Origin of the sequence: Streptomyces sp. NPDC005494 (genome assembly GCF_042872025.1) — a bacterium.
Classification (GTDB): Bacteria; Actinomycetota; Actinomycetes; order Streptomycetales; family Streptomycetaceae; genus Streptomyces.
Window position 1 is genome coordinate 736,019 of sequence record NZ_JBIAJR010000002.1, and the last position, 54,820, is coordinate 790,838.

At 71.2% G+C, this 54,820-nt stretch carries 53 protein-coding genes (1 of these 53 only partly in view); 33 read left to right on the forward strand and 20 right to left on the reverse strand.

Annotation, left to right across the window (positions count from 1 at the left end):
- The 8 genes from ACFYQ6_RS09060 to tpg form a co-directional block, all read left to right on the forward strand.
- Nucleotides 1–80 carry the 3' portion of a LysE family translocator gene (locus ACFYQ6_RS09060; protein WP_388761926.1) on the forward strand. The gene continues 559 nt to the left of window position 1, outside the view, so only the last 80 of its 639 coding nucleotides appear in the window; its start codon lies off the left edge, out of view; the stop codon is at nt 78–80.
- 331 nt (nt 81–411) lie between these two features.
- On the forward strand, nt 412–651 hold the full coding sequence (locus ACFYQ6_RS09065) for a hypothetical protein (protein ID WP_361576826.1): 240 nt from the start codon (nt 412–414) through the stop codon (nt 649–651).
- Nucleotides 651–923: a hypothetical protein gene (locus ACFYQ6_RS09070; protein ID WP_361576829.1), complete on the forward strand. Its 273-nt coding sequence runs from the start codon at nt 651–653 to the stop codon at nt 921–923. Before ACFYQ6_RS09065 ends, ACFYQ6_RS09070 begins: the two co-directional genes overlap by 1 nt.
- Nucleotides 924–1,219: 296 nt before the next feature.
- Nucleotides 1,220–2,470 (forward strand): M20 family metallopeptidase, encoded by a 1,251-nt coding sequence (locus tag ACFYQ6_RS09075; protein ID WP_361576832.1) that lies wholly within the window; start codon nt 1,220–1,222, stop codon nt 2,468–2,470.
- A 163-nt stretch (nt 2,471–2,633) separates the two neighbouring features.
- Entirely contained in the window at nt 2,634–3,749 is a 1,116-nt protein-coding gene (locus ACFYQ6_RS09080) for an AI-2E family transporter (protein WP_361576834.1), read from the forward strand.
- A gap of 192 nt (nt 3,750–3,941) precedes the next feature.
- Nucleotides 3,942–4,112 carry a hypothetical protein gene (locus ACFYQ6_RS09085; RefSeq protein WP_356741308.1) on the forward strand — a complete coding sequence of 57 codons (171 nt, stop codon included), beginning with the start codon at nt 3,942–3,944 and terminating at the stop codon, nt 4,110–4,112.
- 246 nt (nt 4,113–4,358) lie between these two features.
- Nucleotides 4,359–6,590: a telomere-associated protein Tap gene (gene tap, locus ACFYQ6_RS09090; protein WP_388761931.1), complete on the forward strand. Its 2,232-nt coding sequence runs from the start codon at nt 4,359–4,361 to the stop codon at nt 6,588–6,590.
- 6 nt (nt 6,591–6,596) lie between these two features.
- A complete protein-coding gene (gene tpg / locus ACFYQ6_RS09095) occupies nt 6,597–7,151 on the forward strand; it encodes a telomere-protecting terminal protein Tpg (protein ID WP_361576841.1) in 555 nt (184 codons plus the stop codon).
- Nucleotides 7,152–7,255: 104 nt separating this feature from the next.
- Here tpg and ACFYQ6_RS09100 read toward each other — a convergent pair whose 3' ends face one another.
- Together ACFYQ6_RS09100 and ACFYQ6_RS09105 are read right to left on the reverse strand one after the other, a co-directional pair.
- Nucleotides 7,256–7,708, reverse strand: coding sequence for a pyridoxamine 5'-phosphate oxidase family protein (locus tag ACFYQ6_RS09100; RefSeq protein ID WP_361576844.1), 453 nt, complete (start codon nt 7,706–7,708; stop codon nt 7,256–7,258).
- Nucleotides 7,709–7,846: 138 nt separating this feature from the next.
- Nucleotides 7,847–8,236, reverse strand: coding sequence for an AraC family transcriptional regulator (locus ACFYQ6_RS09105; protein WP_361576847.1), 390 nt, complete (start codon nt 8,234–8,236; stop codon nt 7,847–7,849).
- A 287-nt stretch (nt 8,237–8,523) separates the two neighbouring features.
- On the opposite strand from ACFYQ6_RS09105, the gene ACFYQ6_RS09110 reads away from it, so the two are divergent.
- The gene (locus ACFYQ6_RS09110) at nt 8,524–8,973 is read left to right on the forward strand and encodes a spore-associated protein (RefSeq protein WP_361576850.1); all 450 of its coding nucleotides are present in this window, start codon (nt 8,524–8,526) and stop codon (nt 8,971–8,973) included.
- A gap of 144 nt (nt 8,974–9,117) precedes the next feature.
- Here the strand turns inward: ACFYQ6_RS09110 and ACFYQ6_RS09115 are convergent, their stop codons facing one another.
- From ACFYQ6_RS09115 to ACFYQ6_RS09135, 5 genes are all read right to left on the reverse strand, one after another.
- Nucleotides 9,118–10,677, reverse strand: coding sequence for a DUF4139 domain-containing protein (locus ACFYQ6_RS09115; protein WP_388761936.1), 1,560 nt, complete (start codon nt 10,675–10,677; stop codon nt 9,118–9,120).
- Nucleotides 10,678–10,685: 8 nt separating this feature from the next.
- On the reverse strand, nt 10,686–12,725 hold the full coding sequence (locus ACFYQ6_RS09120) for a DUF4139 domain-containing protein (protein WP_388761939.1): 2,040 nt from the start codon (nt 12,723–12,725) through the stop codon (nt 10,686–10,688).
- A 151-nt stretch (nt 12,726–12,876) separates the two neighbouring features.
- Nucleotides 12,877–13,389: a hypothetical protein gene (locus ACFYQ6_RS09125; RefSeq protein WP_388761942.1), complete on the reverse strand. Its 513-nt coding sequence runs from the start codon at nt 13,387–13,389 to the stop codon at nt 12,877–12,879.
- A complete protein-coding gene (locus tag ACFYQ6_RS09130; RefSeq protein ID WP_388761945.1) occupies nt 13,386–14,321 on the reverse strand; it encodes a class I SAM-dependent methyltransferase in 936 nt (311 codons plus the stop codon). The genes ACFYQ6_RS09125 and ACFYQ6_RS09130 overlap by 4 nt, the downstream gene beginning before the upstream one ends.
- Nucleotides 14,322–14,465: 144 nt before the next feature.
- On the reverse strand, nt 14,466–14,822 hold the full coding sequence (locus tag ACFYQ6_RS09135; RefSeq protein WP_361576865.1) for a GYD domain-containing protein: 357 nt from the start codon (nt 14,820–14,822) through the stop codon (nt 14,466–14,468).
- A 223-nt stretch (nt 14,823–15,045) separates the two neighbouring features.
- On the opposite strand from ACFYQ6_RS09135, the gene ACFYQ6_RS09140 reads away from it, so the two are divergent.
- Nucleotides 15,046–15,969 carry a hypothetical protein gene (locus tag ACFYQ6_RS09140; RefSeq protein WP_388761948.1) on the forward strand — a complete coding sequence of 308 codons (924 nt, stop codon included), beginning with the start codon at nt 15,046–15,048 and terminating at the stop codon, nt 15,967–15,969.
- A 163-nt stretch (nt 15,970–16,132) separates the two neighbouring features.
- Nucleotides 16,133–17,431, forward strand: coding sequence for a hypothetical protein (locus tag ACFYQ6_RS09145; protein WP_388761951.1), 1,299 nt, complete (start codon nt 16,133–16,135; stop codon nt 17,429–17,431).
- On the opposite strand, the gene ACFYQ6_RS09150 is transcribed toward ACFYQ6_RS09145, so the two are convergent.
- Nucleotides 17,425–17,991, reverse strand: coding sequence for a TetR family transcriptional regulator (locus ACFYQ6_RS09150; RefSeq protein WP_361577259.1), 567 nt, complete (start codon nt 17,989–17,991; stop codon nt 17,425–17,427). The genes ACFYQ6_RS09145 and ACFYQ6_RS09150 overlap by 7 nt on opposite strands.
- A 347-nt stretch (nt 17,992–18,338) precedes the next feature.
- Between ACFYQ6_RS09150 and ACFYQ6_RS09155 the strand changes: the two genes are divergently transcribed.
- Together ACFYQ6_RS09155 and ACFYQ6_RS09160 are read left to right on the forward strand one after the other, a co-directional pair.
- On the forward strand, nt 18,339–19,937 hold the full coding sequence (locus ACFYQ6_RS09155; RefSeq protein WP_388761954.1) for a GMC oxidoreductase: 1,599 nt from the start codon (nt 18,339–18,341) through the stop codon (nt 19,935–19,937).
- A 21-nt stretch (nt 19,938–19,958) separates the two neighbouring features.
- Nucleotides 19,959–21,380, forward strand: a complete 1,422-nt coding sequence (locus tag ACFYQ6_RS09160; protein WP_388761957.1) for a lipase family protein — start codon at nt 19,959–19,961, stop codon at nt 21,378–21,380.
- Nucleotides 21,381–21,491: 111 nt separating this feature from the next.
- Here ACFYQ6_RS09160 and ACFYQ6_RS09165 read toward each other — a convergent pair whose 3' ends face one another.
- Together ACFYQ6_RS09165 and ACFYQ6_RS09170 are read right to left on the reverse strand one after the other, a co-directional pair.
- On the reverse strand, nt 21,492–22,364 hold the full coding sequence (locus tag ACFYQ6_RS09165) for an oxygenase MpaB family protein (protein ID WP_361576877.1): 873 nt from the start codon (nt 22,362–22,364) through the stop codon (nt 21,492–21,494).
- Between the two features lie 218 nt (nt 22,365–22,582).
- The gene (locus ACFYQ6_RS09170) at nt 22,583–22,849 is read right to left on the reverse strand and encodes a hypothetical protein (protein WP_356741332.1); all 267 of its coding nucleotides are present in this window, start codon (nt 22,847–22,849) and stop codon (nt 22,583–22,585) included.
- A 274-nt stretch (nt 22,850–23,123) separates the two neighbouring features.
- Between ACFYQ6_RS09170 and ACFYQ6_RS09175 the strand changes: the two genes are divergently transcribed.
- From ACFYQ6_RS09175 to ACFYQ6_RS09185, 3 genes are read left to right on the forward strand one after another with little or no spacing between them, the layout of a single operon-like run.
- On the forward strand, nt 23,124–24,110 hold the full coding sequence (locus tag ACFYQ6_RS09175; RefSeq protein WP_361576880.1) for a hypothetical protein: 987 nt from the start codon (nt 23,124–23,126) through the stop codon (nt 24,108–24,110).
- A 44-nt stretch (nt 24,111–24,154) separates the two neighbouring features.
- On the forward strand, nt 24,155–26,002 hold the full coding sequence (locus tag ACFYQ6_RS09180) for an HSP90 family protein (RefSeq protein ID WP_361576883.1): 1,848 nt from the start codon (nt 24,155–24,157) through the stop codon (nt 26,000–26,002).
- Between the two features lie 2 nt (nt 26,003–26,004).
- The gene (locus ACFYQ6_RS09185) at nt 26,005–28,935 is read left to right on the forward strand and encodes a hypothetical protein (protein ID WP_388761962.1); all 2,931 of its coding nucleotides are present in this window, start codon (nt 26,005–26,007) and stop codon (nt 28,933–28,935) included.
- A 143-nt stretch (nt 28,936–29,078) separates the two neighbouring features.
- On the opposite strand, the gene ACFYQ6_RS09190 is transcribed toward ACFYQ6_RS09185, so the two are convergent.
- Nucleotides 29,079–29,726, reverse strand: a complete 648-nt coding sequence (locus ACFYQ6_RS09190; protein ID WP_361576889.1) for a type III effector protein — start codon at nt 29,724–29,726, stop codon at nt 29,079–29,081.
- 125 nt (nt 29,727–29,851) lie between these two features.
- On the opposite strand from ACFYQ6_RS09190, the gene ACFYQ6_RS09195 reads away from it, so the two are divergent.
- Together ACFYQ6_RS09195 and ACFYQ6_RS09200 are read left to right on the forward strand one after the other, a co-directional pair.
- On the forward strand, nt 29,852–30,286 hold the full coding sequence (locus ACFYQ6_RS09195) for an Hsp20/alpha crystallin family protein (RefSeq protein WP_356741339.1): 435 nt from the start codon (nt 29,852–29,854) through the stop codon (nt 30,284–30,286).
- Between the two features lie 222 nt (nt 30,287–30,508).
- Complete coding sequence (locus ACFYQ6_RS09200) at nt 30,509–30,943, forward strand: DUF2267 domain-containing protein (protein WP_361576893.1); 435 nt, start codon at nt 30,509–30,511, stop codon at nt 30,941–30,943.
- Nucleotides 30,944–31,217: 274 nt separating this feature from the next.
- Here ACFYQ6_RS09200 and ACFYQ6_RS09205 read toward each other — a convergent pair whose 3' ends face one another.
- On the reverse strand, nt 31,218–31,883 hold the full coding sequence (locus ACFYQ6_RS09205) for a lysophospholipid acyltransferase family protein (protein WP_361576896.1): 666 nt from the start codon (nt 31,881–31,883) through the stop codon (nt 31,218–31,220).
- 327 nt (nt 31,884–32,210) lie between these two features.
- Between ACFYQ6_RS09205 and ACFYQ6_RS09210 the strand changes: the two genes are divergently transcribed.
- Nucleotides 32,211–32,780, forward strand: coding sequence for a PadR family transcriptional regulator (locus ACFYQ6_RS09210; protein WP_361576899.1), 570 nt, complete (start codon nt 32,211–32,213; stop codon nt 32,778–32,780).
- Entirely contained in the window at nt 32,767–33,600 is an 834-nt protein-coding gene (locus tag ACFYQ6_RS09215; protein WP_388761967.1) for an SGNH/GDSL hydrolase family protein, read from the forward strand. The genes ACFYQ6_RS09210 and ACFYQ6_RS09215 overlap by 14 nt, the downstream gene beginning before the upstream one ends.
- 17 nt (nt 33,601–33,617) lie before the next feature.
- Here ACFYQ6_RS09215 and ACFYQ6_RS09220 read toward each other — a convergent pair whose 3' ends face one another.
- Both ACFYQ6_RS09220 and ACFYQ6_RS09225 read right to left on the reverse strand, forming a co-directional pair.
- Nucleotides 33,618–36,722, reverse strand: coding sequence for an ATP-binding protein (locus ACFYQ6_RS09220; RefSeq protein WP_388761970.1), 3,105 nt, complete (start codon nt 36,720–36,722; stop codon nt 33,618–33,620).
- Nucleotides 36,719–37,018, reverse strand: coding sequence for a trypco2 family protein (locus ACFYQ6_RS09225; protein ID WP_356741349.1), 300 nt, complete (start codon nt 37,016–37,018; stop codon nt 36,719–36,721). Before ACFYQ6_RS09225 ends, ACFYQ6_RS09220 begins: the two co-directional genes overlap by 4 nt.
- Nucleotides 37,019–37,395: 377 nt before the next feature.
- On the opposite strand from ACFYQ6_RS09225, the gene ACFYQ6_RS09230 reads away from it, so the two are divergent.
- Complete coding sequence (locus ACFYQ6_RS09230; RefSeq protein WP_356741351.1) at nt 37,396–37,524, forward strand: LPFR motif small protein; 129 nt, start codon at nt 37,396–37,398, stop codon at nt 37,522–37,524.
- A 266-nt stretch (nt 37,525–37,790) separates the two neighbouring features.
- On the forward strand, nt 37,791–39,446 hold the full coding sequence (locus ACFYQ6_RS09235; RefSeq protein ID WP_361576910.1) for a catalase: 1,656 nt from the start codon (nt 37,791–37,793) through the stop codon (nt 39,444–39,446).
- Nucleotides 39,447–39,599: 153 nt separating this feature from the next.
- On the opposite strand, the gene ACFYQ6_RS09240 is transcribed toward ACFYQ6_RS09235, so the two are convergent.
- Nucleotides 39,600–40,895, reverse strand: coding sequence for a PP2C family protein-serine/threonine phosphatase (locus tag ACFYQ6_RS09240; protein ID WP_388762242.1), 1,296 nt, complete (start codon nt 40,893–40,895; stop codon nt 39,600–39,602).
- 374 nt (nt 40,896–41,269) lie between these two features.
- Nucleotides 41,270–41,704 (reverse strand): hypothetical protein, encoded by a 435-nt coding sequence (locus ACFYQ6_RS09245; protein ID WP_361576913.1) that lies wholly within the window; start codon nt 41,702–41,704, stop codon nt 41,270–41,272.
- A 146-nt stretch (nt 41,705–41,850) separates the two neighbouring features.
- Here ACFYQ6_RS09245 and ACFYQ6_RS09250 point away from each other — a divergent pair, with 146 nt between their 5' ends.
- Both ACFYQ6_RS09250 and ACFYQ6_RS09255 read left to right on the forward strand, forming a co-directional pair.
- Complete coding sequence (locus ACFYQ6_RS09250; protein ID WP_388762245.1) at nt 41,851–42,915, forward strand: MerR family transcriptional regulator; 1,065 nt, start codon at nt 41,851–41,853, stop codon at nt 42,913–42,915.
- 16 nt (nt 42,916–42,931) lie between these two features.
- The gene (locus tag ACFYQ6_RS09255) at nt 42,932–43,441 is read left to right on the forward strand and encodes a hypothetical protein (RefSeq protein ID WP_361576916.1); all 510 of its coding nucleotides are present in this window, start codon (nt 42,932–42,934) and stop codon (nt 43,439–43,441) included.
- A 144-nt stretch (nt 43,442–43,585) separates the two neighbouring features.
- On the opposite strand, the gene ACFYQ6_RS09260 is transcribed toward ACFYQ6_RS09255, so the two are convergent.
- Entirely contained in the window at nt 43,586–44,152 is a 567-nt protein-coding gene (locus ACFYQ6_RS09260; RefSeq protein ID WP_361576919.1) for a TetR/AcrR family transcriptional regulator, read from the reverse strand.
- Between the two features lie 48 nt (nt 44,153–44,200).
- Between ACFYQ6_RS09260 and ACFYQ6_RS09265 the strand changes: the two genes are divergently transcribed.
- Nucleotides 44,201–45,361 carry an alpha/beta hydrolase gene (locus tag ACFYQ6_RS09265; protein WP_388761976.1) on the forward strand — a complete coding sequence of 387 codons (1,161 nt, stop codon included), beginning with the start codon at nt 44,201–44,203 and terminating at the stop codon, nt 45,359–45,361.
- Nucleotides 45,362–45,549: 188 nt separating this feature from the next.
- On the opposite strand, the gene ACFYQ6_RS09270 is transcribed toward ACFYQ6_RS09265, so the two are convergent.
- The gene (locus tag ACFYQ6_RS09270; protein WP_388761979.1) at nt 45,550–46,377 is read right to left on the reverse strand and encodes a class I SAM-dependent methyltransferase; all 828 of its coding nucleotides are present in this window, start codon (nt 46,375–46,377) and stop codon (nt 45,550–45,552) included.
- Between the two features lie 73 nt (nt 46,378–46,450).
- Between ACFYQ6_RS09270 and ACFYQ6_RS09275 the strand changes: the two genes are divergently transcribed.
- Entirely contained in the window at nt 46,451–47,065 is a 615-nt protein-coding gene (locus ACFYQ6_RS09275; protein ID WP_361576925.1) for a TetR/AcrR family transcriptional regulator, read from the forward strand.
- 167 nt (nt 47,066–47,232) lie between these two features.
- A complete protein-coding gene (locus ACFYQ6_RS09280; protein ID WP_388761983.1) occupies nt 47,233–47,952 on the forward strand; it encodes a dienelactone hydrolase family protein in 720 nt (239 codons plus the stop codon).
- 310 nt (nt 47,953–48,262) lie between these two features.
- On the opposite strand, the gene ACFYQ6_RS09285 is transcribed toward ACFYQ6_RS09280, so the two are convergent.
- Complete coding sequence (locus tag ACFYQ6_RS09285; protein WP_388761986.1) at nt 48,263–48,502, reverse strand: hypothetical protein; 240 nt, start codon at nt 48,500–48,502, stop codon at nt 48,263–48,265.
- Between the two features lie 377 nt (nt 48,503–48,879).
- On the opposite strand from ACFYQ6_RS09285, the gene ACFYQ6_RS09290 reads away from it, so the two are divergent.
- The 6 genes from ACFYQ6_RS09290 to ACFYQ6_RS09315 all read left to right on the forward strand — a co-directional run bounded on the left by ACFYQ6_RS09290 (nt 48,880) and on the right by ACFYQ6_RS09315 (nt 53,737).
- Nucleotides 48,880–49,473, forward strand: coding sequence for an HD domain-containing protein (locus ACFYQ6_RS09290; protein WP_361576934.1), 594 nt, complete (start codon nt 48,880–48,882; stop codon nt 49,471–49,473).
- Nucleotides 49,474–49,607: 134 nt separating this feature from the next.
- Nucleotides 49,608–50,216 (forward strand): dihydrofolate reductase family protein, encoded by a 609-nt coding sequence (locus tag ACFYQ6_RS09295; RefSeq protein WP_361576937.1) that lies wholly within the window; start codon nt 49,608–49,610, stop codon nt 50,214–50,216.
- 389 nt (nt 50,217–50,605) lie between these two features.
- Complete coding sequence (locus tag ACFYQ6_RS09300) at nt 50,606–50,950, forward strand: hypothetical protein (RefSeq protein WP_361576940.1); 345 nt, start codon at nt 50,606–50,608, stop codon at nt 50,948–50,950.
- A gap of 348 nt (nt 50,951–51,298) precedes the next feature.
- A complete protein-coding gene (locus ACFYQ6_RS09305; RefSeq protein WP_361576943.1) occupies nt 51,299–52,099 on the forward strand; it encodes an alpha/beta hydrolase in 801 nt (266 codons plus the stop codon).
- Entirely contained in the window at nt 52,099–53,382 is a 1,284-nt protein-coding gene (locus ACFYQ6_RS09310) for a PP2C family protein-serine/threonine phosphatase (protein WP_388761990.1), read from the forward strand. Before ACFYQ6_RS09305 ends, ACFYQ6_RS09310 begins: the two co-directional genes overlap by 1 nt.
- A 1-nt stretch (nt 53,383) precedes the next feature.
- Nucleotides 53,384–53,737 (forward strand): STAS domain-containing protein, encoded by a 354-nt coding sequence (locus tag ACFYQ6_RS09315; RefSeq protein ID WP_361576946.1) that lies wholly within the window; start codon nt 53,384–53,386, stop codon nt 53,735–53,737.
- 592 nt (nt 53,738–54,329) lie between these two features.
- Here ACFYQ6_RS09315 and ACFYQ6_RS09320 read toward each other — a convergent pair.
- The gene (locus ACFYQ6_RS09320) at nt 54,330–54,548 is read right to left on the reverse strand and encodes a DUF6243 family protein (protein WP_361576949.1); all 219 of its coding nucleotides are present in this window, start codon (nt 54,546–54,548) and stop codon (nt 54,330–54,332) included.
- Nucleotides 54,549–54,820: the final 272 nt, after the last annotated feature.

A 54,820-nucleotide genomic window follows, 5' to 3' on the forward strand; every position in this document is an offset into this window, starting at 1 on the left:
TCTCCCTGGTCGGGGGCGTCGGTGGCCTGACGATGATCGGCCTCGGTGTCACGGTGGCCGTGACAGGGCGCAAGGAATGATCCCTGGACCGTGGCCCGCTCGCGGCAATTTCGTGGGAACGGTGGTGGGGGGTGCCGGGGTGTCGAGCCGGCCGCGGCCCCTCTACTCCCTGCGTCGGATCGCCGGATCACCGGGCGTCCGCACCGACCGTGCCCCGAGCAGCCGAAGGGCTGTCCGAGCGGCGCAAGGTTTTGCCCGAGCAGCCGAAGGCCTGCCCGATTCGCCGGCGGGGCTTGCGCGAGCAGCCGAAGGCATGCCTGAGCGACCGGGGTTTGCGCGAGTGGGTGACCGGCTCGTGGGTCGAGGGATACCGTTGAAGGGCCACGCCAAGTCCGCCCCCTGGAGCCCTCGATGAGCGAGCAGCCGGCCGTTGCCGTCCCCTCAGCAGAACGGAAGCCGCTGGAGCCCGAGGCCGCCGAAGCGGTTCGTGCGTACGCCGCCAGAACCCGTGCGAACGCTGACCGTCTCGCTGCGGTGCTCGAGGACATCGCCGCCAACGGCCTGCCCTCGCTGGACGAGTGCACCCCCTGGGAGGACCTCCGCGACGCTCGCCTCGCCCAGCTCGCCGACGTGCGCCCCGCCGTCGCCTGATGGCTCCCAGACGAGCCCGTATCGCGTTCAGCGACTCCGCGGCCAAGCAGCTGGAAGAACTCTCCGAACGCGCCGTGCATGCCCTCGACCGCACTCTCGTCGCGGTCAGCGTCGACCCCGACATCGGTGAACCCATCGATGGCACCACGGCATCCGGCCCGGCGGGGCAGCCCGCCCTGCGCCAGTACGCCGACGAAGTCGAGGACGTGCGAGTCCTGTACTTCGTCACCGCACTGCGTACCGTCGTGGTGATCGCCTACATCGAGGCGTGAGCGCACCCACGCGCTGGCGGCAGTCCTCGAACCCGCACCACGCCCCTCCCGCAGGCGCGTCCCAGGGCGTGGGCACAGGGACGCCCCCGCAGGCGCGTCCCAGGGCGTGGGCACAGGGACGCCCCCGCAGGCGCGTCCCAGGGCGGGGGCACAGGGACGCGGACAAAGCCGAGCCATCCTTTTCGGGGCTCGACGGCGGGCGCCGCGCTCGGCGGTGCCCTGACCGCCTGCCTCGTCACTGCGGCCGGTAGCCTCGGCAGGAGCAGGTAGCACGCGAGCCACCGGACGGAGTCAGCATGACCGACAGCGCCCGTGTCGTGCTGGAAGGCCTCGACAGCATCCGGTCCGACACCGAGGATCTCTACAAGGACCTCCACCGCCACCCCGAACTGGGCCTGCGGGAGCACCGGACGGCGAAGAAGGCTGCCGACGCCCTGCGCGCGCTCGGCTACCAGGTCGTCGACGGTATCGGCGGCACCGGTGTGATCGGAATCCTGGTCAACGGTGAGGGCCCCACCGTCATGGCCCGGGCCGACATGGACGCGCTCCCGGTCCGGGAGCAGACGGGCCTGCCCTACGCCTCCACGGCTACCGTGACCGGGGAAGACGGCACCGAGCTGCCCGTGATGCACGCCTGTGGGCACGACATGCACGTCGCCGCCCTGGTCGGCTGCGCACGCCTGCTGGCCGAGAGCAAGGAGGCGTGGAAGGGCACCTTCGTGGCGCTTTTCCAGCCCTCGGAGGAGCGGGGCGACGGCGCGGACGCGATGCTCGCGGACGGCCTGACCTCCAAGGCGCCCCAGCCCGATGTCGTGCTCGCCCAGCACGTGTTGCCCTACCCGGCCGGCTACGTGGGCACCCGCGCCGGATCCTTCCTCTCGGCGGCGGACAGTCTGCGCATCACCGTTCATGGCAGGGGAGGGCACGGCTCGATGCCACAGGTGACGGTGGACCCGGTGGTCATGGCCGCCATGATCGTCGTACGCCTGCAGACCATCGTCTCCCGGGAGGTGGCGGCTCTGACCCCTGCTGTCGTCACCGTAGGGAGTATCCACGCGGGCACCGACCCCAACATCATCCCGGACCGAGCCGTCATCCAGGTGAACGTCCGGACGTACGACGACGATTCACGCGTCCGGGTGCTGGCGGCCATCGAGCGGGTCGTGACGGCCGAGTGCCAGGCGTCCGGTGCTCCGAAGCCGCCCGAGATCGAGAAGATCACCTCGTTCCCCCCGACCGTCAACGACGCCGCGGTGACCCGGAGGGTCGCGCAGGCGTTCGCCGGGCACTTCGGTGAGAACGCGGAGACCGTCGACGTGCAGACCGCCAGCGAGGACATGAGCAAGATTCCCGGAGCCTTCGGCGTGCCGTTCACCTACTGGGGCATCGGCGGTTCCGACCCGGCTCTCTTCGCGACGGCCGACGGCGCGGGCGCAGGGCGCGTCCCGGTCAACCACAGTCCGCACTTCGCCCCCGTACTCCAGCCCACACTCGACACCGGTGTGAGCGCTCTCGTCGTCGCGGCACTCTCCTGGCTCTCGGACTGAGGTCCACGCGGCAGGCGGCCCTGCCCGGTGCACGCGCGGCGCGCCCTGAGAGGAGCCTCGCGGGGACGAAACGCCGGCGGCGCCGGGCGGTCACCACTGCGCGCTGTGCATGCAGGGACAGGGGTGGCCTGAGGGCCGGGCCGTGGCTAATAGGGTGACCCGCATGTCTGTCACGTTGAGTTCCACCAAAACCCGTGCCGCTCTGCGTACTTCGGCACGCGTCTCGGGTGAGTTGATCCTGGTCCTGGTGATGGCCTCGGTGGCCGTGTGGGTCCTGGGCCGCATGTGGTCGATCGTCTGGCCGCTCATAGTCGGCCTTCTGCTCACCACGCTGACCTGGCCCTCCGCGCGCTTCCTCCGCAGACGAGGGTGCCCCCCGGCTCTCGCGGCTTCGGTCGTGACGGTGCTCTTCCTTCTCGTCGCCGCGGGGGTCGTGGCCCTGATCGCCGTACCCGTGGCATCCCAGTCCGGGGAGCTGGCCGACGGTGTGGTGGAAGGCATCCAGAGGCTGCGCGAGTGGGCCTCCGGCCCGCCGCTCAACATCGGCGACGACCAGATCACCGGCGCGTTCGACTCCGCGACCACGCGCATCCAGGACAGCGTCGGCAGCATGGTCACCACTGTCTTCACGGGTGTGAGCACCGTCGTCGACGGTGTGGTCACCGCAGTCCTGGCGGTGTTCCTGATGTTCTTCATGCTCAAGGACGGCACCCGGTTCCTGCCGTGGCTCGGACGTCAGCTGCCCGGACGTCTCGCCACCGATGTCCCGACCGTGGCCGCCCGCGGCTGGGCGACACTGTGCGAGTTCGTACGCTCCCAGGCCTACGTCGGTCTGCTCGACGCCGTCCTCATCGGCATCGGCCTGTGGATCGTGGGCGTTCCGCTGGTGCTTCCTCTGGCGGTCCTGACGTTCGTGTCGGCGTTCGTGCCGATCGTCGGTGCCCTCTTCGCGGGCTTCGTCGCCGTACTCATCGCGCTCGTGTCGAACGGCCTCACCGACGCGCTCATCGTCCTGGCGATCATCCTGGTGGTCCAGCAGCTGGAGGGCAACGTGTTCCAGCCCATGATCCAGAGCCGTGGACTCGGCCTGCATGCTGCTGTGGTGCTCCTGGCGGTGACGTTGGGCGGCAGTCTGGCCGGCATCGTGGGCAGCCTCCTCGCCGTGCCCGTCGCCGCGGTGATCGCGGTGATCTGGAACTACGTGCGCGAGCAGCTCAGCGACCCCGTCCAGGAGCCGGAGAGCCAGACATCACCGAGCGGGGCCGTCGCCGCCTCATGACGCCGGAGCGCTGCCCGGCCCGGGGGAACGGGCCGGGCAGCGCCGCGTCACGCCATTCCTGTCCGCGTGCCTCCGCCGGTGGCAATCAAGCCACCCGCGAAAAGGGCCGGAGCCCCGGACCGGCTGCGCATCCCACAGGTCTGAATCACGGACATGGGGGAACGCGTGTTTCAACAAACAAAGGAGCCGGTCATGTTGGGAATCGCCGCAGCTGTACTGTTCTTCATCGCCTTTCTGATCAACGCCGCCGACATCACGACGAACGATGTCTTCAGCTCGGTGAACGTCATGCTGATCGGACTGGGTCTGCTGGCCCTGCACGTTGCGGGAATCGGCCACGGACGGAGAACCGGTCGACGGTGACCACCCGCCGAGAGGCGGACAGGCGCCTGCCACGGTGAGGACCGGCGGCAGGCGCCTTGGCGTGATGCCCGTCCCAGCGCCAGCCCCGGGCGAGAGGCGCCACCGGACCGGCGACTCCCATGAGTGCCCGGCCGGTGATCCGGGATGCCGAGCACTCCCGCCGCCCCACCTCCCGTGCGTTCCGTGTGCGATCCGTGTGCGGCTCAGGGAGCGATCGACGGTACGGTGGTCGCAGGAGGTGACCCCGTGTCCGCTGAGAACGAGCTGTTCGGAGCAGTCGACGCCCTGTTGGATCAGGTCGCGCAGGACGAGCTGCCCGCCCCCGCCGAGCGTAAGCGGTTGCGTGAGGCGGCAGGGCTGAGCCAGGCACAGATCGCCGGCGCGCTCGACGCACGCCGAGAAGCGGTGGGCAGCTGGGAGAGCGGCAGGACCGAGCCCCGGCCACCGAAGCGCGCGGCATACGCACGACTCCTGGCGGGGCTCGCCGCTCGCTTCCCCGCCCCTGAGCCCGCCTTCACCGCGCCCGCGGACACACGCCGAGGACCGACGGCCCTCGCGCAAGCGTCCCCGTCGCAGGCCGCCCCTGCTGAGGTGTCCCCGCAGCCTGCGGACGTCCCGGTGTCGCCGCCGCCAGCTGCCGTGCCGTCGCCGGTGGCCGACGAGCATTCCCGCCGGGCGGCAAGCACCCCGAGGATTGCGTCCCCGCAGCCTCGCCCGGTCACGGGGCGGACCGCCACGAAGCGGACGGCGACGAAGAGGGTGGCCGCGAAGCCCGCGCAGGCCACCGCCCCCGACCCCCGGTTCGAGAACGGACCGCTCGCCGTTCTCGACGTGGAGGACGGACACGTTCTGGCCCACTGCGTCGGTGGGCTGGTCCTGGACGTGCCCGCCAGATCTCTGCCCGCGCTGGTCGAATGGACCCTGTCGGAGGCGAAGCTCGGGGCTCCCAGGCTGAGCGGCCCGGGCAAGGACCAGGACCCGCTGCTCGTCCTGACCGAGGCCGCCTGCGAGCGCTACGGCCTGCCCACCCGGCTCAGCCAGGAGGAGCGCCTGTCCGGGCGGGTCCCCGACGACCACAGAGCTGTCAGGCAACTGGCCCGCGCCGACTGGAAACTGACGAAGCGAGGCCTCGGGCCGTGGGCCAGGATCTACCGCCCCGCCCAGGGCGGCAAGCGCGCCTGCGTCCAGCTGTGCCTCCCGTCCTGGGGAGCGCTCGACACCCGGCACTGGGGCGACGCGGCCCGGTTGCCGGCTCCCGACATCGCCCGCCTGCTCGGCACGTACGCGTCGCGCGTGATGACCCCCCGCGGTTCCACAGCCGTGACCGGCCTGGAGCTCATGACCGCCCTCCACCCGCCGACCCGGGCGGGGGAGCCGGACGGGGCGGGCAAGCGGCACAGCGAGTACAACCCGGGATCGCTGGGCAGCGAGCCGGTCGACTGCGCGCCGTGCGAGGCCCCCGACGGGCACCCGCTGCTGAGGCACCTGCCCCGGTTCCATCAGCGGGGGCCCGCGGAGATGCTGATGGAAGAGGCGTACGACTGGGCGCGGCCGATGACCGATGACGAGTACGCCCTGCGCCACGTCGTCGGTATCGACGTCAACATGGCATTCGCCGCCGGAGCGAACGGCGCGATCGTCGGTCTGGGCGCGCCGACGCACATCGAGCGCCCCGTGTTCGACCCGAAACTGCCGGGTTCCTGGCTGGTCGACCTCTCGCACATCGAGCTGGACGAACGGCTTCCCTCGCCCTTCACGCCGAGGGGCGACCGGCCGCAGGGGCCGGCCTGGTACGCGACACCCACCGTGGCGTACGCCGTGGAACTCGGCCACACCGTGGCGCCCACCGAGGCCTACGTACGCATGGAGAACGGCCGCTACCTGGACGGCTGGTACAACCGGCTGCGCGACGCCTACGTCTCCACCATGGCCGACCTCGGCGTCGTGGCCGATCTTTCTCCGGAAGAGTTCCTGGCGGCCATGGACGGCTACCGCGAGCGGGATCCGCAGCTGGCCGTCGTGCTGTCGGCCGTGAAGGCCACCGTCAAGGGCGGCATCGGCAAGCTGCGTGAACGGCCGCGCGGTGAGAACTGGAAGCCCGGTGAAGCCTGGAGGGCTCTCTCCCGTCCGACGTGGCGCCCCGACATCCGCGCCACGGTCATCTCCAGGGCACGCGTCAACATGCACCGCAAGATGCTGAAGCACGCGGCCTTCACCGGCAGGTATCCGGTCGCGGTCCTCTCCGACTGTGCCGTGTACGCCGCAGAGGGGCCGAGCCCGCTGGACTTCCTGCCCTACCGGCAGGGCAAACCGCTGCCGGGGGGCTTCCGTCTCGGTGTATCGCCCGGGATGGTCAAGCACGAGGGTTCCCAGACCGTCCTGTGGGCCGAAGGCGTACGGGAGGAGCACGGCCAGGAGCTCAACCTCGCCCGCTACATCAAGGACGGGCATGTCACCGCTGCGGACATGGGGGAGTAGCACGCCATGAGCATGTTCGGAGAGGGCCTCGACCGGGCCGTGGAGCAGGCGTTCACCCGGCCCGTCCCCAAGTCCGCGGGCGCGCAGATGCGTTACCTCGTCAAGCAGTACAAAGGCACCCGTGCCGTCGCCCAGGTGCTGCGTGTGTCCCAGCGTACGGTCGAACGGTATGTGAAGGACCAGATCAAACGTCCCCGCAAGGACCTCGCCCTGCGCCTGGAGAGCGAGGTGAAGAAGCGCTGGCAGCCCCAGATCCGGGCCAGAGCCAAACAGGCCGCGGCCACCAGCACCGGTCTCGTCATCGATACGCGTGCGCGTTTCGGATACACCGCCGCGCCCGGGACCACCGACGACGCCCGGCTGCGGCACCTCACTGTCGCCCTGCCGCCGACGTACGCCGCTCGTCTCTTCGAGGCCAGGGACCGCGGTGAGTCCGACCAGCAGCTCCGGGACATCGCGGCCGAAGGCCTCCAGGAGGTCTACTTCAAGGACGGCGGACGGCGCGCGGCCGGACTGGCCGTCGAATACACGGACCTGGAACACATCGCATTCGACCTGTGAGCGTGCGAAGGCGTCGGGGCCGGCAGTGGGCCATGGAGCGCAATCACGCTCCATGGCCGACGTGAACCCGGTACGCCTTCCGCGATGCCGTCGGCGGCCGGGCGTCAGCCGAGCCAGCGGCCCTCGCGCATGAGATCTCGCCCGTGCAGTTCGTCGGCCTCCCGCCAGGCCTGGATGCGCTGAGGCCGAATCAGGAAGTACTGGTAGGGCTCGGCGAGACCACGCGGATCGAAACCGGTCCTGGCGGCGAACGCGTCGCCCGTTCCGGGATCGAGATCCGCGAGATCCACGGGTTCGGCGATCCCGTCGACGACGACGACGTCACGCGTCGGCCCGAAGCCGAGTCGCACCTGGCCTTGCCCGGAGAGGTTACGGCCGGTGACCGAAGCGCGCGGAGTCGCGACGAGGAACGCGGTCCCGTCCCACCGGTACGAGAGCGGAACGAGGTGAACGCCGCGAGGACCCGAGGTCGCCACCCAGAGATCGATCTCGCTCTCCAGCTTCGCCTGCGTGTCCCGCAGTCTTTCCTTGAACTCTCTGGGTGACACGTCGGTCATTCTTCCTCCTGGTCACATGAACCGCCCTGCGGGAGGGGGTTCGAGGGCTAGGCCGGACGCGGGCCCGCTCCGTCACGACGAAGGCGCTGCCCTGTCACGCCGACGGTGCGGTGCTGTCACGTCCACGGTGCTGTCCGGTCACGTCGACGGTGCGGTCTGTGCCTCGCGGAGCCGGTACTCGCCGGGCGGCACCCCGGTCAACTCGCGGAAACGGGCGTCGAACACGGTCTGCGAGGCGCAGCCGACCGTGCACCAGACCTCGCCGCCACCGACGTCTCCCCGCCGCAGCAGCGCCGTGGCGTGCTCGATACGACGCGCCATCAGATAGGCGTACGGCGAGCGGCCGTACGCGATCCTGAACAACCGGCTGAGGTGACCGGCCGCCATGTTCGCGTCGCGGCCGAGCGCCTCGACGTCCAGAGGCTGCGCGTACTCCCGGTCCATCCGGTCGCGGACGCGCCTCAGTCGCGCGAAGTCCTCCAGACGCTGTGCCTCGATGAGGGCGCGCCTCCACCCTGGATGACACATGAGGTAACTCCTTCGGAGAGGTCCATGTCCGTGACGTTATCCGCGGTCCTGCCGCCGGTGCTTCTCGATTCCTGATCCGTCCGCCCCCGTGTCGTACGTTCGCGCCCCTGGCGCTCCCTGTGCCGTACGAGCGCCTGCCGGAACGTGACCGCCTGGAGGAACGTGACTCAGCCCCTCCCCGGTGAGAGCCCCGTCACATCTGGGCCCGAAGGCGGCACAACCATCGGTACCACTCGCGGGTCACACCAAGTAGGAGCAAACAGCTCTCAGGGACACAAGGGGGATATATGAGAAACACCCGTTCCATCGCAACTGCCGGGGCGCTGGCCGCGCTGGCGCTGGGTGCCACGACCGCGTTCGCCACGACCGCGTCAGCCGCACCCAACGTCACTCCCCAGGGCGTGTGCGGCAGTGGCTACAAGACCGTGAACTCGGTGCCGGTCGGCTCCCTGGGCACCGTCTACCTGACGTACAACTCCTCCAACGGCAAGAACTGCGTCGCGACCATCCGCGCCAACCCGGGCACAGCCAAGTCCATGTCCACGTACATCTACGTCCCCGCCACCGACCAGTGGGCCGACGACTCGGGGAACTTCACGTCGTACGCGGGACCGGCCTACGTCTACGGCAAGGGCTACTGCGTGAGCTGGGGCGGAAGCATCTCCAACATCTACGTGTCGGTGGAGAACTCCAACTGCGCCGCGCTGAAGGAGGTCCGCAGGACCACCGTCCGCTGATCCAGCGGCACCGGTCCTGAGTTCCCGTGCCGCCCGCTGCGGTTCGGCCTCGCCGTCCACGCAGCGGGCGGCCACCGCGAGGCCGTGCGCGCGTGGCAGGCGGTGCGGGAACGCGCAGCCTGCCGGCCGATGAGGGCGTACGCCTCAGAGTCCGGTGACCTTGGCACTCGCCGACAGCTCGTAGACGAGGGTGACCGTACGACGGCTGCCGGGCGGCAGCGTCACGTCCCAGCGGGCGATGCCTTCGGAGTCGACCTCCGCGGGCGGCGGGGAGCAACTCTCCTTCCGCAGCCGGATCTCCACGGCCGAGACCTCGGAGACAGGAAGCCGTTCCCTCAGGGCTACGACGTGGTCACCCTGCTCCTGGGGTGCGGAGAACCGGGAGAGGCTCAGACGGACCGTGCGGGTGATGACGGTCCGCTGGGTGATCCCGGCCGTCTCCCGCGTCTCCTCGGCCCGCCGGACCACTCGATGATCGTCGCTGCTGCCGAAGGCGAGCTCGACGGGTGCGCCGGGAGCGGTGAAATCCATCGTGCCGCGTCCGCAGAAGCCGCTGTCACGGACCAGATCCACGGGACCCGCGAGCAGTGCGTGACCGGACGCGTTGTCGAACCGCACGACCCGGTGCACCAGAGGAGAGAGCTCCGGCGAGCAGGTGTACGTACTGCGTGCGGGTGCCGTGAAGGCGGACAGCGGCACGCGTTGGGCGCGACCGTCGCCGGGCACCGAGACCTGTGAACGGGCCTTCAGCACCCGTGTCTCGCCACCGTCGTCCACCCCCGGCACGCCGAGCGCAGGGGCCGGGCCGAGGGAACCGATCTCCTCCTCGCGCAGTTCCACGTCGACGGTGCGGCGTTCCGCGGCGGAGCGGTCCGTGAGCGTGAGCCGGTCCTCGGGCAGGTGCGGCGGGTCGGCGGCGAGCGCCGAACGGGCGGTCGACAAGGTGAGCCGCACGTCCTGCCAGTCCTCACCCGTGCGCTGCCAGACCATCGCATCGGTCTCCAGGGTCACGGAGTCCCCGTCCAGCACGGCCCGGTAGGCAGGCCGCCACAGCGCACACGGGGTGAGGTGACTCAGGACCAGCCCCACCGGCCCGGCCTCCGCGGAGTCCATGGTCAGCTCGACATGGGCGACGAGCTCGGAGGGCTCCTGCTCGGAGAGGAGCAAGGCCTCTCCGCCCTGCGCGAGTTCCTCGTCGAGCACCGACATTTGGCTCACCACGGTGCGCAGTTCCTCGCCGCACGTGGCGCGTTCGTCGTCGACCCGGTCCAGCTCCGCGGTCCAGCGGGCCCTGTCGGTCCCGCCCGATCCGGCACCCTCGCCGATGTCCCGCAGCAGATCGGCGGCCAGGCGGCCGAGCAGCTCCTGCCGGACCTCCAGCCGTTCGCGCCGCCGCTCCAGGGCGAGCAGCTCGGTCTCCACGGTGAGCATCCGCCGGCGCAGGGCGGAGTCGTCGGTGTGCGGCAGTGGTCCACGTGGTGACCAGCTGCGCGTGATCCGTGCGTCGAGTACGGACGCCGGGTGATCGGCGGTCAGCTCGGCGTGCAGGGTCCGGTCCACGGCCAGCGCGCTGATCGGGCCGAGGCGCAGCCGTTGGACACCGGCAACGAGGTCGAGCACGGCGGCACGCTCGACGTGCGCGCGGTCCTCCAGACAGGTCACGGCGGTGACGGGGAGAGCGATCGGGTCGGGGGCTGTGGTCATGAGGTGTGTCAGCTCCTGCGGTTGCCGCCGACGAGGGCCTTGCCGGCCGGGATACGGATCTCGTAGCCGCCGTCGAGCACGGCGGTGCCGCCGGCGGGCAGGTCCACCCGCCATGCGCGAGTTCCCGGGGCGTGCCGTCCGGCCTCGGCGCCGTCGTCGTCCAGCGGCACCCAGTCGGCCCGTTCCTCGATGCGGACGTCGGCCTCCGAGGTGACGGGCACGCGCTCACGCACCTCGAGAGCGACGGGGACGGCGAGGCGGTTGGCCAACTCCACGTGCACCCGGTGGTCGAGCACCGTGATGTTGTTGCGCAGCCCCGAGGTGGACTCGTTCACATGCGTACGCCGGGTGACCTGAACGCCCTGTGCGGGTCCGAGTCCGACTCGGCGGACGCCTCCGGGGGCGAGGGTGGGCAGAGCCGCGGTCAACAGGAAGTCGTCGTCGACGATGACTTCCACCGGACCGGCCAACAGCGACTGATCGGTGGCGTTGGAAAGGACCAGTGTCGCGTAGACGGTCTGTTCCACGGCGGGTATGCAGAGGTGTTCGGTGTGCGCGCCGACGGGGATCTCGCCGATGGTGACGGTGTGCCAGGTGCCGTCCGACGGGACGTCCGCACGGGCAGCGGTGTCGAAGCGGTGGTCGAAGGAACCGGCCGACTCGCGGGGCCGCACGGCGTGATGGGGCAGGGGCAGCGCGGCGACCGCCTCCGCGCGGCGGCGGTGCTCGGCCGCTACCGGATCGAAGGCCGAGCCGGGGAACAGCCGGCCGCGGCGCCCTGCCTGATCCTCGGGACCGGCGAGGACGAGGGCGGCGTAGTCGAGGTCGCCTCCGCTCGGCCGGGGCGGACCGGCGACCGGTGCCATGGGCGGCGGCGGAGGCGGTGCCGCAGCGCCGGGTGCCGCGGGCGCGAAGGGCGCCGGGGACGAGCCGCCGAAAGCTCCGCCGGCGCCCGTCCGGGCTCGCACCGAGCGCGCGGCGGCTGCGGGCGGGCCGGACTGCGGCGCCGGGCCACTCGGCGCCGGCGGTGCTCCGCCGTACGCCGGGGGAGCGGGCGGTGGCAGGGGCGCGGCACCGATCCCGCCCACCGCCACCGCTGCCGTCGTGACAGGACGGGACCCGGAGGCGTCGTATCCGGTGAACAGGTCGGCGAGACCTGCGGGAGGCTCTCGCCAGCCGGAGGGCTCGGCGGCGGCCTGCCGGCGTCCGATCCTGACCGAGCGGAGACTCGGCAGGTCGGTGCCGCGCCGCAGGTCGGCCGTGGCGAGCGCGACAAAGACGCCGGTCCAGTCCTCGCCGGTGCGCTGGGCGACGGAGGCACGCAGCAGCAGACGGCCGCGGTCCTCGCCCTGGCGGTAGGTCAGACGGTAGGCCGGAACCCAGACGGCGCCCGGCACCCCGTAGTCCAGTTCGAGCTCCACCTCGGCGGCCGCGTCATCCATGGAGGTCGCGTCCAGGATCAGGAGAGCCGAGATCGTGGTGTCGACGGGCGCTGACGGTACGTCGGTGGACGCGCGGGCGAGCCTGTCGGTGGCCACGTCGAGATCGTGCTCCACACGGAGCAGTGTCTCCTCCACCTCGACGAGAGAGGCATGGAGCCCTGCGAGGCGCTCGTCCACGAAAGCCGCAAGTTCCAGCCATGCGTCGACCGGGGCGACGCGGTGCGGATCCTCCCGCTTACGGGCCGGAGGGACCGGCCGCAGCGAGGTCATCTCCTTGATGCGGCCCAGCACATGGTCCTTGCGGGCCCGCGCGGCCGCGTACTCGTCCTTCAGCCGTTCGGCCTCACGGCGCAGCTCGTCGGGCGGGGACGTGCCGGGCATCTCCGCCTCGACCTCCACCCGGGCCTCACTGACACGCGCCCCGGAGGTGCCCAGGACGCGGGCTCGCAGCGAACCCTGGTCCAGCGAACGTGGCAGCCCCGTCACCCGGACTCTGCCGTCAGGCGGCACACTTCCCCGAGCCAGACGGCGGCAGACCGCGCCCTGCTCGTACACCACCACGGAATCGAGGGTCGATCCCCACCGCTGTGCCGCTTCGGCCGTCATGCCCCGCCCCCTGTCCACGCCGAGCGAAGCCTACGCCAGGACCTGCGCCGTACGTCATGGCAGCCGGTGCGGGCCCGCGTGGGAGGGCCCGCCCGCGCGACGGAAGTCCGAGGACCACATCGCGTTCGTGGTCGCGGGGCCGGCCGTACCGCTACTGCACGGTGGAGTACCAGCGCCGGTGCACCGCCGGGCCGACGCAGAGCACGGCGGCGCCCGCGACCACGCCCACCAGCAAGGAGCGCCCGCCTCCGCCGTTGAGGACCGCGCCGGTGCAGGCCGCGGCAACGGCGAGTGGGCGGAGCAGGGTCAGGGGCCCGAGTCCGACCACCATGGCGAGGGTGCCGGCACGGAAGGGGAGCCAGAAGTAGGCGGCGAGCGAGAGCATTACGACGACGGCGTAGCCCGCGAGCGGCAGCAGGTAGCCGATGGCTCCCGCGGTGAGCGCGGCGTAGGTCCGGGCAGGGTCGGGCGTCGCCAGCAGCAGGCACGAGGCCGCCAGCACGGGTGCGAGGAGGGCCACCGCCCCTACGGCCAGCCCCCGGAGGGCGGCGCGGGCGTTGGCCCGCTGTTTGCGTATCCGGGCATCGCGGCCCGCGTAGGCGCGGAAGCCGCTGAACGCCGCGTCGACGAGGCCCAGGAGTGCGAGCAGTGCGGCGGGCCTCATCGGGTTCCCACTGCGAAGTGTTCCGGACCGACCAGGCGCCGTGCGGCACGCCCGAGGGCTCGGCGCAGTGGGGCCTCCAGGTGCGGACGTACCCCCACGACGGGGCGCAACGTGGTGCAGAACGGATTCGCCACGCTACGAGGCTCGTACAGGAGTGCCCGGATGCCTGGTGCCGAGGCCGCCCGCAGCAGCGTCTCGTCGCCGTGCGCGCGGAGGGCGGAGACCACTCCGTCGTGGCGGCCGAGTGGATGGCGCATCCGGGCGCGGTGGAAGACCCAGGCGCCGACGGGGGCGAGACGGTTCGTCGCTATGTCGAAGTGGCAGAAGGCGAGTGCCGGAGAGGCGGCCTGGGCCTGGAAGAACTCCTCCAGGGCCGGACCGCGGAAATGGTGCAGCACGCCGGTCGAGACGTAGACGGTCGCTGCTTCCGGGAGAGCGAACGCGTTCCCGTGCACGAAGCGGCAGTCGAGGCCGTCGGCCCGGGCGAGCCGGTCCGCTTCGCCGACCAGCGCGGCGTCGAGGTCGACTCCGACCAGTTCGACGTCCTTCCCGAGCGCTTCGGTGGCGGCGAGCCGGCGGACCAGGTAGCCCAGGCCGCATCCGACATCGACGAGCCGGTACGGCCCGGCCTGTCCGGTGGTGGCCCGGATCGCGGTGAAGAGCGGACCGAGTACGTGGACCAGGCGTTCGCCCATCCGGAGTTCCTCGCTCAGGCGCTGGAGCTCGGTGTGCACGAGGACGAGCAAGCGGTCCACCGCGTCGGGGTCCAGCACGCCGTCCTCGTCCGTGGGCAGGCGGGCGACGATCCGGGCCGCGCGTTCGTCGCCTGTCGCGCGCAGCTGCCGGATCACCTCGGAGCGCCGGACAGGGAGCCGGTGGCCGGTGTGCGGGTCCACCGCCGTGATGAGGTCGGAAATCTCGAGCTGAAGCACGTCAGAACCCTACGGCCCCCCGAGCCCACCCCCATGACCTGGCCGGACAGCGCCGGACGCGAGGACTCCGGGAGCGGGTGCGTGACCCGGCGGTCAGCCACCGCCGGCCCGCAGGAGGCCCTGCCCGCGAGACGCCCATCGCGTCTACCCGGCGGCTTCCGTGCCTCGCTCGCGCCGGAGGCCAGGAGCGCGGTACCGGACTTCCCCGGCTCCGCGCAGGGCTTCCATCGTCTCGTCGACGGTCAGGAGGACCGTCGTCTCGAACGAGCTGAGCGCGCCGCCCCCACTGATCGCCAGCGCCACCGAGGCCATGGACACGTTGTCCGGTGCCTCCCACAGGTTGTAGCCGTCGTGCGTGCCGAAGGCGTACCAGAAGCCGTGGAGCTTCCCACCGACGGACTCGATGTACGACCGAGCGGCCTCCGCACGGTCCTCGGGGTGGCCGATCAGCCTCGCCCACGTCTCCGGTGTGTAGCTGAACCTCGACAGATACAGCGGCATCGTTTCTCTCCTTCGTTTGGTCGAGGAGTGCCCACGTCGGGCGGGGGAGGCCTCCGGATCGGCGGCGCTTCCCCCGAACAGCTCGCCATGACGACCGGCACGGCCCCGGCGAGGGAGGCCCTTGACCGGCTTGCCGGTCGCCCGGGCCCCTCGTGTCCGCCAAGTCCCCGGCTGAGTACGCGAACTCATGTGCGGGAGAGTGCCGGCTGAGAGACTCCGCGCCATGACGAGCGGCAGACGGGCCGGGACGGCCCTGCACCTCTTCCTGGTCTGGGCGACGATGTCGGCCGCCGTGCCGGTGCTCGGCTTCGGCTTGCTGGCGGCGGCGTGGGGCGGTGGGGCCGGCCTGGCCGCCCCGCTCCTCCTGCTGGGCGTGCCGCTGACGGTGGGTCTGCTGGCCACGGCGGGCGTACCGGTACGGACCGTCGTCCCGCTGTGCGCCTCCGCGCGTCAGCGGATCGGCTGGGCGGTACTGGTCTTCGCCCTCGGCACCGCCGGCGTTCTGGCAGGCGTGGCGGCCTACGGCGGGGATGTGGACCTGGGCAGCGCCGGCGCGCGGGTCGCGCTGACGGGGGTGCCGTACGCGGTGGCCGCGGCGTTCTTCGTACCGGGCCGGTGGGTACGGCTCGGGGCGGTGGCCACGCTGGCGGCAGGGGTGGCCTACGGGGGGTTCCTCGGCCCGGCGCAGGCGCGACAGCGCCAGCACGAGGCGGAGGTCGCGCGGTACCGGGAGCACGCGAAGCTGCTGTACATCGGCCCCGCTCCGTCCGGCATGCAGGTCACCCGTGCCGTGGCCGGGCCCGCCTCCTTCAGCGTCGAATACCGTTCCGCCCGGCAGGACGAGTTCGCGCTCGTGGGCCTCACCGTGCGCTCGCTGCTCATGCCCACTGCCACGTGTTCCGACCTCGTGGAGAAAGACGTCACCTGCCGGGTGGACGCGCACGGCGAGAGGCGCACGGTCCGCGACCTGCCCGGCGGCGGCCACGGCATCACCCTCACCCGCCGCCACCCCGACGCGGAGTTCGAGGTCACCAGCCAGACTCTCGACGAAGCCGGGCTACGGCGTCTCCTGAACAGTGTGCATCCGCTCTCCGATGCCGAGCTGGAGGAACTGATGAGGGAACAGAAGATCGACCGCCAATTCTGAGCTGCTCCGCCCCCGCAGGGCTCGAAGCCGCCCGGTCCGTGCCGTGCGCGTCTGTCCGCGCCCGCAGGGGCAGGCCCTGTCCTGCACACGTTGCCCCTCCCGCCACCCCGCCCGGCGCACTACGCTGCAGCGGCAGCGGCAGCGCGACTAGGGCACGGGGGCCATGGACACAGGTACGCATTCCGCTGCGGGGGCGAGCAGCGCGCCGGAGGATGACCCTGCCCTGATCGGTGCGATCCGTGCCGACGACCCCGGCCTGGTGAAGAGGCTGCTCCTGGAGGGGGCGGACCCCGCCGTGCGCGACACCCACGGGACGCCCGCGTTCTGCCTGGCGGTCGGGATGCGCTCCGGGACCGTCGCCCAGCTGCTGCTCACGTACGGCGCGGATCCCGGCCGGTGCGAAGGGCCCCCGCTCCCGCTGCGCGAGGCGGTCGATTCGGGATCGCCCGCGCTGCTGGAGGCGCTCCTGGACGACGGGGGCAGGGACCGGTACCCCGTATCCGAGATGGCGGAGGCAACGGACCTCGCCCGCCACTGGCACGAGACAGGCGTCGAGAGGGAACTGCGCCGCCGTACCGGATCCCAGGGTGCTGTGGCCCGTGTCCGGGTGCAGGACGACGAGTTCACCTGCGTCGACGCCTACTCGCTCGGTGGGGTGACCGTGCGGGACGGCCATGCGGCGATCCTCACACGCCTGGAGGAGCTGCTCGGCGTCCATGCCCCCTTCGGGGAACTGATGGGCCGTGCGTTGAGCCGCCCTGAACAGGACCACAGCGTATGGGCGAGCGCGACCATCCTGCTCGGCAACCGGGGAGACCAGGAGACCTGGGCCCCTGCCGCGGCTCTGCGCACACACCCGGACCCGGTCCACCGGTTGTTCGGTGCCGAGGTGATGCGGCTGACCCATCTGTTCGACGCCGGCGACGAGGATGCGTTCGCCGGCCCGGTCCTCGACATGTTCGTCGACTGGTCGGCCGAAGAGACGGACTCGGCCGTGCTCGGCGAGATTCTCGTCGGCATCGGAGAACACGCGGGCACCCGCGCGACCGAGGCGCTCCTTCCCCATGCCGGCCACCACGACGAGCGTGTACGGCGTGCGGTGGCGCACGGCTTCAGCGCGTGGCCCTCACCACCCGTCTTCTCCGCTGCTGTTCGTCAGGTGCTGCTGGAGCTGATGCGCGACCCGGCCCCCTCGGTGCGGTGGTACGCCTGCCTCACGGTGGCCGACGGCCGTGACCGGGAACCCGCCCTCGCCGACGCCATGGCCGCTCTGCTCGACGACGCGGACCGCAGGGTCCGGTTGTCCGCGGTCTACGGGCTCGCCCGTCACGACGACGGACGATGTGTCGAGGCCGCACGCCGACTCGGCCCGCACCGGGCGGGTCACGCGGACGAGGAGCGCTACCTCGACGAGGTACGGCTCCACGAGTGGCGTCGGCGCGAGGCCGAGGGAGTTCAGTAGGGGAGGCCCTCCGACGCCGCGTGGAGGGCGGCCAGCAGACACGTGGCGATCTCGTTGTCCGACGCCTCGGGGTCGTCCGCGTACCGACGGGCGAATTCCTCGGCCGCCGCCCGCAGCGCCCCGTTCACGGTGGCCGCGTGCACCTTGATTCTCAGCTCGTCGGCGCTGCCGCCGGATCGCCGGGCGAGGAGTTCCGCGAGGACGGGCAGGGCGTCGTCATGGGCCTGGAGCCAGACGGCGCGCAGCGCCGGGTCGGTGGACGTCATGCGGATCAGATCGAGGATGGCGGGCGCCGTGGCGGGCAGTTCACCGCCCCGGCAGGACTCGGTGACGTAGTCCAGCAGGCTTGTGTCCGCCGGCCAGTTGCCGAGTCGCTCCACGGCGAACTCGAGCCCTGCCGCGAGCAACGGCAGTACGCAGCTCTCCTTCGACGGGAAGTGGCGCCAGAGGGTGCGGGCCGAGATACCGACGGCCTGGGCGATCTGTTCGCCCGTCGTACCGGTGACACCCTGTGCGGCGAAGAGCCGCACGGCCTCGCCCGCGATCTCGAGGCGCAGCATCGCCTTGCGACGCTGCGTGAGCGACGGCTTGGTGCCGGCTTCCGCCGTCGGCCCGCGTTCCGCAGCTAGCGCCTCGCCCACCCTCGCCCCGCTCTCGTCCGCTGTCCCCGCAGCATAGCGAGCCCTTTAGAAATGACGCATGCAGACATCTTGTCACTGACTGACACGCGGACCTACGCTGCCGTAAGTGACCAGCGAGTAACTCTGCTGCTTCGCGCGGCATTCGGCGTGCGACGGCAGGAGGAGGCAGGTCCGGGGGCCATCGGCCGGCCTCAGGCCGGATCCGCCTGCGCAGCCCGGACAGCCACCACGACGGACGGCATCCCACCCCCCTCAAGGAGCCGCTCATGCCCACCCCCAGCAGGCGCGCCGTGCTCACCGGCGCCGCAGGAATCGCAGCCGCCGGCGCGCTCCCCGCGCCGACCGCCTCCGCCGGACCCGCCCGGATCGCCCTGGTCCGGGAGGAACACCGGGCCGTCGTCATCGGATCGGGCTTCGGAGGCGGTGTCGCCGCGCTGAGGCTGGCGCAGGCGGGCGTACCGGTGACGGTGCTGGAACGTGGCCGCCGATGGCCCACAGGACCGAACGCCGAGACATTCCCCCGTGTGTCCGGCCTCGACAAGCGGATGCTCTGGTACGGGACCCTCCCGTCGGCTGTCAGGCCCCTCGCGCAACTGATCGGCACCCCGCTGGACTTCGCCCCCTACACGGGTCTCCTGGAGCCGGTGCTCGGGAAGAACATCCTGGGCGTCTGCGCGGCCGGGGTCGGCGGCGGATCGCTCGTCTACCAGGGCATGACCCTGCAGCCCTCGGCGGCGGTCTTCGACACCTGGCTGCCCCAGGAGCTCGACTACCTGCGCATGAACGAGATCCACTACCCCCGGGTCGCCCGCATGCTCCAGCTCGCCACGGCTCCGGACGAACTGATCGGCACCGCCCACTACCGCGCGGCACGGGTCTTCGCCGAACGCGTGCGCAGGGCCGGCTACGGCCTGGAGAAGATCCCCATGCCGATCGACTGGGACTACGCCCTGGCCGAGTTGCGTGGAGAGATGAAGCCGTCCTACACGAACGGGGACTGCGCCCTGGGCGTGAACAACGGTGGCAAGCACTCCGTGGACGTGACCTACCTCAGGCAGGCGGAAGCGACCGGGAAGGTCACCCTCGCGACCCACCACAACGTCACCGGTGTCGCCCGGGCGGCGGACGGGCGCTGGGAGGTGCACGTCGACCGTACCGACGACTCGGGGCGCGTGCTGGAACAGAAAATCCTCTCGACCCGCGCCCTGATCATGGCGGCCGGAAGTATCAACACCAGCAAGCTTCTCGTCCGGGCGGGAGCCACCGGCGCCGTCCCCGACCTGCCCGACGGCCTCGGAGAGGGGTGGGGAACGAACGGCGACCGCATCTACGCGTGGACGAATCTGCAGGAGGACTTCGGGGCCGAGCAGGGCGGACCCGTCGTCTACGGCAGCAAGGCGTGGGACGACCCCGGAACGGCGAACACGATCATCCAGGCGTCACTCCCGCCGCTGGGCCTCGACACGCGCACGACCATGCTCGTCGGATTCGGGGTGAGCCCCGACCGCGGCCGCTTCCGCTACGACGCCGCCACCGACTCCGTCTCGCTGCACTGGCCCGCCGGCGGGGACGCCGCCAGCCACCGGAACATCCAGCGGCGCATCGCGAAGGTGTCCAAGGGGATCGGCGTCCTCACGGACACGAACGCCCTGGTCAACAGCACCTGGCACCCCCTGGGCGGTGCGCCGATGGGCACGGTCTGCGACCTGGAGGGCCGCGTCCGCGGGCAACGCGGCCTGTACGTCCTCGACGGCGCTCTGATCCCCGGCACGACCGGCGCCTGCAACCCATCGATGACCATCGCCGCCGTCGCCGAACGGGCGATGGACGCGATCACAGCCCACGACATCGAAACGATCATCTGAATGACGGACGAGGAGCACATCATGAGCCGCAGGAGAACCACTTCCAGTCCCGGTCTCCCCGCCTCCGCGGGCCGGAGCACGACGCGCCCGGCCGAGGTGCCGGGCCGTCGCGACGCCCGTCTCGGCCGGCGAGTGCTCGCCGGCGTCGTCGCCGGCACCGTGTGCGCCTGCCTGCCGGCGCTTCCGGCCTCCGCGGCGACGCCGGAACCGGTCGTCTCCCGTGGGGTCACCATTCCCGCGTTCTACACGCCGCCGACCGAACTGCCGGTCACGAACGGAGCGTTGGTCCGCACCGAGGCCCTGCCGCTCGGGCTGAGCATCCCCGGGCTGGACGGCCGTCCGATGCCGGGCACCGCGACCCGGCTGATGTACAGGTCGACCGACTCGGCCGGACAGCCGGTGGCCGTGACCGGCGCCTACATCGAGCCGTCGGCCGCCTGGAAGGGCCCCGGGCCGCGCCCACTGGTCGCGCTGGCCTCGGGCACCATGGGCCAGGGCGACCAGTGCGCGCCCTCCTTCGCCCTGCAGAACCCTCTGACCCTCAACGGCGACACCGTGTCAGTGGGCTACGAAGCCCTGGCGATATACCGGCTCCTGGCCACCGGCGCCGCGGTCGTCGTCACCGACTACGTCGGCCTCGGGACCACCGACAGACTGCACACCTACGTCAACCGAGTCGACCAGGCACACGCGCTCCTGGACGCGGCCCGCGCCGCACGCTCGGTCCCCGGTGCCTCGGTCACCGCGGCGTCCAGAACCGGCCTGTACGGCTACAGCCAGGGCGGCGGAGCCAGCGCCGCCGCCGCCGAACTCCAGCCCTCGTACGCACCCGACGTCCCGCTCGCCGGGACCTACGCGGGCGCACCCCCGGCGGATCTCACCTCCGTCATGAAGGGCATCGACGGCAGCGCCCTCGCCGGTGCTCTGGCCTGGTCGATCAGCGGATTCGCGCAGGCCGACCCCGACCTGCGCGCGGTGGTCGACGCGAACATCAACGCCGCCGGCAAGGCCGCTCTGGCAGACGCGTCGACGATGTGCGTCGGCGACGCGCTCTTCGGCTACGGATTCACCAAGAGCAGCAAATGGACCACCAGCGGAAAGACCATGGGCGAGATCATCGCGGCCGACAGCCGCGCCAAGGCCGCCCTGGACAAGCAGCGCATCGGCGCGCTCAAGCCCGCCGGCCCGGTGCGCCTGGCCACCGGGGTCCAGGACGACATCGTCCCCCACGCGCAGGCCCGTCAGCTGGCCGTCGACTGGTGCCGTAAGGGGGCCCAGGTCACCTACGACGCCATCAACCTGCCGAACCTCGGGGACAAGATCCTCACCAACCACCTGGTCCCGCTCATCACCGACCAGGGCGACGCCGTCTCCTGGCTCACCGACCGTCTCTCGGGCAAGGCGGCCACCTCCAACTGCTGGTCGATGCCGATCCAGCCCTGACCCGGGGCCCCAGCGCGAACGCCTCGCCCACCGGAGCCACGACCGGTGGGCGAGGCGACGAGCCCGACGTTCCCGACCCCGTGGGGCCGGGCGGCCGGCGCGCACCGGTGATCACGCCGTAGGGCGCGACGGAGCCATGGCCCAGCGAATCGCGGAGGTCAGGGCACGACCGGTCGGTCGCACACAGGCCTCGGCGACGCCGGACAGCGCGGGCAGGTCCAGCGCCGTACGGGCCCAGCGGGGGAGCGCGGCGACCGAGTTCGCCGCGAGGACCGCGTAGGGCGCGCGTGCGGCCCAGGGGAGGGGCGGGTGCAACAGGATGAAGCGTGCCGCCTCGCGTGCCTCCGGCGTCGGGCGGAGTTCACCGCGGTAGGCCCCGAGGCGGGCGGCGAGTTCCTTCCGGTCGCGCGGGGGGTCGATGACACCGAGCGCTTCCGCGACCCGTGCCGCGTCGGCGATGTACCCGTCGTACCCGGCGGCGTCGAGCGGCCGGGACCCGTAACGCCGGTGGGCGAGCAGGAAACTCTCGACCTCGGCCACGTGCACCCAGCCGAGGAGGTGCGGGTCGGCGGCGTGGTAGACCTCGCCCGCCGAGGTCGTCCCACGCACCTGACTGTGTACGGCCCGCACCCGGTCCACCGCCTGCTGTGCGTCGTCCGCCGTCCCGTACGTGGTCACGGCGAGGAAGGTGCTGGTGCGCTGGAGCCGCCCCCAGGGATCGCCGCGATAGCCGGAATGGGCCTCGACCGCGGCCATGGCCAGCGGGTGCAAGGACTGCAGCAGGAGAGCGCGTAGCCCGCCGATGAACATGGACGCGTCGCCGTGGACGGTTCGGATGGGCCGTTCGGGACCGAACCAGCGCGGGCCGGGCGTTTCGTGGATGCGGGCGCGGTTCTCCGGTCCTGCGGGACCGGCGACCCGGGAGAAGACGGCGCTGCCGAGCCGCTCCCGCAGACCCGGGACGGCATGCGTGGACGAGGCCATGAACCCAGTATGCGCGCGGGCCGCCCGGCGGGCGACGCCCTTCACACGATCAGGAGCCCTGCCCACGGCCGGGGGTCCTTCCCGCGGACAAGGGCCCTTCCAGCCCGCGGAGGCGTGCCGGTCGGCCCGGAAGGCCGTGAGCGTCGCGCGGCGATGACCGGCCCGGCCGCCCGCGACTGCCGGCCCTTGCGGGAGCGTTCGCGGGCGGGGACCAGGGGTCACCCCGTGGACTCGTCCGGGGTGGGGTGCTCCGGGTGGACGCCGGCATTGCGGGCGGCGCTGCGGCCCGAGCCGGCCTCGTCGGGGTCCGCCTCTTCGGTCTCGGAGGCGGGCCGCGCCTCGGGGCGTTCGGAACCCGGCGGGAGGATCACGTCGAGGGCGTCCTCCCCCTCCTGTGCCTGCTGATCGGGCATGTCGGCGGGTATGGGCGGCGGGCTGCCGGTCGCCCCGGTGTAGGCGGTGCCCGGAGGCCTGCGGTCGGTCATGTCGATGCTCCCGTCTGTGAGCGTCCCGTTGTGGGCGAGCCGTTGTCGCACGTCGCGTACCCGATGCGTCCTGGACGACGCATGTCCGCACCCGCGTTTCCCGTCAGGGATCCATGAGATCGGCCAGGCGTCGCGGCCGGGCGCGGTGCAACAGGGGGCGGCCGGCGGTGAGGCGCGGGCTCGTGAAGCCCCCGTGAATACCCTGTGGACGTGATGTCGGTGGCGCCACTTATGCTGCACCGGATGATCACGCAGGTCCAGGGGAGGGCGCGGCATGTTCGGCAAGCTGTTCGACAGGGGCGGGGACAGACCGGCGGCGGATCCGCACGCCCTTCCCGTCCCACGCAGGCAGAAGAACGGGATGTACACGCTGCGCGCCCTCGGCGACGCACGGGTGCTCGCAGTCACGGAGGCGGCCGGAGCCGGTGACTGGGAGGCGGTCAAGCAGGCGCTGAGCCCTTTCGACCTCGGCCGCGATCACGACGTGCTGGGCGAGCTCGCCGACTGCGACGGTCTGCAGGACTGGATCGGCCGGGCCGTCGAGGACGACAAGGAGCACCGGGCGACCGCCCTGCTGATATCCGGGGCCCGTCACATCGCCTGGGGCTGGGAGGCCCGCAGTTCCGCGCGTGCCGTCCACGTGACCCAGGAGCAGTGGAAGATCTTCCACGAGCGGCTCCACATCGCCGAGGAGCAGCTGTTCCAGGCCGCCGAGCTGCGGCCGGAATGGGTCACGCCGTGGCGCCGTCTCCTCACTTCCGGCCGTGGCATGTCGCTGGGGTCCGCGATCAACGAGACCCGGCTCGACGCCGCTCTGCGCCGCGAACCGCTGGACCTGGACACACACGTCGAGTGGGTCTCGCAGTTGCAGCCCCGCTGGGGCGGCGAGGAGGGCCAGGCCCTGGCTTTCGCCCGTGACGCGCTCGCCCGTACGCCCCGGGGACACCGTCTCGGCTGCGTGATCGCCATGGCACACATCGAGGAGTGGGTGGAGTCCGAGCGTGAAGGCTGCCTCGAAACACCCGAGATCCGGGCCGAGTTGCGGGACGCGGCCGACCACAGCATTCTCCACCCCGACTACGTGCGGCGCCCGGGCTGGCAGAACGACTTCAACATGTTCGCCATGGCCCTGTCGCTGGCCGGCGAACGTCACACGGCCCGGCGCGTCTTCAAGACGCTCGACGGTGCCTACACCACCTGGCCCTGGACCTACTTCGCGGAGCCCGAGGAGCAGTTCGCCCGCCGCAACCGCCGCGCCTGAGCCCACGCCGCCCGCCCGTCGCCCCTCCCCTCAGGGACTGCCCGATGACTCTGCCTGAAACCGCCTCGCACCCGGCCGGCGCAGACCACACCTTCCAGGTGGACCTGCGCGGCCTCGTCGACCTCCTCTCCCACCACCTCTACTCCAGCCCTCGCGTCTACCTGCGCGAACTGCTGCAGAACGCCGTGGACGCGCTCACCGCCCGGCACGGCCTCGAACCGACCGCCCCCGCGGGCGCCTACGGAATCCGTCTGTACGCGGACGGTTCGCTGGTGCGTCTGGAGGACGACGGTGTCGGCCTCACCGAAGCCGACGTACACACCTTCCTCGCCACGATCGGCCGCAGCAGCAAGCGCGCCGAGCGGATCGCCGAGCAACGGGGCGACTTCATCGGGCAGTTCGGGATCGGTCTGCTGTCCTGCTTCCTCGTCGCGGACGAGATCCACGTCGTGAGCCGCTCCGCCCGCACCCCCGACGCGGATGCGGTCGAGTGGCGCGGACGCGGCGACGGCAGCTACACCATCCGCACCCTGCCGCCCTCCGCCCGGCCCCGGCCCGGCACCACCGTCACGCTGACGCCGCGCACCGACGCGGGGGAGTGGACCCGGCCCGAGCAGGTCCACGCGCTGGCCCGGCACTTCGGCTCCCTGCTGCGCCACCCGGTGACCTTCGACGACGGCAGAGGCGCTCCGGGCGTACCGGTCAATCCCGAGCCCGCGCCCTGGGCCCGCACCTACCCCACGCCGGGTTCGCGCGCGCGTGCGCTGGCGGCGTACGGCGAGGAGGTCTTCGGCTTCACCCCGCTGGACACCATCGATCTGGACCTCCCCGCCGTGGGCCTGAAGGGCATCGCCTGCGTGCTGCCCGAGGCGGTACCGGCCGGACGCCGTCACGGCCACCGCGTGCACGTCAAAGGCATGCTGCTGTCCGAGCAGGCCGAGGAGATCCTCCCCGAATGGGCGTTCTTCGTCCGCTGCGTCGTGGACGCCGAGAGCCTCCGCCCGACGGCCTCCCGTGAGTCCCTGTACGAGGACGACACCCTCGCCGCCGTCCGTGACGCCCTCGCCGACCGGCTCCGCGCGTGGATCGCCCGGGCGGCGGCCAGCGACCCCGACCTGCTCGCCCGCTTCCTGCAGGTCCACCACCTCGCCGTGAAGTCGCTGGCCGTGCACGACGACGAGATCCTGCGGATGCTGCTGCCGTGGCTCCCCTTCGAGACCACCGACGGGCACAGCACCCTCGACCAGTTCGCGCGCGCCCATCGCACCGTGCTGGTGACCTCGAGTGTGGAGGAGTTCCGGCAGGTCGCGGCGATCGCCTCGGCCGCGGGGCTCGGTGTCGTCAACGGCGGCTACACCTACGACCGTGAACTGGTGCACCGGCTGCCCGAGGCAATGCCCGAGGTCGCCGTCGCCGACCTCGACCCGGCGACCCTCACCGCCCATCTCGACCCGGTCGACCGCGAGACCGAACTGGCCGCCGCACCGTACCTCGCGCTGGCCCGTGACGCCCTCGCCGTCTTCGACTGCGACGTCGCGCTGCGAACCTTCCAGCCCGCGTCCGCCCCCGCGCTCCTCATCGACAGTCGCGAGGCCAGGCACGAGCGCACCCGCTCCCAGCTGGCCCGTGAGCAGGAGGGCGGCCTGTGGGGCGACATCCTGGGAGCCCTGCGGCAGGAGGCCCCGCGTGCGCAGCTCATCCTCAACCAGCTCAATCCGCTGGTGCGCACCGCTGTCGCCATCGCCGAGCCCGAACTGGCCCGTACCAGTGCCGAAGCCCTCTACGGACAGGCCGCGCTGCTGTCCCGGCGTCCGCTCAGGCCGGCCGAATCGAGCCTGATCAACCGCTCCTTCCTCGACCTTCTCGCCCACGCTCTGCGCAAGGACAGCTGACGATGCCGACCGCACCCCAGACCACCGACGAGCTGTACCAGGCGCTCCAGGAGAACGACCGGCTCCCGTACGGCCGCATCCGTACCGTCACGGCCGAGGAGCTCGTGGACGCCGCGGAGCGGTTCGACGAGCCCGTCCCGCTCATTCACGCGCTCCTCGAACTCCAGGAGGCGTACACCTACGGCTCCGAGCCCCGGAAGTCACCCGTCGTCTTCGCCCGGCTCCTCGCCCTCTTCGACGAGCAGCCCGACATCTTCGACGCCCGCCTGCGCCACACCCTGTTCTGGCGGTTCAAGTGGGTGGCCAACGCGCTGCGCCAGCTGCCCGAGATGCCGCTGGCCAGCCTGCGCCAGTGGCTGACGGAGATGGGCGAGCGGTACGAGAAGGAGGGCTTCGGCCTCCAGCCCTACTACGGGCAGGCCTACCAGCTCGCCGCCCACCTCGGGAAGGACACCACCCCGGCCTACGAGCTGTGGGCCGGCCGCACCCGCACCCCGCTCAGCGACTGCGAGGCATGCGAGATCTGCGAGCGCGCCCTGTACCACCTCGTGGCGGGCGACGACGAACGGGCACTGCGCGCCTGGGAGCCCGTACTGGCGGGAACGGAGTCCTGCAAGGAGGAGCCCGCCCGCTCCGTCTCGTACGCCCTCCTGCCCCTGCTGCGCACCGGCCGGACCGACGAGGCCCGCCGGCTGCACCTGGCCGGCTACCGCAGCTGCCGCCGCAACACCTCGATGTCCGGGGAGGTCGGCCGTCACCTGGAGTTCTGCGCGCTGACCGGCAACGAGGCGCGTGGTCTGGAGCTGCTCGCCGAGAACCGGAGCCTGTTCGACGAGGTGGACTCGCCGCTCTCGCAGTTCGACTTCCTGACGGGTGTGGAAGTCCTCCTCCAGCGCGTCGAGGTCCTCGGCCGCGGAGACCTGCCCGCCGCCGGATTCGCCGGCCGCGCCTGGACGGTGTCCGGCCTGCGCGCCGAGGTGCGGGACCGCGCCGACGACCTCGCCGCCCGCTTCGACGCGCGCAACGAGACCACGGCCCACACCGACCGCCGCGCGGCGCGCCTGGAACGTGCCCCGCTCCTCGACGCGCTGGAACTCACCCTGCGCACCCGCAGCCTCGACGACCGGGCTCCGGCCGCCCCGGTGGCCCCGTCCGCCCGCACGGCCGTCGAGCCTGAGAAAGCGCTGCCCGAACTCATTCTCCAGGCACGGGCGCTGGACGAGCAGGGGCACCCGGACGCACAGGCATGCTGGGCACAGCTCCGCATACGCGTCGCCACCCCGGACTACGCCCACCCCGACGATCCCTCCGTGGGTTCGCTGGTGCGGCTCCGGGCGGACCTGCTGGACGACGAGGCGAGCAGGGCCGGTGAGAAAGACGCGTTCGAGGACTGCGCCGCGCTCCACGAGGAGGCCGCAGGCCTGTACGACGACGGCGGCCTGCCGGGTCAGGCAGCCGTGGCCCGCGCCTGTGCCGTGCTCGCGGCGGCCGAAATCCCGGGAGAGGACGGCGAGGGGCCCGAGAGGCGGGCCGCCGCGCTGACGGCCGCGCACGCCTCCATCGTCGGTCTGCACGAGGACGCTGCCGCCCTTGCCCCTTACCAGGAGGCGCGCCTGCTGCGGCTGCGTGCGACGGCGCTCGGTCTGCGGTTGCAGGCATCGGGGAGCCAGGACCATGTCGCCCCGGTCTTCGCCGAGCTGGAGCTGCTGCACACGTTCGCGGCCCGGCACGGGATCCGTGGCCAGGTCTCCGGTGCCCGGATGCTGGGGGCCACCACTCATGCGCTGTCAGGGGATCTGCCCGCCGCGATCACGGAGGTCGACACCCTTCTGCCCGGCCTCCGGGAGGAGGGGCCCGCCTGGCACCTGCCCCGGGTGCTCGGTCTGCGGGGCAGGCTGCTGCTCGGACTGCAGGACGCGGAGGCCGCGCACGCCAGTCTGTCGGAAGGTCTGCGGCTGGCCGCCGACTGGCCGGCCGGAACGGGGGACGCCACCCGCCTCCACAGCGATCTGGCCGAGGCCTGCATGCATCTCGGCCGCCCCGAGGAGGCGCTGCGGCACCTGACGCGCTCGGCTGAGCTGGACCTCCGCGACGGCAACAGGACGGACGCGTTCTGCACGTACAGCAACGCGGCACAGCTCAGCCTGGACCTCGGTCGTGTCGAGGACTGCATCGCCCTGCTCGACTCCCTGCTCGGCGAGCCGGACGTGGTCGCGGGGGAGCTGGACGACCGCCTCGTGGCGCAGCTGCGTCTCACGCGCGCCCGTGCGCTGCGCGCCGGGGAGGATGTGAAGGCCGCCACGGTGGAACTGGTGGAACTCGCTGCCCTGTCGGCGACCTGGGACGACGACCCGGGCAGCCACGCCATGATCGCCGCGGAGGCGGCTGTGCTGCTCGGTGAATCCGGCGACTTCGACCGGGCGGGCGAAGCCGCGGCCCAGGCACTCGCCGCTCACGCCCGGGCTCCGCGCTACGAGCAGATCAGCAACTGCCTCCGCGAGATCGCCCGCCTCCAGGCACAGCGGCAGGGTCCCGACGGCCTGGCCGGCGCCCTGGCCCGCCTCGCCGACGCCGGCCGGATCGCCGAGGAGGCCCAGGCGGCCGGGTACGAGACGCACGGCCGCAGTCTGGAGACCGCGCTGGCCTACGAGCACGGACGGGTCCAGGCGTACGCCGGTGAGTACGAGGACGCCCTGATCGCCCTGGACAAGGCCCTCGCTCTGCTCGGCGAGCCGGGAGCGGAGGAGGAGCGTGCGGCCGAGTGGGCCGAGTGCGTCCGGCTCGCGGGTGCTGTGGAGGGCATCTACCTGGAGCGACCTGCCCCCGCGCTGTTGCGCCTGGACGCGGCGATATCGCGCCTGTCCGCTCTCGGCCACACCGAGGAGGCCGAGCCGCTGACCGCCTTGGCCGCCCGGCTGCGCGACGAGGAGTAGGGCGCCGGGAACGAGGTGGGCCCACGGCGGATCGCCGGGGGCCCACCGCTTCTCGCCACGTCTCTCGTACCCGGCGGAGCCGGCCGAGCCGCCCGGCACGCGCGGACCCCCGCACACCCTGCGTACGGAGCATGCGTCAGGGATCAGAGCGCGCCCCGCTGGTCGTTGCTGTCCTTGCGCAGCCGGTCGGTGTGACGGCTGATGGAGTCGACGCGCGCGGCCAGGTCGGGGTGATTGGCCGCCAGGTGTGTGTGGGCGTCGGCAAGCGGGGCGATGAGACGGGCGGCGTCGTCCTCGGCGAGGGCGGCCGAGAGCCGGGTGAGCTGCGCACTGGGGATGTCGGTGAGGGCGGTGATCTGGCCGGCGATCTGCCGGAGGTCCGCCGAGTGGTCGCGTGCCCAGGTGGTGACGCTTCGGTCCGCCGCGCGGTCGCTGCGGGTGGCCTGCACGCGCTGCTCGCCGGTGGTCCCCGGAGCCCCGGGACGTACGCGCAGATAGCGGCGCTCCGCGGCCTGACGGCTGGTGACGCCGAGGGGCTGGGCGAGGTCGGCCCAGCTGGTACCTGCCGCGCGGGCCGCTTCGATCAGCCCCGGTTCCCACCCGGCCAGTCGGTCACGCAGCTCCCGCAGGAGGAGCAGAGCGGCCAGTGCCTGCTCGGAGCTGGCCTGTTCCCCCGCGGAGTCTTCGCCGGGGGGCGGCGCCTGAGCAATGCGGACGGCCTCGTCGATGGCGCTGAGCGCCGTCGTGGCAGCGGCGAACGACGTCGGTTCGCCTGGTCGGGATGGCTTCATGGGTCCCCTTCGCACTGTCACCCTTCGGACGACATCGTAGTTGTCATCGTTTGGATGACATGTTACAACGGACTCAGACGAAGCGCATTGGCAGTTTCTGCCTGACCCATGGAGGTGTTTTCGCGATGTTGATGCGCACTGACCCGTTCCGCGAACTCGACCGGCTCGCCCAGCAGCTCACGGGCGTTTCCGGCACCTGGTCCAAGCCCTCGGCGATGCCGATGGACGCGTATCGCGAGGGCGAGGAGTACGTGATCGCCCTCGACCTGCCGGGTGTCGCCAAGGACGCGATCGAGATCGACGTCGAACGGAACATGCTCACCGTCAAGGCGGAGCGCCGGCCCCTCACCGTCGGCGACGACGTGCAGGTGGAACTCTCCGAGAGGCCCCTGGGCGTCTTCTCCCGCCAGCTGGTCCTGGCCGACACCCTGGACACGGAGCGCATCAGGGCCGACTACGACGCAGGGGTGCTGACCCTGCGCATCCCGATCGCGGAGCGGGCCAAGCCCCGCAAGATCGCCATCGGTGACGCGTCGACCCACAAGCAGATCGGCGTCTGACCCGGGCCCCCCGCACCGTGGGGCGGCCCGTTCCCGGAGGAACGGGCCGCCCCACGGTGACGCACCGGACCGACTGGGAGGGTGACTTCCGCCCCCGAGGGCAGGCCCTCGTCGGTCACGCCGGGCCCGGCCTCTGCAGGACCTTCCCCCGACAACCACCAGCGCGGCTGCCGGCTCTCCCCGTCACCGGCGGCAGCCGCTCCCAGAAAGGGCAGTCCACCCATGCGCTCCCCTCGTGAAACGGCCCGCGTCACCCCGAGCATGACGTTCGGTCAGATGCTGGAGAAGATCAGGTACGAGGGCGCGTACCCCACACGCGAGCGAGCCGAGGCCGTCACGCACGCCGTGCTGGCCGGCCTCGGCCGTCAGCTCACCGGGGACGAACGCGTCCGTCTCGCCGCATGCCTCCCCGCAGAAGCCGCCCGCACCTTCGCGGCCCAGATCCCTGACCCCAAGCCCTTCACCGGCTGGGGATTCGTCAAGGACCTCGCCGCCCGCACCGGGGGCACTCCCGCCACCGTGCGATGGGACACCGGAGCGGTACTCGCCACGGTCGCCGACCTCGCCGGCCCCGGCCTCCTCGACGATGTCCTCGCCCAGCTCCCCTCCGGCTACGCCCTGCTGTTCGGCCGCGCGGAGCTCATCCAGGCCGCGTGAGGATCGGCCAGTCAGGGCACGGCGGCAGTTCCCCTCGGGGCGGGCGGCCGACGCCGCTCCAGACGCCCGCCGGTCCTGACCGCCGGTGAGGCCGGTGGCCGGGGGCGGGGAGGTCGTCCTCGACCGGACGCCCTCCCCGCCCCCGGCCACCGGGAGGCGCTCCCTGTCCCGGTTCCGCCCGTCCCGTCGTCGGGCGGTGCCGGACCATCAGAGCGCGACGGTGCCGGATCCACTCCCCGCGCGGGCCTCGGCTCGGCGAGTGGTCCGCCACGGATCAGGCGGCGAGCGCCGCGGCCTCGCCCAGGTGGGCAGCCGCCGTCCGCCAGGCGGTCGTCACCGCGTCCCGCGCCCGCACCGTCCGAAGGGCGTGATCACCCGTCAGGACCAACGGCGCGCCTACGTGTACATGCAGGCCCGGCCGTCGTACGGGCGCCGTCGCCAGCCCGGCGAGCTGCTTGACCGTGCTGCCCGAGGTGACCCGGCGGGCGCCGGCCTGGCCCACGGGCACCACAGGGGCGCCGGTGCGTGCGGCGAGCCGGGCCAGGCCGCTGCGGAATGCTTCCGGAGCCGCCTCCTCGGCGTCCCTGCGGCGCGGCAGCCCGCCCTCGGCGTAGATGAGAACCAGCCGCCCCTGCTCCAGTGCGTCGGCCGCCGCGTCCAGCGCGGCTGCGGCGCGCCGGTCGCCCCGGAAGACGGGAATGTGACCCTCGCGGACGAGCGCGCGACCGAGCAGCGGGACACGCCACAACCCCGCCGCCGCCATGATGACCGGCTCCGCTCCACCGAGGCGGCGCAGGGCGGCGATCACGATGGCAGGGTCCGCCAGCGACGTGTGGTTGGCGGCGATGATGCTGCCCGGCGCGAGCGCCGCCTCCGGGTCGGCGGTGACCGACAGGCGGCCGACGGCGGGCACGAGCACGTCGGCGATTCGGCTGAGCATGGACGGTCTCCCGGTCTCGACGAAGTTGATCCTCATCGTCGGCGGCCGGCCCGGGCGCGGCGTGAGCGGTCGTACTCATCTTCGGCACCCGCTCTACTCAGACGTCGCCCCGGCATCTCCGCCGACATGTGCTCGCCGCCCGGCCCTGAACAACTGCCGCTGGAGCGGGGCGAATGCGCAGCGCCGCGGCCCACCGGAGGTGCTTCACGCCGTGGTCCTCGACCGGTGGACGGAGAGCGTTCCCTTCATAGTCAAGAATGCGACTATTCAATTTGTTTACTATGCTGCCAGCGGCTGACGGGGACGACTTGAGAGGGGGCTGCGTCGATGGCCTTGCGGCATGCCGTGCTGGCGGCGCTCCTGGACGGTGAGTACAGCGGATACCAGTTGGCGAAGGCGTTCGACATCGGCGTGGCGAACTTCTGGCACGCCCTGCCCCAGCAGTTGTACGCCGAGTTGACCAAGCTGGAGAAGGAAGGGCTGGTCGCGGGCCGGCAGGTGGTCCAGGAGACCCGGCCCAACAAACGCCTGTTCCGCGTCACCGACGCCGGCCGCGCCGAGCTGGAGGAGTTCGCCGCGGCCGTGTCCAAGCCCTCGTTCATCCGCGACGACCTGCTCGTCAAGGTCCAGGTCGCCGACCGCATCGGTACCGCGGCCGTGATCGGGCAGCTCGAGGAGCGGGCGTCCGCGGCCGAGGCCAAGATCGAGCTCCTCGGCTCGCTGTTGCGGCAACTGCGCGGCGACACCGCCGAGGAGGAGTTCCTGCGCCGGGGCGAGCGCATCGGGCCCTACCTGACCTGCCTGCGCGGCCTGGCGTTCGAACAGGAACACCTGGACTGGTGCCGGAGGATCGCGGCCGTTCTCAAGGAGAGGCAGTCCACCCGTGCCGAGCGGTGAGTACGTGCGCTACGTCGCACTGGGCGACAGCCAGACAGAAGGCCTCGGCGACGGGGACGACACCACCGGCCTCCGAGGGTTCGCCGACCGGCTTGCCGAGCACCTCACGGCGGTCGAACCCCGACTCCACTACGCCAATCTGGCCGTTCGGGGCAGAGTCGCCGCGCAGGTGCGTGCCGAACAGCTGGGGCCCGCCCTGGCCCTGCGGCCCGATCTGGCCACCGTCGTCGCCGGCGTCAACGACCTGCTCCGGCCACGGTTCGACGCAACCGAGGTGGCCGGCCACCTGGAAGAGATGTTCGCCGCCCTCACAGGCGCCGGGACCCACGTCGTGACTCTGACCTTCCCCGACGTGGGAAAGATCGCGCCCCTCGCCCGGCCCGTCAGATCCCGTGTGTTCGATCTCAACGCCCGTATCCGCGAGGCAGCCGCCCGGCACGGCGTCGTGGTCGCCGACACCGCACGGCACTCCGTCTCCACCGACCCGCGGCTGTGGACCGCGGACCGCCTCCACGCCAGCCCTCTCGGCCACGAACGGATCGCCGCGGCCCTGGCCCGTGCCATCCAGCTGCCTGGCTTCGACGACGCGTGGACGTACCCACTTCCGCCCCAGTCGGCGCCCGGCCGCCTGCAAGCGGCAGGACGCGAGCTGAGCTGGGCGGTCACCTTCCTCGGCCCCTGGCTCGGACGCCGACTGCGAGGCCGGTCGTCGGGAGACGGCCGCACCGCGAAGCGCCCCCGGCTCCTGCCGCTGGACGTCGTGTCCGGCATGCCCGCGGAGGGGAGCCGGGCAGCCCCACCGGCCGCGGACACGGCATAGAGCTCTGCTCCGCCGCCTCACCCCCCGTGCTGCGAGCGCCCGTCGAGTTCGGCCAGCCGCTCGCGGCACCTGGCGGCTGTGCTGTCCGCGCCGAGTTCCTCGTAGATGCCGAGTGCTTCCGTGTACGCGGCCCGTGCCTCGGCGCCGGACGGCAGCACGCCCGCCGACGCGTACAGGACGTCGGCGCGGCCGCGGCGGGAGCCGACACGATCGAAGGCGGCGAGCGCCTCCTCGTAGGCGGCTCGCGCCCGGTCCGGGCGGCCTTCGGCGTGCTCGGTGTCGCCCAGGGCCCGCAGCGTGAAGCCCAGGCCGCCCGCGTTGCCCAGATCGCGATGGATCCCGGCGGACCGGGTGAGCGTCTCGCGGGCCTCCGCGTAGTCGCCACGCAGACGCTGCACGTCACCGAGGCCGCGCAGCATGTCGGCCTCCCCACGCCGGTCGCCGATACGCCGGGACAGCTCGCAGGCCCGGACGAAGAGGGCGGCGGCCTCCTCGTGCCGTCCGCCCACCCGGGCCACGTGCCCGAGGCCGCGCAACGACTGAGCCTGTCCGCGCACGTCACCGATCTCCTCGTACGTCGCCAGCGCGGTGAGATAGCCCTCGTGCGCCTCCTCCCCCCTGCCCTGGTTGCGCGCGATGTCTGCCAGGCCCCGCGTCGCCTGTGCCTCACCCCTGCGGTCGCCGAGTCCGGCGTACAGCTCACGCGCGCGCCGGAACTTCTCCGCGCCCTCCTTGTAGCGCCCCCTGGAGACGCTGACGTTGGCCAGCCCCCAGAACGTGTCGGCCAGGCCGGCCCGGTCGTCGAGTTCCTCGTAGATGTGCTGAACCCCGGTGAGGAGCTCGTGCGCGTCCTCGTAGCGACTGCGGGCGCGTTCCGTCTCGGCGAGGCCCCACAACGCGTCCGCCTGTCCCCGCCGGTCGCCCAGGGCCTCGTACAGATCACCGGCGGCCCGGTAGTTGTCCCGGGCGGCGGCCAGGTCGCCCTTCGTACGCTCGGTGTCGGCCAGCCCGCGCAGAGCGTCGGCGCGGCTCGGACGGTCGTGGTCGGTCTCGGCGGCGTCCCTCATAGTGCTCCAGATCCTCGCGAGTTCGGTGGTACCACCGAGCCTGCCCAGGACAGCGTGCGCCAGCGCGGCGAGACGCCTGGCATGCGGGGAGCGGCGTTCGACGGCGGCCACGGTCACGGCGATCAGGTTGGTGCGCTCCTTCTCCAGCCAGGCCCGAGCGGCACCAGGTTCGCCCGTACCGGAGGCCAGCGCGTCCCGCTCCGCCTCGCCCCGGCTCAGAAGATGCGTGAAGAGCCGGTCGAGTGCCTCGTCCCAGCGCTCCTGCGGCTCCTGTTCGACCGCCAGGTTCCGGGCATAGGCGAGGAACAGATCGTGGAAACCGAAGCGCCCCCGTCCTTGGCGTTGCAGCAGGTGCCTCGCGGCGAGGTCGGCCATCCTGCGACGGCACTCACGCGCCGTCGTACCGGACATCGCCGCGCACGCCTCGGCCTCCAGTTCGGACCCAGGATGCATCGCCAGGACCCTCAGGAGCCGGGCCTGCGCAGGGTCGGCCGCCTCCAGTGCCTGCCAGGACACCTCGAAGGCGGCGCCGACCCGCCGGTCGGCATCGGGTATCTCCAGCAGGGGGGACGCCGCCTCCCGCATGGCTGCGAGCAGGTCCTCCGGCTCCTCGAAGCGCAGCCGGGCGGCGACCGCCTGCACGGCCAGCGGGAGGAACCCACACGCCCGGCAGATCTCCTCCAGAGCGGGATCCGCCGCCTCCTCCGCGGGAAGCCCCGCACTTGCCACCAGGAGCCGTACCGCCTCGTCGGCGGGCAGGATGTCGAGCTCGGTGAGCGTGATGCGGTCGGGATCGTGCAACGCCATCCGGCTGGTGATCAGGACGAGACTGCTGTCGTCGCCCGGGAGCAGGCACGCCACCTGCTCCAGCGACGCCGCGTTGTCGAGCAGCAGCAGGCCACGTCTGCCGTGCAGCCAGTTACGCCACAGCGCGGCCTTCGCCTCCAGATCCGGTGCGTCGTCGCCGCGGATTCCCGCCCAGGTGAGGAGAGCCTCCATCGCGGCCTGCGCGTCCAGCGGAGCCCGGTCGGGGGTGTGGCCGTACAGGTCGAGCTCGAACTGAGCGTCGGGGAAGTCGGAAGCCAGCTGGTGGGCCAGATGACGGGCGAGGGCGGACTTGCCGACGCCCGGCATCCCGACGATGGCGTGCACCAGCTCGGGCCGGCCGGTGAGGTTCCCTGCCACCATTTCGGGCAAGCGGCGGCGCTCGGCCTCCCGGTCCACGATTCTGCGCGGCGGCGCCTTCAGCGTCGTGCGCACCCCGGCCGCCGGCCCCGGCCCGGCAGGCAACCGGACGGATTCCACCGGGCGTTCGGGGTCGAGCGCACGTAACAGCGGCTCACGGCCGGTCAGCTCGCGCAGCACGGCCAGGAACCCGGGGTCCGCGAGCAGAGCCCGCACCGGGACGGCCGTCAGCCGCCGTCCCTCGTACGGCCGGTCGCTCCAGGCGACGACGCCGAGCAGGGCGCCGCTCTTGTGGACGACCGCGCTGCCGGACATGCCCGACCACTGATCCCAGCCTGCGGGCCAGGCGGTGGACACGTCGACGGCGTAACGGTCGCTGCGCGTGTACGTCAGCGGGTCCAGGACGCCGCGCACCGTCTCGGTCTCGGTACCGTCGCCGGTGCTGCGCGCGGCTGCCGCGGACATGCCGGTGACGGCGACGGCGACCGGTTCGGTGCCCGCCACCTCGGCCCAGCGTGGCTCGGGAACACCGTGTGCACCGGCGGCGTCCGGCCCTTCGACGGCGAGACGAAGCAGCGCCGCGTCGAGCGCCGCGTCCCCCTGCCGCGCGACCGTGCACGGCACCGGATCGGCGAGGCGCACGGCCCCGCGGCCCCCGATGACCGACCTGACGGTGATGTCCGGGCGAGGCCGGCCGTCAGCGAACGTCACGCCGTGCCGCGAGGTGAGCACCAGCAGGGGCGTGAGCAGTCGCCCGGACGAGAACTCCTTGCGCCCCTCGGCATCCGCCGGGCCCGCTGTGACCGCGACGAGCCCCGGGTGGAGCGGAGCGGTCCCGTCGTGCGCACCCCCGGCCCGCGGAGCGCTCACCGCCGGCCGGAGACGGTGGCGGAGTCGCCGGTCAGGGTGTCGCGCACGTCCAGCTTGAGGCGCAGGCGATGGGTCGTGCCCTGGGAGACCTTCGCGTCGGCACCGAGCTTGACCACGCCGAGGCGAACACCGCCCGACCCGCCGGCGTCCTTCCGTACCTCGACGAGGAACTCCATCTCCACCTCGGCGATGTGGAACTGGAGGCGGGCGTCCTTGCCGTACTCCTGTGCCTCGGCCAGCTGCGTGCGCAACTGTTCGATCGCCTCGGTGATCTCGTTGCCGTCCGTCGTCGTCATCCCGGGCCCCCGTCGCTGCCGATCATCTGCCGCCGCATCCTGCCGTACGGCCCCCCGCGCCCGCCACCCCCGCCCGGCGGTGACCCCGTACGCCGCCGGTCCTTTCGGCGGCCGCATTCTGCCCTCAGGAAAAGAACCGGATTACCCCAGCTCCGGCAGTTGTGCGCCGGTGAGGGGAGGGGCCGGCAGGAACCGGCACTTTCTCCGTCGGTAAAGCGATGGATGCGCCTTGCGGTGGGAGGAGGACATTCACCGGACCCCGATGCGAGGAAGCTACGCACAAACGCCTGGTTTCCTCGAATCGCACGGGGGTACGAGCCGGATGAACCTGATCTCGGCACCGCAGAGAGGTCGAGACACCGAAAAGGAGGAATCCCGTGTTCAAGGCAGTCGCTGACGTTCTCCGTTCCATCGGTGGAGCCATCGCAACCGTTGTGACCCTTCCCTTCCGCGCTGTGGCCCGCCTCTTCAGTGGAGCCTCCGACACCGCGCACGGCCACCACTGACCTGCCGCCGGGAAGGTCGGCACCAGGTTTCCGGAACGCATGTACGCGCGCCCCGGCACGGGACCGCCTTCGTCCTGACAGGGGCGCCGGCATGCACCTTCATGGCTCGGCCAAACGCGGCAGGCGAATGAACGACCGTCCTGCCTGACGGCCAGTCGGCTCCTTATCGGCGGCAGATGGCGGACATCCGCTCGTATTTCCTCTCCGTCCCGCTCCAGGTGGGAACAGTCGGTCGACACGGACCGCATGGAGAGGGAGTACAGGCCATGACCGATACCGAAAGTGTGAAGCCCGGCGAAGACGAAAAGCGCCCGGTGCTGACCAACCGGCAGGGACACCAGGTCTACGACAACCAGAATCAGCGCACGGTCGGCGCGCGCGGGCCCGCGACTCTGGAGAACTACCAGTTTCTGGAGAAGATCAGTCACTTCGACCGGGAGCGCATTCCGGAGCGTGTCGTTCACGCACGCGGAGTGACCACGTACGGCTATTTCGAGGCGTACGGAAAGTGGGGCGACGAGCCGATCGGCCAGTACACCCGTGCCAAGCTGTTCGCAGCGGGCAAGCGTACGGACGTAGCGGTGCGCTTCTCCACCGTCATCGGCGGCAGGGACTCCTCCGAGGCGGCGCGAGACCCGCGAGGGTTCGCGGTGAAGTTCTACACCGAGGACGGCAACTGGGACCTCGTCGGCAACAACCTCGGCGTGTTCTTCATCAGGGACGCCATCAAGTTCCCCGACGTGATCCATGCGCTCAAGCCCGACCCGGTGAGCCACGAGCAGAAGCCGGCGCGCATCTTCGACTTCATGTCGCAGACCCCCGAGAGCATGCACATGCTCGTGAACCTGTTCAGCCCGCGCGGTATCCCCTCCGACTATCGCCACATGCAGGGCTTCGGAGTCAACACCTACAAGTGGGTGAACGGCGACGGCGACACCGTGCTGGTCAAGTACCACTGGATGCCGAAGCAAGGCGTGCGGAGCATGACCGAGGAGGACGCGGCGAACGTCCAGGCCGCCGACCTCGGGCACGCGACCAAGGACCTGTACGAGGCGATCGGGCGGGGCGACTTCCCCGAGTGGGAACTGGTCGTCCAGATGATGTCCGACGGCGAACACCCGGAGCTCGACTTCGACCCGCTGGACGACACGAAGACCTGGCCCGAACAGGACTTCCCGCCGCGTGCGGTGGGGCGCATGGTCCTCAACCGGGTCCCGGACAACTACTTCGCCGAGAACGAGCAGGCCTCGTTCGGTACCGGTGTCCTGGTCGACGGGCTCGACTTCTCCGACGACAAGATGCTGGTGGGCAGGACCTTCTCGTACAGCGACACCCAGCGGTACCGAGTGGGCCCGAACTACCTCCAGCTTCCGGTCAACCAGGCCAAGCACGCCCGGGTCGCCACGAACCAGCGGGACGGCCAGATGGCCTACGACAACAGCCATGGCGGTGAGAACCCCGAGGTCAACTACGAACCGTCGATCACCGGAGGCCTCCGGGAAGGCGAGTATCCGACGCACGACGAACAAGGGCCGACGATCCACGGCCGCCTCACCCGCGCGAGGCTGCCGCGCACGAACGACTACCTGCAAGCCGGCCAGCGCTATCAGCTGATGGAGCAGTGGGAGCGTGACGACCTGGTCAAGAACTTCACCGACCTCTTCGCGCAGTGCACCCGTCCGGTCCAGGAACGCATGGTGTGGCACTGCCTGATGGCGGAGACCGACCTGGGCCTGCGCGTGGGCGAGGGCCTGGGCATCGCCCCCGGAGACGTCAAGCACCTGCCGCCGCTCGCCACCCAGAACCTCAGCGACGAGGAGAGCAAGCGGCTCGCCCGCCTCGGCGAGAACCCGCCCCGGGACGTCACCGGGCTCACGATGACCCACTGCGTCCCGAACGAACGCCACGTCGTCACCCGCTGAGCCCGTCCTTCGCGCCGGGGCTCCCCGCGCGGCCGGTGCGGCCTCCCTGCCGCGCGGCACGGAGCGCCGCTCGACGACCGGACCTGGGAAAGCACGGAGGGCGCCTCACGAAGCAGTGGGGCGCCCTCTGTGCCGCCGTTCGGATGTCCGCGATCAGCCGGCGTCACCGTCCGCCGGCTGCTGCCGCCATGCGTCGGCGATGGTTTCCGGTGCGGTGGTGGGGGGCAGCCCCATCAATGCCTGCAACTGGGTGGGCTGGTAAGGAGTAGGGCCGTGCCACTCCAGGAGGAGCACGGTGGCGTCGTCCTCAAGGCGGCCGTGGTGATATTCCAGGTGGTGGCTGATCAGGCGGCGCAAGGTCTCCGGTACAGGCAGGCCGTCGGTGTGGTGGCGGATGAGGAAGTGGGTCAGACCAGCGAGGCCGAACTCCTGCCCCGTGCCGTTGCGCGCTTCGGTGATGCCGTCGGTGTAGAGCAGCAGGCGGTCACCCGGTTCGAACTGGTCGCGGGCCAGGACGCCGGGCACACCCAGCCCGGACCCCATGGGGGGAGCGGGCGGGCACGAGAGGTGCACGACCGTCCGGTTCCCACGGATGACCGCCGGGGGGTGGTGACCGTAGTTCGTCCAGGTCAGGACGCCCGTGGACAGGTGAAGGTCGGCCAGGACACCCGTGGCGTAGCGGGACCCCGCGAACTGCTCGTCCAGAGTCTTCGCGACTCCCTCAGCGGTCTGCAGGAGGTCGGCACCCTGACGCCGGAAGTTGCGAGCAGCGGCCAGGGCGAGATTCGCGGTCAGCCCGGCTGCTGTGTCGTGACCCATGGCGTCGAACACGGAAAGGTGCATGACTTCTCCCGCCAGGGCGTAGTCGAAGGCATCACCACTGACCTGGTAGGCCGGCTCCATCACAGCGCTGATCAGAACACGGTCCGTGGCGAAAGTCCGGGGCGGCATGAGGTGCCACTCCATCTCGGCCGCGACATTCATCGTGCGGCGCCGGACAAGACGGGAATACGAGTCACTCGTCCCTCGCTTGCTTTCCAGAAGAAGCGCGACGAGTCCGGCGAGCTGGTTCAGATCCTCGTCCACCTCGACCCCGGAGCCCGCGAAACCCACGCGAAGGACACCCAGGCGCTCGGCGCCGTCCAGCAGCGGGACCCACCACTGTCCCGTCGTCGCCGCGGAGGCCGGAGCGATCATTCCCAATTGGAAGGCCCGCCCGGGCACGGTTCCCTCAATGGCCAACTCTGTGGGCGCATCGTCGCCGTAGCGACTGACGTCGACATTCCCGGAAAGCAGGTAAAGCCGTTCCTGCTGCAGGTCGGCCACATAGATGAGTACCCCCGGCCAGCCTGCCCGAGCAGCGTGCGACGCCACCGTGCCCGGCAACTGCTCCAGAGTCATCAGGTGACTGGCAGCGATCAGATTTCCCAGCACGCGTGTCCGCGCCATTTCCGCGCCGTTCACCAACGACACCTTCCCTGTGGCCGAGAGAACTGCGCTACTGCTCAACAGTAACGGTGGGCCGGTACCGGGCTGCGAAGGAAACGCGCATCCCTTCTCGCAGCGCTTCGCGTCACGAACCACAGGATGAGCAACGCCCGAAACCACGGAACTCGACATGCCGCTGCGTTAAGCCGGACGGTGGGACAGAACGGAGCCGGAAAAGGCATGTGGTAACGGTCCGGAAGCAACCACTGCACCGAGCGGGACGGTCACCGGCGCGAGCGATTCTGTGCAAGTCGAGACATGCTGCGTGGGGGGCGCCCGTACCTTGTTCGGCACCACCATTGCGGCACTCTCCCGACGGGTTCCGGACGTGAGCGCTAAGCGGTCCAGCAGTAGACGCCGTGTCCCTGGGCTCGGGCGCTGCTCACGAGATCAGTCAGGTCCCCCAGGATCACGGAGGCGATGTCCGCATCCAGAACATCCCCGTCCTCCGCGCGCCGCAAGGACCACGCGGCAGCGGCGTCCTGCACGACCGACCGCTCAGCCCCGGTGAGTGCTGCGGCCAGGCGAGTCGAGATCGCGAAGACGACGCACCCGTCATCGTCCTGACCGGCGACGAACCGCGGCTCGCCGGCATCGACGAGTTCCTCGAAGCTGCCGCCGGCAAGAAGGCACTCCCACTCGATCACAGCTTCCTCGGGATCGAAGTTGCCGAAGGAGAGCGACGCGAAGACGCGGTGCGGCCCGGTCCGGAGAACCCGAGCAGCGGACGCGTCATCCGGAGCCGCGAAGAACTCGATGATGGTGCTCACCCGTTCATCATGCCGGACCACCGACGACCGCGACCGGCCGGGCACCCCCTGCTTGTCGCCGGTGGTCAGGCGGTGCCTCGGCCCAGCGCTGTTGACCTTCGAGTTGGGTGAAGCCCGATGATGGCGAGGTGCCGAACTTCGAGCTGATGCCGATCGGAATCTTCGCCCAGCGCACCGGTCTGACCTCCAGCGCCTTGCGCTTCTACGCCGACTCCGGGCTGTTGCCCCCCGCCGAGGTCGACCCGGTCACGGGCTACCGCTACTACGGCACCGACCAGGTGGAGCCTGCGACCGTGTTGCGTCGGCTCCGCGAGATCGCCATGCCCCTGGCGGGTGTGGAAGCGGTGCTCGGCTCCACGCCCCGAGAGGCACTCCGGCTGCTCGACGAGCATGTGTCCGACGTGGTCGCAGACGCGGCAGCGGCACAGCGCAAGGCCGCCGTCATCAGGTCGACGCTCAGCAACGAACCAGGTCTGCCGATCGTCGCGCTGCGGGGCCCCGTGCTGGCGGACGCGGTCGAGCAGACCCTGACCGCGTCCGCCTACGACACTGCTACGCCGGTGCTCGGCGGTCTGCGTGTCGAGACCAGCCATGAGGCGGTCGCCCTGACCGCGACCGACCGCTACCGCCTCTCCACCCGGACCCTGATGCCGGCCGAACCACCGGAGCAGAGCTGGGCCGGCACGGTGGCCGGCGACGAGTTGCGGATCGCGGTCGCAGAGATCCGCCGCAGTGCCTTGGTGCGGCTCGAAGCCGTGCCGCACGGGATCTGGCTCCGTGTGGAGGACGGGGAGGACCGGTACTGCCGTTTGCTGCCCGACGCGTATCCCGACCATCGCCTGGTGCTCGCGTCACTGGGTGCGGTCTCCACACGTGCCACGGTCTCGAAGGAATCGCTCCTACGGGCTCTGCAGGACCACCCCGGCCGGCGAACGGCGCTGCACATCGCCGACCGCACGGTCGGCGTCGCGGGAGCAGACGGCGATCAGCTCTCCACCCCGCTCCCGGCTACGGTGACCGGCCCCGCCCTCCGCATCTGGTTCGAGCTGACGACCCTCTATCCCGCCGTGAGCACGGCGATCGGCCCCGACGTCATGCTCGACCTGAGGGGACACGACCAGCCCGTGACGATCCGCTCGGCCGACCGCGGCGATCTCACCACCCTTGCCATGCCCATCAAGCCCCCCGCGAAGCCCGACGGCTCCGCCTGACACGACGAGGAACACCATGACCACCGCACCCGTCAGTTCCGACCCCACCATGGAAGCCATAGGCCGAGCTGTCGCCGAAGGCCACGCAGGTGACCCCGTCGTCGCCCGCCGGAAACTTCTGGACCTGTGGTCCTCGATCGGCGTCACCGGCGACCCGCTGCACCGCTGCTCCCTCGCCCACCACCTCGCAGACCTCTACGAAGATCCCGCCCAGGCCCTCGCCTGGGACGTCCGGGCCCTGGACGCCGCCGACGCCGTGACCGAGCAGCGCGTCCAGGAGCACCAGGCCGGACTGCACATCGCCGGCTTCTACCCCTCCCTGCACCTCAACCTGGCCGACAACTACCGCCGTCTCGGCTCCTTCGAAGCGGCCACCGAGCACATCGAGGAGGCCCGGGCGACGGCGTGCGCTCTGCCGCAGGACCCCTACGGCGACCTCCTTCGTCGCGCGGTCCAAGAAGTTGCCGAGGCCATCGCGCAGCGGGACCGTACCCGGCGAACCTCGGCACCCGGTCCGTCCACGTGACACATGCCCGGCAACTCGGCCTCGACGGTGAGGCGGAGGCCGACACCGCGGCGACCGCTTCCCGGGCCCCACCGCTGCTCCTCGGGTACGCGACCGAGCGGGCACCGGCAAGGGCGGCCGACGACGTGAAGGGGCCGGGTGATGTCACGCTTCCCCGTACACCGTGACCAGGAGGTCGTCGACGAACCCGGCGATGTCGTCGAGTCCGGCTGCCGCCCGCGTGGCCGGGGCGTCGGCCACCAGGTGGGGGAGTGCGGCGTGCAGGGCCATGGTGACGGCGGCGGCCCGCTGCCGGCTCACGGGCAGGCCTGCGCTGCGCTGCGCTTGTTCGAAGTACGCGAAGTCGGCGGCGGCGAAGGCGTCGAGCGGTGCCGCCAGCCAAGGGACGCGTGTCGCCTCGCGTTGCAGTTCCATGAGCGCGCGCACCCGCACGCGGCCGGGTCCCTCCGCGTGCTCCAGGAGCGTGCGTAGCAGGTCGGCGAGGCCTGCCCGATCCGCGGGGACGGGCCTCGGGATCGCCGCGTACAGCTCGATGATGCGCTCCGTGCTCGCCCGCAACAGCGCATCCCTGGTGGGGAAGTAGTTCTTGGCCGTCCCGAGCGGCACACCCGCAGTGGCGTCGACGGCCCGATGTGTCAGGCCTCTGCTGCCGGATTCTGCCAGTACCTCGATGGCGGCATCGCCCAGGCGATCGCGTCTCTCCTTGTTCACCTCCCTAAAGTACCCCATCTGTGGTACCACAGATGGGGTACTTTAGAGATGTCGGTCGAGCTGGGGGGGGGTCTGATGGCGGCGGGTTATCTGACGACGGTGTTGCTGGCTGTGCTGATCGTGGTGTTCTGCTTGGTCCGCATCCGCGGACCGAAGCCGCTCTTCTACTTCAGCTACCGGCTCGGTCTTGTCTTCAACGAGATGCCGTTCCTCGTCATCTACGCGCTGGGCGCGTCGACCGCGCTGGCCTTCGCGGAGGGGGACATCGCCACGACGGCCGACACGGTGGTCGTCGGTGTCGCCGCGGCTGCGGCCGCCGGGCTCGTGGTGGTCGCCCTGCGCGGGATGCGGACCGCGCGAGTCGTCCAGCTCGCCCTGGGCGAAGCGCTCGGCGCCGGTACGGGCACGCGCCGCCGGCCTCCACTGGCGCGCATTCTGCTGAGGCCCGTCTTCCGCCGGCGCCGCGACGTCAGGCGGGTGGGCAACCTCAGTTACGGGGACGCGGGCCACCGAAACCTCCTCGACGTGTACCACCACCGCTCCCGCCCCGCGGGCGGCCCCGTGCTGATCCATTTCCATGGTGGCCACTACGACCAAGGCAGGAAGAACACCCAGTCACTTCCCCTGCTCTACCGCCTCGCCGGCCAGGGCTGGGTCTGCATCAGCGCCAACTACCGTCTACGGCCCGCCTTTTCACATCCCGCTCACTTGATCGACGCGAAGAAGGTGATCGCCTGGGCGCGCGAGCACGCTCAGGAGTACGGCGCCGGCCCCGCTGCCGCCGTGTTCGTGTCGGGCAGCTCCGCAGGCGGGCACATGGCGGCGCTCGCCGCTCTCATCCCCAATGAACGCCGCTACCAGCCCGGGTTCGAGGACGCGGACACCTCCGTGAGCGCCGCCATAGCTCTGAACGGCTATCTCGGGGTGTACTTCGACGGGGACCCCGCGACCTCGCCGGTGAACCTTGTCCGGGCGGACGCTCCGCCGTTCCTCATCGCCCACGGCGACCTGGACGAACTGGTGGACACGGAGAACCCCAAGGCCCTTGTCACCGCCCTGCGCTCCGTCTCCACATCGCCGGTCGTGTACGTCGAGATGCCGGGCGCGCACCACGCCTTCGACCTGTTCCACTCCTTCCGCTTCGAGGCGCTCATCGACGGCATCGAGGAGTTCGCCGCGTGGGTGAGGGCGGGGGAGCGGGCCATCTAGGCGCACCTGGGCGTACGGGGCGGCCACCGCGCTGACCCGGCGGCCTCTCGCTCATGGATCTGCCCGAGCACGCGTGATCCGGTGGACCGTGTCGGCCGTCCCTCGCGGGGCGCCGGGCTCCGCGCACCGGGCAGGGCGCCCACCAGGACCGCGGGCTCCCAGGGCTTCGGCAGGGACCGGGCTTCGGCTCAGGCGGTGCCGACGCGTACGGCGGTGGTGGCCAACGTGGTGAACTCCATCGTGAAGCGTCCTCCCAGGGCGTCGATGGCGCTCCCTGCCGCGCCCAGAACGTCGGCGAGTTGCTCCGGACGCAGCTGGGTGAGGCCGCCGGTGGTGGGCAGCAGCTCAAGCCACTGGTCGCGCGTGTAGGACTGCTGCCAGTCGAAGCGCCACTGTTCGGGTTCGCGGAACTGACCCGTCTCGCGCATTCTGTCGGCGAAATTCGCGTATCCGGCTTGGTAGAGGGCGAGGGGATTCCGGGCAGGCCGGCCGTTGAGCGGCGAGTCGGGAGCGACCCGCCGGTAGGCAGCGGCGAAGGGTTCGGCCACCTCGACAGGTGGCTCGTACACGTGCCCGAAGATCGCGAGCAGGCCACCTGGGCGCAGTACACGCGCTGCCTTCCTGGTCCCGGCTGCCGGATCCACCCAGTGCCACGACTGGGCGGCGACGACCGTGTCGAACGTCCGGCCCGCCGGCTCCCAGGCTTCGAACGCCGCCACCTCGACCGTCAGACCGCGGGCCCTTGCGAAGTCGGCCATGCGCGCATCCGGTTCCACGCCGAGTACGGTGCGACCGGCCGCCTGGAACTGGCGGCCTGCGATGCCGGTGCCGCAGCCGACGTCGAGCACGTCGGGCCCCGGGCTCCTGGCGACGATCCGGGCCACCAACGCGTCGGGATAGCCGGGCCGGGCTGCGTCGTAGCGTTGCGCGTCCACGCCGAACGACTCGGCCATACGCCTGACTTCGTGCGGCTCCGACGGGGCCGGAACCCGTTGGCCTCGCGGTACAGTGGGCATGCGCCCACCTTAGTGGGCGCATGCCCACTAGGCAACGGATGCCGGCATGCCGGTGCACGGGAAAGGTTTGCGAGTGCCGACAGGAGTGCACCTTCGTGACGCTCGACAGCAACTGTTCGACGCTGCCGAACGCGTGCTCCTGCGGGACGGACCGAACGGCCTGACCAGCCGGGCCGTCACCGACGAAGCGGGCTGCGCGAAGGGCGTTCTGCACCGGCACTTCAGCGACTTCGACGCCTTCCTCGCCGCCCTCGTGCTCGACCGGGCCGCGCAGCTGGAGGCGCAGGCGGGTGAGCTCCGTGAGTCTGCGGGAACCGGCACGGTGGCCGAGAACCTCACCGCCGCGCTGACCGCCCTGTTCGGCCCGATTCCGGTGGCGATCATCCCGCTCATCACCTTTCGGGACGAGCTGCGCGCGCGACTCCGGCAGGCGAGGCCCGGGGGCGGCATCGCGATCCTGGCCGAAGCCACGACCGCGGTCTCCGCCTACCTGGCCGACGAGCGTGACCTGGGCCGTATCGCGGCCGACGCCGACATCGACTCGCTCACCCTCTCCCTGGTCGGGGGAGGGCACCTCCTCCACGCGGACCGCGACGCCCCGTCCCCGGCAGTTGTCAACAAGCTCGTCACCGCGGTCATCGCCGACGCCGTACACCGGCGACCGGTCCGGAAAACCCCTCGGAACTGATTGGCGGACCACGGTGGCCGCTGCTACGTTTCCGTAGGCCGTGCGACAGAACGAGGAGGTGGTACCCGTGAACGCAGTATCGACATGGGTGCTCTCCTGCGGAGTCACGGTCGGGCGGTAGGTCGTCCGGGAGCGCCGTATTCACAGCACTCCCGAAGGACACGACCATGCACTTCACATCCGAGCAGTGCCTCGACGACGGCATCCTCGAACGCGAATTCACCATCGGCGAGATCCCCGGCACCCTGTGGACGCCTGGATCCGCACCGGCTCCGCTGATCCTGATGGCCCACAACAACGGCCTGCCCAAAAGCGCGTCCCGTTTGGTGGCCCGGGCCCGGCACACGGCGGCGTACGGCTACGCGGTGGCCACCATCGACGCCCATGGGTGCGGGGACCGGCCCCGTTCCGCCGCGGACGAGCAGGCACGTGCCGACCTCCGCCGGGCGATGCAGGCGGGCGAGCCGGTCGACGAGCTCTTCGAGTCCCTGATCAGCCCGCTGGTCGAAAAGGCGGTCCCGGAGTGGCAGACCGCCCTGGACACACTCCAGTCGTTGCCCGAGATCGGCCATACGGTCGGGTACTCGGGGTGGACTGCCGTCGGCATCCGGTTGGCGGTGGCAGAGCCGCGCATCGCGGCTGCCGGCTTTTTCGCCGGGGGCTATGTGCCCCGCGCGCAGCGCGAGGAGGCCCGGCAGCTCACGGTTCCGCTGCTGTTCCTGCTGCAGTGGGACGACGAAGGGAACCCCCGGCAGCGGGCGTTGGACCTGTTCGACGCCTTCGGCAGCAGGGAGAAGACGCTGCACGCCAACATGGGCGGACACATCGGGACCCCTTGGTTCGAGATGGAGGACGGAGGCCGGTTCTACGACCGCCACCTGAAGTAGGTCCGGTTCCTGCGACCGGACACCTGAGGTGAGCCCGGTTCTTCGACCGGCATCAGGCCATGAGCGGCGCCGGCCAGGACGCTGATCGTAGGGGCAGGCCCCCGGGCTCCCCTCTGTTCCATGTCGCGGGTCCCTGCCCACCGGGCAGGGACCCGCGATGCCCGCAGGCGATGCACGGCGCTCAGGCCGGATCCATCGCACCCGCCCCCAGTGGCACCCGCGCCCACGGGGTGCACGGTCGTGGACGTTGTGGCACCACCGCTGTTACTGCCGTGCCAGGTGACCAGGGCCGGTGAGCGGAGCCGTGGACTCATCCCTCTGCGCCGGTCACCACCACCCGAAGGCCAAGCAAGCCAGAGCGCGGCCCGCGACCACCGACACCAGCCCGCACCGCAGGAGTTGCCGGAAGAGAGCCCCCACGGTCATCGGGCTCCGCGGCGCCGAGAATCGGCCCACCGGTGATGCCCAGCAGCAGCTCACTGATACGGGTGAAGGCGCCCAGCTCCTGCATCAGGCCGACGCAGGTGAGGAGCCCGCCGATGAGCAGCACGATGTTCCACGGGATGCGCGAGATGAGCTCGTCCCGCTCGCTTCGGGCGACGGTGCTTCTGCCCCGCGGCAGTGGACGCACCTGGCCGACAGCCTCAAAACCTTGGGGACGTCCCCCAGCTTGCGGGACGGCGGGCCTGATCGTTCCTCGACGCCGTCCACCCGGCCCGGGGTGCCCTGTCCTGTGGCGAGACTCGCATCGTGAGCTGCGCCTTTTCGCGCAGGGTCGCCAGGCGCTCAGCCGCACCGAGCGGCGAACCGCCCTCGGCGCCTGCGATGACCCCGCCTGCCGATCACGCAGCTCCAGGATCTCGTGTTCGCTGCGAGAACCACGGTGTGGCCATGGGAGGAGGGCGGGGTCAGTACCCTGTAGCGGTGATGGCCGACACCCTCTTGACGAGAGCGATAAGCGGCGCTGTCGATCCGCCCCTGTCTCCTCTGCCGGACCGTGTCGCTGAACTTCTGACGCGGCTGGGAAGCCCACCACGGCTGGCAGCGCACCTGCGCGCCGTCCATGACGTCGCGCGCCGGCTGGTCGGCTGGATGCAAGAGCGCTACCCCGCCGTGATCTTCGACCGTGACGCAGTGCTTTTCGGGGCCGCCACGCACGACATAGGAAAGACGGTGCACCTCGACGAGCTCGGCGGTCCCGGGTCGGCACACGAGGAGGCAGGGCAGGCGCTTCTGCTCGGCCACGGCATCGGACCGGAGTTCGCGCGCTTCGCCGCGACCCACGCGTCATGGGCGGAGGCGGAGGTCGACTTCGAGGACCTGCTGGTCAGCCTCGCCGACAAGATCTGGAAGAACAAGCGTGTCCCTGAACTGGAGGATCTCGTCGTGGCCCGGCTGGCCCGGGCGACGGGCCGGGCGGCATGGGAAGAGTTCATCGCGCTGGACGAGATCCTCGCTCGCATCGGCGACGCGGCCGACGAACGCCTGGCGTTCCAGGCCTCTTTCCCGATCCACGCCTGAGGTCCCGGGCGAAGGGCCACGACGAACGCCGGCGGCCGTGGAACGATCCCTTCAGCTCCTGCCACGCTGACCAGGCCCCGCCGATGAGTTTCCGGCGGTCGCACAGTCCACCCATCGACACGAAGGAGCACACCATGCGTAAGATCATCGTCTGTACGTTCCTGTCGTTGGACGGCGTCATGCAGGCGCCGGGCGGTCCGGACGAGGACGCCGAGAGCGGCTTCGAGCACGGCGGCTGGCAGAAGCCGGTGTCCGACGACCAGGTCGGCGAGGCCATCGCCGGCTGGTACGAGAACTCCGACGCGATGCTGCTCGGCCGCAAGACGTACGACATCTTCGCGGCGTACTGGCCGACCGCGGATCCTGGCAACCCGTTCACCGAGCGGATGAACAGCATGCGCAAGTACGTGGCGTCCCGGACCCTGACGTCCCTGGAGTGGGAGAACGCCACCCTGCTGGAGGGCGACGTCGCCGATGCCGTGCGCGAGCTGAAGGCGTCCGACGGCGGTGACATCAACGTCGTCGGCAGCGGAGACCTCGCCCAGACGCTCATGCGGCACGACCTGGTCGACGAGTACCGGCTGACCATCCACCCGGTGATCATCGGCACCGGCAAACGGCTGTTCGCCGACGGAACGGTTCCCACCGCTCTGGAGCCGGTGGGTGTCTCGACGACGAAGAGCGGCACCGTCGTCGGCGCCTACAGGCCGGCCGGGAAGCCCGCATACGACAGCTACGAGTAGGGGCCCTGACAGCACGCCACGAGGGTGCACCACGCGGCTGCCATCAGGGTCGGCATCGATGCAGGCGAGACCCGTTCCGATCGCTTGTGGTCGGTAGGAGCGGCTGCTGTGCCTTCGCGCTCCGACGCATGTGAGGTCGTTCTGGGAGGCGGCCACAGCCTCCTTGGCGAAGGGGCGTGGGCTGCGGAGCGCTTGGTGGAACCGGCATATGCATACAGGTTCACAGCCCGTGCGGTGGCCGACGAGCAGGGGTAGCGGCTTGCCGCCATTACACGTGGCCTGGTCTCTTCTCTCGTTTCGGCGGAAGCTGCCCCTCCGCCGAGGAGCCGTTCATATGATCGCTTTCGGCTCCCGCGAGGGGTGGGAGCTCTTCAAAAAGAGGGGGCCACATGTCGAACATGTCCAGACGTTCGCTGCTGGGATATTCGGGGACGGCGGCGGCGGGGGCCGTATTCGCTTCGGCCGGAACTGCCGAGGCCGACGACACGAAGGCGACACAAGCGCCGGCGGTCTTCGCACCGGGGACCAAGTTCGAGACCAGCGCGAGCATGGCCGAATCGGACCTCATGATGGAAATGACGTTCAGCGTCCGGGTGGACTGGCCCAACGGCTATCCCTCGGCGCAGGAGATCACTCCCCTGGAGGTCGCCAACGCACTGTCGGCGATCGCAGAGTCGAAGGGCTGGCCCCCGCTCACGTTCTACGGTGCCCAGGCTCCCGCCCCGCTGACCTGACATATCCGCGGCAAGGCCGGGGACGTACCGTTCCTGGACGGGGCTCCCCGGCCGAGCGACGATGGACGACGTCGGTGATCGGCGGCGGAAGATGTGCCGCTGACTGCCCTGGGGGCGTCAACGACCCTTGACCATCAGGCCCCGGTGCTCCTCGCGCCCGTAGGAACGTTCCGTCGACGCGCGTAGGGACGTTCCGTCGAGGAGGGCACTGCGGAGAGGGCCGTGACCGGCCCCGCTGATGCGGACGCAGGGGTTGCGTGCCGAGCCACTGATCTTGGCCTAACGCAGGGGCGCCCGGGCGCAGGGCCCCCTGCCTGGGGCGGGACGGTGGATGGGAAACTGGCGGGTATGGATATCCGTCGCAGGAACAACGTCACCGTCACAGGCCGTGCGGACGGGCCGGTCCTCCTGCTGGCTCACGGGTTCGGCTGTGACCAGAACATGTGGCGTCTGGTGGTTCCCGCGCTGGCTGAGAGCTATCGGGTGGTGCTGTTCGACTACGTGGGTTCAGGCCGGGCGGACCCGTCGGCCTGGGACGAGTGGCGCTACAGCTCGCTGGAGGGCTACGCGCAGGATGTGCTGGACGTCTGTGAGGAACTGGACCTGCGGGACGTGACGTTCGTGGGCCACTCGGTCAGCTCGATGGTCGGGGTGCTCGCGGCGGCGAAGGCGCCGCAGCGCCTGTCCCGCCTGGTCATGGTCGCGCCCTCGCCCTGCTACATCGACGACGAGGAGTACCGGGGCGGGTTCAGCGCCGAGGACATCGACGAGCTGCTGGAGTCGTTGGAGTCGAACTATCTGGGCTGGTCGGCGGCGATGGCCCCGGTCATCATGGGCAATGCGGACCGGCCGGAACTCGGCCAGGAGCTGACGACCTCGTTCTGCGCGACCGACCCGGACATGGCCCGGGTCTTCGCCCGCACGACGTTCCTGTCCGACAGCCGCCAGGATCTGAAGACGATCACGGTGCCGACGCTGATCCTGGAGTGCAGGCAGGACGTGATCGCTCCCCGGGAGGTCGGTGCCTTCGTCCGGGACGCGATTCCCGGGAGCCGCCTGGTGACCCTGGAGGCGACGGGGCACTGCCCGCAGCTGAGCGCGCCGCAGGCCACCCTGGCGGCGATCACCGACTTCATGGGAGCGGCCTGATGATGTGCCGCACCGACCAGTCGGCGCCCGAGCCGGGGGAGGAGCAGGACGTGGACGCCACGGACGCGGTGTTCACATCGCTGCTGGAGGACAGCGCCGAGGAGCTGTACGAACAGGCGCCGTGCGGGTACCTCTCGACTCTGATGGACGGCACCATCGCAAAGATCAACACCACGCTGCTGGACTGGCTGGGCCTGGAGCGGTCCCGTGTCGTGGGCCGGATGAGGTTCGCCGATCTGCTGACGGTGGGCGGCAAGCTGTACCACGAGACGCACTTCGCGCCGCTGTTGCAGATGAAGGGCGAGGTCAGTGGCATAGCCATGGACATCAAGACCGCCGGCAAGCAGCGGATGCCGGCGCTGGTCACCTCGAAGGTGAAGACCAGCGAGGACGGCGAGCCCATGCTGATCCGCACCACCGTCTTCGACGCCCGTGAGCGCCGCGCGTACGAGGCCGAGCTGCTGCGCGGCCGCAAGGCGGCCGAGGAAGCACGCCGGCAGGCCGAGGCCGACCGCATCCGGCTCCAGGAGGCGCTGGCCGTTCTCCAGCAGAGCCTGCTGCCCCCCGAACTGCCCGAGGTTCCGGGCCTGGAGACCGGCTCCTACTACCACACCGCCTCCCCGGATCTCCTGGGCGGCGACTTCTACGACCTGTTCCCCGTGGGGAGCGGCCGGTGGGCGTTCTTCCTCGGCGACGTGTGCGGCAAGGGCCCCCAGGCCGCCGCGGTCACCTCTCTGACCCGCCACACCCTGCGCGCCGCCGCCTTGCACGACGCCGACCCCGTCACCGTGCTGAACACGTTGAACACGGTGCTGCACGATCGGTACACCAGCGGCGACACCCGCTACTGCACCGCCATATTCGGTGTCCTGGAACCCGACGACGGGCACTTCGGCGTGCACCTGGCTTCCGGCGGTCATCCTTCCGCGCTGATCCAGCGCGCGGACGGAAGCGCCGACTACCTGCCCACTCCGGGCGGGCTGCTCGTCGGTGTCCTGCCCCAGGCCTCGTTCACAGCCGCCCGTGCGCGGCTGCTGCCCGGAGACACCCTGCTCCTCTACACCGACGGCCTGACCGAAGCCCGCACCGGACCCGATCGCGAGCTCTACGGCGACGACGCCTTGCGCGCCTTCACCGCGGCCCAGCCGCCGGCGGGGCCGAAGGCTCTGATCACCGCCCTGAGCGGACTGCTCGCCTCCTTCGGCGACGGGCTCGACGACGACACCGCGCTACTCGCCCTCGGCGTGCCCGCCGCCCTTCCGACCCCCGGAGCGAAGGTCTGACATGAGACCGTTGACGATCACCACCCGCGAAGCCGTCACCGGTCCCGTACTGGAGATCACCGGTGACCTCGACCACGAGACGGCGCCCGAACTGCGCAAGGCCGTGGACGACCTGCCGTTCGCCTCGGGGCAACTGCTGGTCCTGGATCTGGCCGGCCTGGCCTTCTGCGACTCCAGCGGGATCAGCGCTCTGCTGTCCGCCCGGAACCTGGCCATCGAACACGGCGGCCGCATAGCCCTCGCCGCGGTTCCCGCCAACACCACCCGCATCCTGCGCATCGTCGGCCTGGACCAGGTCTTCGCCATCCACCCGAACGCCGCCACGGCCACCGCCCGCAGGTCCGCCACCGGCTGATCCTGCCCCGGGCAGCGCAGTCGGCCGAGGAGAGCGGCCCGGCCGGGCCGGGCCTGAAGCCGCTGCAACGACGCCCGGGTGTGCCTGGCCGGACAGCCGCCGGCGGGAGCGAGGCCATCACGCAGTGACGCATCGCGCGCATGGGCCCGTCCGCGGTGGGCGAGATACCCGCCGACGCCACCGACCGGCACACCGGTGCCACGCCGCTGCCGCTGGTCACGGACCCCGTCCTGACCGATCCGGTCCTGACCGGCCTGCTGTCCGGACTGCACGGCGCCTCGGTCGAGGGTGCGGGCCATCTGGACCGCGAGGAGCTCCTGACCGCGGTCGTCCTGGCGATGTCCGAACGCGGGGCCACGCGCGTTCCGCGGGTGCGGACCCTCGCGGGCCGGACCCGCCTTTCGCGCGGAGTACGGCATGCCGCCCAGTGCCTACCAGCGGGTCGACGGTGCCCGGTACGAGAGCAGAGCCGCGATACGGCATCAGCGCCGGGACGAGGCACCAGTGCCCCGATACGGCCCCAGGGGCCCGGACCGTGTCGCGCGGTCCGGGCCCCTGGGGCCGTGCGGTGCCGCCTTGTGGCGGCGGTGCGTCAGCTCTGGGCGGTGTTGTTGTCGCTCGACTGCCCGGCGGCCTCAGCCGCGCCTGTCTTTTCGCGCATCTTGCGAACCAGCTCTGCCTTCCGGTCGGCGGCGCTGCTGCGGTCGAAGTTGCGGTGCGGACCGTGGTTCTGCCGTTCGGCGCGGGACTGCCTCTTGCGCTGGCCGCCCCCCTGGCCCACGGGGTTGTTGATGTTCTTGCTGTCGGTCATGGGTTCTCCCGGTGGCGATGTGAAGTGATCTACGGATTCGTCGGTAGGGGGATGGGCGCGGCGACGTCGCAGGACGTCAGCGCGGGGGCCCGTCACGCTCCCGCTCGTAAATCAGTGTCTGGAAGAACATGACAATGACGTTACCCGGTTCCGCGGGCCCCGCGTGCCAAGCTCTTCGCCGCTCCGGCGTCGGCCGGGCCTTCGGCGAGTGCCCCACGGGTCCCGCTGGTCGCGGGGCACTCTGAGCGACGATCATCCGTCGGTCCGCACGC

Bases quoted from the DNA above. Each gene is read 5' to 3' on its own strand.
- ACFYQ6_RS09100 (WP_361576844.1), bottom strand. From the start codon at position 7,708: ATGACCGACGTGTCACCCAGAGAGTTCAAGGAAAGACTGCGGGACACG.
- ACFYQ6_RS09310 (WP_388761990.1), top strand. From the start codon at position 52,099: ATGATGTGCCGCACCGACCAGTCGGCGCCCGAGCCGGGGGAGGAGCAG.
- ACFYQ6_RS09120 (WP_388761939.1), bottom strand. From the start codon at position 12,725: ATGACGGCCGAAGCGGCACAGCGGTGGGGATCGACCCTCGATTCCGTG.
- ACFYQ6_RS09125 (WP_388761942.1), bottom strand. From the start codon at position 13,389: ATGAGGCCCGCCGCACTGCTCGCACTCCTGGGCCTCGTCGACGCGGCG.
- ACFYQ6_RS09065 (WP_361576826.1), top strand. From the start codon at position 412: ATGAGCGAGCAGCCGGCCGTTGCCGTCCCCTCAGCAGAACGGAAGCCG.
- ACFYQ6_RS09085 (WP_356741308.1), top strand. From the start codon at position 3,942: ATGTTGGGAATCGCCGCAGCTGTACTGTTCTTCATCGCCTTTCTGATC.
- ACFYQ6_RS09110 (WP_361576850.1), top strand. From the start codon at position 8,524: ATGAGAAACACCCGTTCCATCGCAACTGCCGGGGCGCTGGCCGCGCTG.
- ACFYQ6_RS09240 (WP_388762242.1), bottom strand. From the start codon at position 40,895: ATGGCGCGGACACGCGTGCTGGGAAATCTGATCGCTGCCAGTCACCTG.
- ACFYQ6_RS09300 (WP_361576940.1), top strand. From the start codon at position 50,606: ATGTCGAACATGTCCAGACGTTCGCTGCTGGGATATTCGGGGACGGCG.
- ACFYQ6_RS09290 (WP_361576934.1), top strand. From the start codon at position 48,880: ATGGCCGACACCCTCTTGACGAGAGCGATAAGCGGCGCTGTCGATCCG.
- ACFYQ6_RS09190 (WP_361576889.1), bottom strand. From the start codon at position 29,726: ATGAAGCCATCCCGACCAGGCGAACCGACGTCGTTCGCCGCTGCCACG.
- ACFYQ6_RS09205 (WP_361576896.1), bottom strand. From the start codon at position 31,883: ATGCTCAGCCGAATCGCCGACGTGCTCGTGCCCGCCGTCGGCCGCCTG.
- ACFYQ6_RS09210 (WP_361576899.1), top strand. From the start codon at position 32,211: ATGGCCTTGCGGCATGCCGTGCTGGCGGCGCTCCTGGACGGTGAGTAC.
- ACFYQ6_RS09200 (WP_361576893.1), top strand. From the start codon at position 30,509: ATGCGCTCCCCTCGTGAAACGGCCCGCGTCACCCCGAGCATGACGTTC.
- ACFYQ6_RS09225 (WP_356741349.1), bottom strand. From the start codon at position 37,018: ATGACGACGACGGACGGCAACGAGATCACCGAGGCGATCGAACAGTTG.
- ACFYQ6_RS09265 (WP_388761976.1), top strand. From the start codon at position 44,201: ATGTCGGTCGAGCTGGGGGGGGGTCTGATGGCGGCGGGTTATCTGACG.
- ACFYQ6_RS09080 (WP_361576834.1), top strand. From the start codon at position 2,634: ATGTCTGTCACGTTGAGTTCCACCAAAACCCGTGCCGCTCTGCGTACT.
- ACFYQ6_RS09070 (WP_361576829.1), top strand. From the start codon at position 651: ATGGCTCCCAGACGAGCCCGTATCGCGTTCAGCGACTCCGCGGCCAAG.
- ACFYQ6_RS09115 (WP_388761936.1), bottom strand. From the start codon at position 10,677: ATGACCACAGCCCCCGACCCGATCGCTCTCCCCGTCACCGCCGTGACC.
- ACFYQ6_RS09175 (WP_361576880.1), top strand. From the start codon at position 23,124: ATGTTCGGCAAGCTGTTCGACAGGGGCGGGGACAGACCGGCGGCGGAT.
- ACFYQ6_RS09160 (WP_388761957.1), top strand. From the start codon at position 19,959: ATGAGCCGCAGGAGAACCACTTCCAGTCCCGGTCTCCCCGCCTCCGCG.
- ACFYQ6_RS09295 (WP_361576937.1), top strand. From the start codon at position 49,608: ATGCGTAAGATCATCGTCTGTACGTTCCTGTCGTTGGACGGCGTCATG.
- ACFYQ6_RS09250 (WP_388762245.1), top strand. From the start codon at position 41,851: ATGCCGATCGGAATCTTCGCCCAGCGCACCGGTCTGACCTCCAGCGCC.
- ACFYQ6_RS09185 (WP_388761962.1), top strand. From the start codon at position 26,005: ATGCCGACCGCACCCCAGACCACCGACGAGCTGTACCAGGCGCTCCAG.
- ACFYQ6_RS09150 (WP_361577259.1), bottom strand. From the start codon at position 17,991: ATGCTGCGCCTCGAGATCGCGGGCGAGGCCGTGCGGCTCTTCGCCGCA.
- ACFYQ6_RS09305 (WP_361576943.1), top strand. From the start codon at position 51,299: ATGGATATCCGTCGCAGGAACAACGTCACCGTCACAGGCCGTGCGGAC.
- ACFYQ6_RS09075 (WP_361576832.1), top strand. From the start codon at position 1,220: ATGACCGACAGCGCCCGTGTCGTGCTGGAAGGCCTCGACAGCATCCGG.
- ACFYQ6_RS09165 (WP_361576877.1), bottom strand. From the start codon at position 22,364: ATGGCCTCGTCCACGCATGCCGTCCCGGGTCTGCGGGAGCGGCTCGGC.
- ACFYQ6_RS09270 (WP_388761979.1), bottom strand. From the start codon at position 46,377: ATGCCCACTGTACCGCGAGGCCAACGGGTTCCGGCCCCGTCGGAGCCG.
- ACFYQ6_RS09315 (WP_361576946.1), top strand. From the start codon at position 53,384: ATGAGACCGTTGACGATCACCACCCGCGAAGCCGTCACCGGTCCCGTA.
- ACFYQ6_RS09180 (WP_361576883.1), top strand. From the start codon at position 24,155: ATGACTCTGCCTGAAACCGCCTCGCACCCGGCCGGCGCAGACCACACC.
- tpg (WP_361576841.1), top strand. From the start codon at position 6,597: ATGAGCATGTTCGGAGAGGGCCTCGACCGGGCCGTGGAGCAGGCGTTC.
- ACFYQ6_RS09195 (WP_356741339.1), top strand. From the start codon at position 29,852: ATGTTGATGCGCACTGACCCGTTCCGCGAACTCGACCGGCTCGCCCAG.
- ACFYQ6_RS09145 (WP_388761951.1), top strand. From the start codon at position 16,133: ATGGACACAGGTACGCATTCCGCTGCGGGGGCGAGCAGCGCGCCGGAG.
- ACFYQ6_RS09280 (WP_388761983.1), top strand. From the start codon at position 47,233: ATGCACTTCACATCCGAGCAGTGCCTCGACGACGGCATCCTCGAACGC.
- ACFYQ6_RS09140 (WP_388761948.1), top strand. From the start codon at position 15,046: ATGACGAGCGGCAGACGGGCCGGGACGGCCCTGCACCTCTTCCTGGTC.
- ACFYQ6_RS09105 (WP_361576847.1), bottom strand. From the start codon at position 8,236: ATGTGTCATCCAGGGTGGAGGCGCGCCCTCATCGAGGCACAGCGTCTG.
- ACFYQ6_RS09320 (WP_361576949.1), bottom strand. From the start codon at position 54,548: ATGACCGACAGCAAGAACATCAACAACCCCGTGGGCCAGGGGGGCGGC.
- ACFYQ6_RS09135 (WP_361576865.1), bottom strand. From the start codon at position 14,822: ATGCCGCTGTATCTGTCGAGGTTCAGCTACACACCGGAGACGTGGGCG.
- ACFYQ6_RS09155 (WP_388761954.1), top strand. From the start codon at position 18,339: ATGCCCACCCCCAGCAGGCGCGCCGTGCTCACCGGCGCCGCAGGAATC.
- ACFYQ6_RS09235 (WP_361576910.1), top strand. From the start codon at position 37,791: ATGACCGATACCGAAAGTGTGAAGCCCGGCGAAGACGAAAAGCGCCCG.
- ACFYQ6_RS09255 (WP_361576916.1), top strand. From the start codon at position 42,932: ATGACCACCGCACCCGTCAGTTCCGACCCCACCATGGAAGCCATAGGC.
- ACFYQ6_RS09170 (WP_356741332.1), bottom strand. From the start codon at position 22,849: ATGACCGACCGCAGGCCTCCGGGCACCGCCTACACCGGGGCGACCGGC.